This window comes from Rhodococcus sp. NPDC057529, from assembly GCF_042802055.1.
In the GTDB taxonomy this organism is placed as follows: domain Bacteria; phylum Actinomycetota; class Actinomycetes; order Mycobacteriales; family Mycobacteriaceae; genus Rhodococcus_F.
In genome coordinates this window covers 337,563-394,746 of record NZ_JBHVEY010000007.1, presented here as the reverse complement: position 1 = coordinate 394,746, position 57,184 = coordinate 337,563, and the positions used below count along the sequence as shown (strand labels likewise).

Genomic DNA, 57,184 nt, shown 5'->3' with positions numbered 1-57,184 from the left:
GTGCGCCGGGAAGTCTGGTCGGCAGAGCATGTGCCGTACCCCGACCACATCGAAAGCGAGCGACCCCGGTGACCCAGCCCCTCCGCTCCGAACTCTCCCGCTACCTCCGCACCGAGACGGTCGGCGGTTCGATCCTGCTCGCCGCCGCCGCGGTCGCCCTCCTGTGGGCGAACTCGCCCCTCTCGGATTCCTACTTCGCGTTGCGCGACCGGCAGATCGGCCCGGAGGCGCTCCACCTGAACCTGACGGTCGGGACGTGGGCGCAGGACGGGCTGCTGGCGGTCTTCTTCTTCGTCGCCGGCCTGGAACTGAAACGGGAACTGGTGGTCGGCGAACTCGCCGACCGCAAACGCGCGCTGCTCCCGATCATCGCGGCCTGCGGCGGCGTGGTGGTGCCCGCGATCATCGCCGCGACGATCGGCGCCGGAACACCCGGCATGGACCGCGGCTGGGCCATCCCCGTCGCCACCGACATCGCGTTCGCACTGGGCGTGCTGGCGCTGACCGGGTCCCGCATCCCCGCGAGCGCCCGCGTGTTCCTGCTCAGCCTGGCCGTCGTCGACGACCTCCTCGCGATCGTGCTCATCGCCGTCCTCTTCACCAGTTCGATCGCCCTGCTGTGGCTGCTGGGCGCCGCCGTGTGCCTGGCCGTGTACGCGATCGCCCAGCACCGGCGCATCACCACCCCACTGCTCTACGTTCCGCTCGCACTGTTCGCCTGGTACTGCATGCACCAAGCCGGAATCCACGCCACGCTGGCCGGCGTCGCTCTCGGCCTCCTCACCCGGGTGCGGCGCGACCTCGGCGAACGCGAGTCCCCCGCGTCCCGACTCGAGCACCGCATCCAGCCGCTGTCGGCCGGCTTCTGTGTCCCGGTGTTCGCCCTGTTCGCGTCCGGGGTCGCGCTCAGCAGCGAGCTCCTCGGGCAACTGTTCACCGATCCCATCTCGCAGTCCGTGATCGCCGGCCTCCTCGTCGGCAAGACCGTCGGCATCTTCGGCGTCTCCTGGCTCGCGATCCGCCTGGGTATCGCCAAGAAACCGCGAGCACTGGGGTTCCGGGACATGTTTGCCCTCTCAGTGCTCGGTGCGATCGGGTTCACCGTTAGCCTTCTCGTAGCGGATCTCGCGCTTGCGGGAATCGGTGACGGCAGCGCGGCCGAAATAGCTAAGGTCGCGGTGCTCGTGACATCGTTGACAGCGTCGCTGATCGGATCAGCGTTACTGTGGCGACGCGGTCGGGCCCATGCGGCCCGGCAGGATGACTCGGACGTGCAAGAGCTACCTGGAGGGGTCGACAAGTGAGCAACACTCACGGCAAGGGAGACAGCCCGCGTTATACGGGAGACGGGGTGCCGAACACGGTGTCGTCGATCCCGCTCACGGACGTGGACGCTCAGACACCCGGCGAGGCGAGCCTCGGCACGCTGGTCAAGCATGCGACCGCGCAGGTGTCCACCCTGGTCCGCGCCGAGGTCGAACTCGCGAAGGCCGAGGTCACCGGTGAGGTCAAGAAAGGCCTGCAGGGCAGCCTGTTCTTCATCCTCGCGTTCACCGTGCTGCTGTTCAGCTCGTTCTTCTTCTTCTTCTTCCTCGCCGAACTCCTCGACGTGTGGATCGCCCGCTGGCTGGCGTTCCTGATCGTCTTCCTGATCATGGTCGTGGTGACGGCGATCCTCGCGCTGCTCGGCTATCTGCGGGTACGCAAACTCCGCGCACCCGAGAAGACCATCGACTCCCTGAAGCAGGCCAAGACCGTGCTGCCCACGTCGTACTCGGATGCGGAAGCCCATCTCGCATCGTCCACCGGACGTCACGCGCGGTAACTCGCTCCTGTGGCACCACCCGATCCGTCCACCGTCCGTTTCGACGGCCCCTGGATTCATCGCGACATCCATGCCAACGGAATCCGATTCCACACCGTCGAGGTCGGCGCATCCGCACCGGATGCGCCGCTCGTCGTCCTGCTGCACGGGTTCGCGGACTTCTGGTGGTCGTGGCGCCACCAGCTGACCGCACTCTCCGAGCAGGGGTACCGGGCCGTCGCCGTCGACCTCCGCGGATACGGCGATTCCGACAAACCGCCGCGCGGCTACGACGGGTGGACGCTGGCCGGCGACATCGCCGGCCTGATCCGGGCGATGGGCTACGGCGAGGCCACACTGGTCGGGCACGCCGACGGCGGCCTGGTCTGCTGGGCCACGGCGGTGCTCCACGCTCGACTCGTCCGGTCGATCGCACTGGTCAGCTCACCGCATCCCCTCGCGCTCAAGCAGGCCGTCCTCCACGACCGCTACCAGCGCAAAGCCCTGCTGCCCTCGTTCGTCTCCTGCCAGGTGCCGTGGCGTCCCGAACGTCGCCTCACCCGGGACGGCGGGTCGGAGGTCGAGCGGTTGATCCGCGAACGCTCCGGCCCCGGCTGGACGGAGAATCCGGAATTCGACGTCGTGGTGTCACGGATGCGGTCGGCGATCCAGATCCCCGGCACCGCGCACTGCACGCTGGAATACCAGCGGTGGGCGTTCCGCAGCCAGTTCCGCCCGGACGGCAGCCGATTCATGGCGTCGATGGATCAGACGCTGCGGATCCCCGTCCTGCACCTCCACGGCGAGCTCGACCCCTACGTGCTCGCGGACACCGTGCGCCGCAGCCACCGCTTCGCACCCACCCAGCAGTTGCAGACCGTCACCGGGGTCGGCCACTACGCGCACTGGGAAGCCCCCGACCGCGTCAACGCCGCCCTGCTCGACCTCGTCGCGCCCCGCACGGCCTGACCGTCAGAGGATGCACGCCCCGGTGTCCACGGCGACCGACGCCCCGGACGCCGCCTGCAACTGACGCGACACCTCGGCGGCGGTGAGCACGAACCCGGTGTCGCTGTTGTCGACGGCGGCGCCGAACACCACTCCGAGCACCCGGCCGTCGCTGTCGACGAGCGGCCCGCCCGAATTGCCCTGCCGGATGGAACCGCGGACCGTGTACACCTCACGCTGAACGGTGCCCGCCCGGTAGATGTCGGGGCCGCTGAGGTCCAGGATCTCCCGGACCCGCGCGGCGCTGGCCGTGTACGGCCCGCCGCCGGGGTAGCCGAGCACGAGCGCGTTGTCGCCGGTCTGCGCAGGTTCGGGCGCGAAGTTCAGGACGGGAGCGTCCAATCCGGGCACCTCGAGGACCGCGACGTCGGCGGACGGGTCGAACAGCACGACCTCGGCGTCCATCGGCCCGTTCGCGGTGTCGACGACGATGCCCGCCGTTCCCGCGACCACGTGCGCGTTGGTCATCACCCGGTCGGGTGCCACGACGAACCCGGACCCCTCCAGCGCCCGCTGGCAACTCGGGGCCACACCCCGGATCCTCAGCACGCTCGACTGCAGCGAGGACGCGACGGGACTCTCCAGAACACTGGCGTCCGGCGGGTCGACGGTCGTGATGGGGGTGCGCCCGAACGGCCCGATCACGTCGGGCAGCCCGGACGTGTCGAGCAGGGCGGTGAACTCGGTGGGCAGTTGCCGCATCCAGGCGGGTGCGATGTTGTCGACCGTCTCGAGGACGGTCGACCCGCGCACCGCCGCCGCCAGCTGAGGCTGGGACGAGGACGTGAGCGGGATCGCCAGCAGCCACGCCGCGACGAACACCGCGACGGCCTGCACGCAGGCGCCGATCACGCTGTCGACGGACCGAGCGACCGGACTGTGCATGCTCCCCCGCGCGGCCCGGCCGAGAACCATGCCGGCGACCTCGCCGACGATCACCAGCACCACGATCAGGGCGATGCCGACCAGCACCCGACCGCGGCCCTCGTCCACGTGTACCAGCACGTGCGGCGCGATCAGGATGCCCGCGACCGCGCCCAGCACGACGCCGATGAAGGCGAGCACCGACGCCACGGCGCCCTGACGCCAGCCCGACGTCGCCGCGACGAAGGCGATCAGGACGATGGCGACGTCGATCCACTGCGACCCGGTCATCGCTCGGCCGCCGGGCGGCCGTGACCGTGGACCAGGTGGTCGTCGTCCAGGTCGTTGTCGAGTTCGGCGAGGACCGTGTCGAGGTCACGGATGTCGCGGCGGTCCCACTCCTGTTCCCAGCCGGAGACGGCGAACAGGGCGGCGAGGATGCCGGCGGTGAAACCCCACACGAGCATGCCGTCGGCGGCGAATGCGGGACCCTGGTACCCGGCCGGGTGCCGCACCTGGAACCGGTTCCGCGGATCGATCAGGGTGTGCACGGGAACCCGGGCGACACGTTCGGCCTCGGCGGGATCGACCACGCCGACCGCGCTGGGTGTCTCCCAGTACGCGAGGACGGGGGTGACGTCGAACCCGGACGGCGGGATGAAGATCTCCTCGAGCACGGCCAGCGGGCGGACACCGGACGGGTCGAGTCCCGTCTCCTCCTGGGCCTCCCGCAACGCGGTGGCGATGGGCCCCTCGTCGCCGGGGTCGCTGGCCCCGCCGGGGAAGGCCACCTGACCACTGTGCTGACGCATCGTGGACGCACGCTGGGTGAGCAGGACGTCGGCGCCGGCGGGCAGGCCGCCCGACATCAACGGGTCCGCCTCGACGGGACCACCGAACAACACGAGCACCGCCGCCTCCCGGGTGATCGCGCCACGGGGTGCGCGCCGATCGAGGACGGGGTTGATCCGGTGCGGGTCGGCCGGCGTCCGGTGCACGACCCGGCGCAGCCAGGGCGGAACGGCGACGCCGTCCACGGAAGACGTCATGCCGCCACCCCCAGGTTCTGTTCGACGGCGTCCGCGATCTCGTCGACGCTGCGGAACGGCTGCGGCAGGACCTTCGCCACCGTGCCGTCGGGCCGGATCAGCACCGAGACCGGGAGGACGGGAGGGGCCCCGACCGCGACGCGGACGCGTCCGTCGCCGTCCTGCACACCGGGCAGGGTGACGGAGTAATCGACGAGCCTCGACAGCGCGCTGGACTCGTTGGGATCGGTGTGCACCGTAAGCACGGTAACCGCGTCGCCCGCACGATCCGAAAACTGCTGCATATAGGGCAGCTCCTCGGCGCAGGGGCCACACCAGTACGCCCACAGGTTCAGCAGCGCCGGTTTACCACCGAGCGCGGCCGCCAGATCCACCCGACTGCCGTCGCCCACGCATTCCACTGTGATGCCGGACAGCACCGGATCGGCCGACGGCCCGGACGCGGTCACCGGGGCGGGGCACGGGGCCAGGCCCGCCTGCGCCCTCAGAGCCGCGAGCGCGTCGGGATCGGCGCTCACCGACGCCGGGGTGCGGCCGCCCTCACCGAACCGGTCCTCGTACGACGTCTCCGCGTCGTCGCCCCGCGGCCAGATCGCGGCGACGAGAGCCACCACGACCACGAGGGCGGCCAGACTCCACCGCGCTGCACTAGACACTCGTCTCTACCCTCACCTGCCGGCCAGACGCAGCAGATGCTCCGTCTCCGGTCCACGAACAAGTCCGGCGGCGACGTCGGGGTCGACCGGGCCGAGGCCGTACGACGGACAGTCACCTGCGAGCACACACACCCCGCACGCGGGCTTACGGGCGTGGCAGACGCGCCTGCCGTGGAAGATCACCCGGTGCGAGAGCAGCGTCCACTCCTTGCGCTCGATCAGGGCGCCGATGGCGTGCTCGACCTTGACCGGGTCTTCCTCCTCGGTCCACTTCCACCGCCGCACGAGCCGCCCGAAGTGGGTGTCGACCGTGATTCCCGGCACATCGAACGCGTTGCCGAGGATCACGTTGGCCGTCTTCCGGCCGATCCCGGGCAGCGTCACGAGATCCTTCAGATTGCCGGGGACCTCGCCGTCGAATCGCTCGAGCAGGGCCTGCCCGAGTCCGATCAGCGAGTTCGTCTTGTTTCGGTAGAAACCCGTGGACCGGATGTACTCCTCGAGTTCGGTGCGTTCGGCCTCCGCGTACGCCTTCGCGTCGGGGTAGCGGGCGAACAGCGCCGGCGTCACCATGTTCACCCGCACGTCAGTGCACTGCGCGGACAGGATCGTCGCGACGGCGAGGTCCAGGGGCGTGGTGAAGTCGAGTTCGCAATAGACGTGCGGGAAGGCCTCGGCGAGCCTGCGGTTCATCCGCCGGGCGCGCCGGACGAGTCCGAGCCGGGTTTCTTCCTGCTTCGCGGCCCGCGAACGGGTGCGTCCACGCACTTCGGAGCCGTCGCTGGGGGTCGCATGCACGGGATCAACTCTACGGACACCCGACCGATCCGAATTGCCGCTGTGTCGCTTCTGAGACATTTGCAGTGTTTACTTCCCGGTATGCAAGGTCTCGCTGTGGTCCTCTTCCCAGTGCTGCTGATGCTGTTTGCGCTGGCAATGGAGCGGGTGGAGTTCAGACTCCGCCGGCTCACGGTTCGTCAGCAAGAGGTGGAAGAGTTCCTCGACCAGGCAAGTCACGACGAAGTGGCCACCCTGGCCCACGAAGGTTTCCCCCACGCATTGGCACGCTTCCATCGACGTCGCAAGGGGCGGTCGGGCTTCGAATCCGACGACGCCGACATCACCGAAGTGAGCTCGCGGCGCGCCAGCTGACCCCTGCGAAACCCCGGAAGGACGCACCACCGGACGCATCACCCGGTTAACTTTTGCGACTTCCGTGGTATCGGTCACTCAGACCGAGCCGTCTCAACGTAGACTTCAGAGCCGTACCTGTTGCACAGCGACACGCCGCGGATCACCGGGGCATCGTCGACATGCAGCAAATCGCGCACAATATGCATACAGACGAACAATATTCCCAAGGAGCGCACGTGGACGACGTCCTGGCAAGAGCCGGCATCTTCCAAGGAGTCGAGCCCTCAGCGGTAGCGGCGCTGACCAAGCAGCTGCAGCCTGTCGACTTCCCCCGCGGACATGTCATCTTCAACGAAGGTGAGCCCGGTGACCGCCTGTACATCATCGTTTCCGGCAAGGTGAAGATCGGCCGCCGCTCGCCGGACGGCCGTGAGAACCTGCTGACGATCATGGGCCCGTCCGACATGTTCGGTGAGCTGTCCATCTTCGACCCGGGTCCGCGTACGTCCACCGCGACCACGGTCACCGAGGTCCGCGCGGTCAGCATGGACCGCGAAGCGCTCAAGGCGTGGATCGACCACCGCCCCGAGATCGCCGAACAGCTGCTGCGGGTTCTCGCGCGCCGTCTGCGTCGTACCAACAACAACCTGGCCGACCTCATCTTCACGGACGTCCCCGGTCGTGTCGCCAAGGCGCTGCTGCAGCTCGCACAGCGGTTCGGCACCCAGGAGGCGGGCTCACTGCGCGTCACCCACGACCTCACGCAGGAAGAGATCGCCCAGCTCGTCGGCGCGTCCCGCGAGACCGTCAACAAGGCGCTCGCCGACTTCGCGCACCGCGGATGGTTGCGCCTCGAAGGCAAGAGCGTGCTGATCTCCGACTCCGAGCGCCTGGCGCGTCGCGCGCGGTAGTCCTCGCATCGACGACGTCGGCCACCCCCTCACGGCGAGGGGGTGGCCGACGTCGTCGTGCGGTCAGCCGAGGCTGCGCAGATACGCGAGCTGCACGTTGACGGACTTCTCCGCCACCGGCCACAACTTCGGGTCGACGTCGGAGTAGACGTGCTCGACCACCTCGCGGACGGTGGGGGTGCCCCCGAGCGTCTCGAGCGCGGCCCGCACCTGACCGAGCCGCTCCTCGCGATGATCGAGGTACTGCTGCGCGATCACGTTCAGTTCGGGCAGTTCGGGTCCGTGGCCGGGCATCACCCGGTGTCCGGTGCCGAGGTCCAGCAGCCGGCGCAGCGACGACAGGTAGTCGCCGAGGTCGCCGTCCGAGTCGTCGAGCACCGTGGTGCCGCGGCCGAGGATCGTGTCGCCGGTGAGGACGGTGCCCTCCCCTTCCACGGTGAACGACACGGAGTCCTTCGTGTGCCCGGGCGTGGCGATCACCGTGATCGTGAGCCCGGCGACGTCGATGGTCTCGCCGTCGACGAGGGCGTCGGCGCCGCCGCGGAGGAACTCGGGGTCCACCGAACGCACGGGCGCGCCGGTGAGTTCGAAGAACCGCTGCACTCCCCCGGTGTGGTCGAAGTGACGGTGGGTGATCAGCGTCAATGCGACCGGTCCGAGTGCCGCGACGCGGGCGAGGTGCTCCTCGTCGGCGTCACCCGGGTCGACCACCACGCACTCGTCCCGGCCCGGCGCCCGCAGAATCCATGTGTTGGTTCCGTCGAGCGTCATCATGCCGGGATTGTTCTCGAGCACGACCGAGACGATCGGGGTGACCTCCCGCACCTGGGCGTAGGCCGGATGGGCAAGCGTCATGGCTCTACGACTCCGGCTGGACTTCGGCGATCAGTTCCACCTCGACGGGGGCGCCGAGCGGCAGTTCCGCGACACCGACGGCCGAGCGTGCGTGGGCACCGGCTTCGCCGAACACCTCGCCGAGGAACTCGGAGGCGCCGTTCACGACGCCGGGCTGACCGGTGAATCCCTCGGCGGACGCGACGAATCCGACGACCTTGACGATCCGCACCACCGAGTCGATGCCGACGAGGGCGTCGACCGCCGCCAGCGCGTTCAGTGCACACGCCCGGGCCGCGGACTTCGCGTCCTCGTCCGACACACCGGCGCCGAGCTTGCCCGCGATCGTCAGCTTGCCCTCGACGATCGGCAGCTGCCCGGACGTGTAGACGTAATTGCCGGTGCGTACGGCGGGCACGTAGGCGGCCACCGGCGGGACGACGGACGGCAGCGTGATGCCGAGTTCGCTCAGGCGGGCGGACCAGTTCTGTGTCTGCGCCACGGCCCTCAGCCCTTCGGACGCTTCAGGTACGCGACGTGCTGCTCACCGGTGGGTCCGGGCAGAACCGTCACCAGTTCCCAGCCGTCGGTGCCCCACTGGTCGAGGATCTGCTTGGTGGCATGTGTGAGCAGCGGAACGGTGGCGTACTCCCAGGAAGTCAATTCACTCATGCCGGTGAGCCTATCCCCCGCACATCCCGGCTCCCAGACTTATAGGCTCGACCCCGTGGTTGCATCCCCAGACCAGCTCACCCCGACGTGGCCCGAGAAGGCTGCGCGGGCCCGGCTGCATTTCGTCTCCGGAAAGGGCGGCACCGGAAAGTCCACGGTGGCCGCCGCGTTGGCGCTCGCCCTGGCCGAGGGTGGGCGCCGCGTGCTACTCGTGGAAGTCGAGGGCAGGCAGGGGATCGCTCAGCTCTTCGACGTGCCCCCGCTGCCGCCGCAGGAGACGAAGGTCGCGGCCGCCGAGGGTGGCGGGGAGGTCATGGCGCTGGCCATCGACATCGAGACCGCGTTCCTCGAATACCTCGAGATGTTCTACAACCTCGGGTTCGCGGGACGCGCGATGCGCAAGTTCGGCGCCATCGAGTTCGCCACCACCATCGCACCGGGCCTCCGGGACGTGCTGCTGACCGGCAAGATCAAGGAATGCGTGGTGCGCTCCGACAAGTCGGGCACACGGGTGTACGACGCCGTCGTCGTCGACGCCCCGCCGACCGGGCGGATCGGTAACTTCCTCGACGTGACGAAGGCGATGGCCGACCTCGCGAAGGGCGGGCCGGTGCGCTCCCAGAGCGAGGGCGTGGTGCGCCTGCTGCATTCCGACGAGACCGTCGTCCACCTCGTGACCCTGCTCGAGGCGCTGCCGGTGCAGGAGACCACCGACGCCGCAGAGGAACTGGCCCGCGCCGACCTGCGGCTGGGCACCGTCGTCGTCAACCGCACCAGCCCGCAGTTCCTGCCCGCCGACACCCTCGCCGACGTCGCGAAGGGCCGGATCGACGCCGAGGCCGTCCGGGCCGGACTGCAGAAGACCGGGATCACCCTGGACGAGGAGAATTTCGCCGGGTTGCTCACCGAGACGATCGAACACGCGTCCGTCCTCGAGGCGCAGGAGGAGAGCGCCGGACAGCTCAGCGAAGTGGACGGGGCACGGCTGCATCTGCCGTCCCTCGCGGACGGTGTGGACCTGGGCGGGCTGTACGAGCTCGCGGAATATCTGACGGAACAGGGTGTCCGATGACCCAGACAACTGAACACGAGCGTCGCCGCACCGCCTCCGCACTCGACGTCGCGGGGATTCTGGAGAACAGGGCGACGCGGATCGTCGTCTGTTGCGGAGCCGGCGGCGTCGGCAAGACCACGACGGCCGCGTCGCTGGCGCTGCGCGCGGCGGAGCAGGGACGCAAGGTGGTCGTGCTGACCATCGACCCGGCACGCCGGCTCGCGCAGGCTCTCGGCGTCGCGGAACTCGACAACACGCCGCAGCCGGTGCAGCTCGGACCGGACGCGACGGGCGAACTGCACGCCATGATGCTCAACATGCGCCGCACGTTCGACGAGATGGTGATCGAGCACTCCACGCCGGAGAAGGCGGAGCAGATTCTCGCGAACCCCTTCTACCAGACCGTCGCCAGCTCGTTCTCGGGAACACAGGAGTACATGGCGATGGAGAAGCTGGGGCAACTCGCCTCCAGCGACGAATGGGATCTGGTGGTCGTCGACACGCCACCGTCGCGCAACGCCCTGGACTTCCTCGACGCACCCCAGCGTCTGGGCGCGTTCCTCGACGGTCGCATGATCCGCTTGCTCACCGCACCCGGCCGCGGCCTCACCCGGCTCGTCACCGGGGCGATGGGTCTGGCGCTGCGCGGCGTGTCCACCATCGTCGGCAGTCAGATGCTGTCGGACGCCTCGAGTTTCGTGCAGTCACTGGACTCGATGTTCGGCGGATTCCGGGAACGGGCAACGCGCACTTACGAATTGCTCCGGCAGCCGGGCACCAAGTTTCTGGTGATCGCCGCAGCCGAACCGGATGCGCTGCGCGAGGCGGCATTCTTCGTCGACCGGCTCGCAGGCGACGAGATGCCGCTCGCGGGCCTCGTCCTGAATCGGACGCACCCCACTCTCAGTTCCCTGTCGGCCGATCACGCGGTCACTGCCGCCGACCAACTCGGGGACCAAGACCCCCTCACCGCCGCTGTCCTGCGAATCCACGCCCATCGGGCGGTGATCGCCAAGCGTGAGGTCCAACTACTGAGCCGGTTCACGGCCGCCCACCCTCGGGTGCCGATCGTCGGCGTGCCCTCGCTGCCGTTCGAGGTGTCGGACCTCGAGGCCTTGAGAGCGGTAGGCGACCAGCTCACCCGGACGAGCTGATCAGCCCGCTACCGGAGAACCGGTCACCCGCCTGTGTCCTGCCTGACTGCGATACCGATCCCGAATCTCAGACAGCGGACTGGTGCTGCCGCTGAGCTTCGAAGAAATCGGACCATGATTCCACCTCGGGGTGCTGCTTGAGCAACGCCCGGCGTTGACGTTCCGTCATGCCACCCCACACGCCGAACTCGACACGGTTGTCGAGTGCATCGGCCCCGCACTGCATCAATACCGGGCAGTGCCGGCAAATGGTTGCGGCCTTGCGCTGTGCTGCACCGCGTACAAAGAGTTGATCGGGATCGACTTCCCGGCAACGGGCCTGGGTGACCCAGGCGATTCGCGCTTCTGCTTGCTCGACGTCCAGACGGCTGGTTGGGGTGGTCATGTGCATTCGTTTCCCCTCTTCGAGTCTGCGCAAACCCAGCGCGTAGCACGCCGAGGCTGCACCACATAAGCGATGGGGTGTTATCTCCATCACACTGTTCCAACAATTTAGGTAAAGAAACCGCCACGCGCAAGACGAAGAACACGCTTTTTTGGTACGCCCGTCCATACCCCGTGCTCAGGGCATTTTCCTGGCCGAATTCTGCGCCCAACCAGCGCACCCTCAGACCCCACGTAGTCTGTAGATCGTGTCGATTGCAAAAACAGTGGGGAAGCTCGCAGGATCCTCCGCCTTGGCAGGAGTGCTCCTCGCCGGCGTGATGTTTCCGCTCGCCGGAGGCTTCGGTTACGCCTCCAACAGGGCGGCTGACACCGTCGACAACGTCTCCGCCGAACTGGTCGAAGGAACGGTTCCCGCGGTCTCGACGATGGTCGACTCCGCAGGCAATCCCATCGCATGGCTGTACGACCAGCGCCGCTTCGAAGTGCCCAGCGACAAGATCTCCAACGAGATGAAACTCGCCATCGTCTCCGTCGAGGACCGCCGGTTCCCGGAGCACAAGGGCGTCGACTGGCAGGGCACGATGCGCGCCTTCCTGACCAACACCACGAGCGGTGAGGTGCAGCAGGGCGCGTCGACACTCGACCAGCAGTACGTGAAGAACTACCAGCTGCTCGTCGTCGCCAAGACCGACGCCGAACGCCGGGCCGCGATCGAGACGACACCCGCCCGCAAGATCCGCGAGATCCGGATGGCGCTGACGCTCGACAAGGAACTCACCAAGGACGAGATCCTCACCCGCTACCTGAACCTGGTGCCGTTCGGCAACGCCTCGTTCGGCATCCAGGACGCCGCCCAGACCTACTTCGGCATCGACGCGTCCGAACTGAACACCCAGCAGTCCGCGATGCTCGCGGGCATGGTGCAGTCCAGTTCGGCGCTGAACCCGTACACGAACCCCGACGGCGTCCTCGAACGCCGCAACGTGGTTCTCGACACGATGATCTCGAACATCCCCGAGCGCGCCGCCGAACTGCGGGAGCTCAAGGGGACTCCCCTCGGCGTGCTGCCCGAACCCAACCGGCTGCCCCGCGGGTGCATCGCCGCCGGCGACCGCGGTTTCTTCTGCGACTACGCCCTGCAGTACCTGGCCAACGCCGGCATCAGCCGGGAGCAGATCGACAAGGGCGGCTACCTGATCAAGACGACGCTCGACCCCGCGGTGCAGGCGTCGACCAAGGCGGCGCTCACCGCCAAGGCCAGCCCCGCACTCGACGGCATCGCCAACGTCATGAACGTGGTCCAGCCCGGCCAGGATTCGCACCGCATCCTCGCGATGGGCAGTAGCCGCACCTACGGCCTCGACGCGAACGCCGACGAAACCGTGCAGGCCCAGCCGTACTCGCTGGCCGGTCACGGCGCCGGGTCGATCTTCAAGATCTTCACCACGGCCGCCGCCATGGAGAAGGGCCTCGGCACCAACGCCGTCCTCGACGTCCCCGGACGGTTCGAGGCCCGGGGCATGGGTAGCGGTGGTGCGCGCGGATGCCCGGCGGCCACGTACTGCGTCGAGAACGCGGGCAAGTACCCGGCGTCGCTGTCGGTGACGGACGCGCTCGCGCAGTCGCCCAACACGGCGTTCGTCAAGCTCATCCAGGCCACCGGCGTCGCCCCCACCGTCGACATGGCGGTGCGGCTGGGGCTGCGTTCCTACGCCGACCCCGGCACCTCCGGCTTCGACGACCGCAGCATGGCGGACTTCCAGAAGGATCAGAACCTGGGTTCGTTCACCCTCGGACCCACCTGGGTCAACCCGCTGGAACTGTCGAATGTCGCCGCAACGCTCGCGTCACACGGCAAGTGGTGCCCGCCCACCCCCATCGATTCGGTCTTCGACCGTGAAGGCAAGCCCGTCTCGGTCACACAGCAGGCCTGCGAGCAGGTGGTCGAGCCCGGCCTCGCCGACACCCTCGCCAACGCCATGAGCAAGGACGACAAGGCCGGCGGCACCTCGGCCGGGGCCGCGGGCAGCGCCGGCTGGACCCTCCCGATGGCGGGTAAGACCGGAACCACCGAGTCCCACATGTCGTCGGGCTTCCTCGGGTTCACGAACAACTTCGCCGCCGCCGTCTACGTGTACGGCGACTCGCCGACCCCCGGTGAGATCTGCTCGGGCCCGCTGCGGCCCTGTGGTGACGGAAATCTCTACGGCGGTAACGAGCCCGCCCAGACGTGGTTCGCCGCGATGAATCCCGTCGCCAACAACTTCGGGCCGACGACGCTGCCGCCCGTCGACCAGAAGTACGCGCGGGGTTCGCAGAACGGTCAGGTTCCGGACGTCACCGGCCTGAGCCAGTCGGCCGCGACGTCGCGCCTGCAGGGGGCCGGATTCACGGTGAACGCGATCACCACCGCGTCGCAGGCCGCCAAGGGGACGGTCACGAGCTCGGCGCCGTCCGGTTCGGCGATTCCGGGGTCGACGATCACGATCTACGTCAGCGACGGATCGGTGAAGGCCGCTCCCCCGCAGGCCCCGGCTCAGGGAATCCCCGTTCCGCCCATCCAGCTGCCCGGCCTGCCGCCGATCCAGCTGCCGCCCATACCCCGGTGACCGCAGGTGAGTGGGAAAGTGTGTAGGAGCACGCTTTCCCACTCACCTGGGGGTCAGAGGCGGGACTTCACCGCGTGCGAGAGCCGCGAACCGTCCGCCTTGCCGCCCGCGAGCGCGCCGGCGGCCTTCATGACCTGACCCATCTGACGCATGCCGGGACGCTCACCGATCTCCTCGGCCACCTGGGCGATGGCGGTGTCCACGACGTCGACGAGCTCGGCGTCGGTCAGCGGCGTCGGCAGGTACTCGTCGATGATCTGCGCCTCGGCCCGCTCCTGCGCTGCCAGCTCACCCCGGCCGTTCTCGGTGTAGATCTCCGCGGACTCGCCGCGCTTCTTCGACTCCTTCGCGAGGACCTTCAGCACCTCGTCGTCGGTGAGTTCGCGGGCCTCCTTGCCGGAAACCTCTTCGGTCTGCACGGCGGCCATCAGCATGCGGATCGTGGCGGTGCGCAGCGAATCCTTGGCCTTCATGGCGGCCGTCATGTCGGAGCGCAGTCTTGCTTTCAGTGAATCTGGCATGGGCGAAACGCTACGCGCCCCGATTCGTCCACTGCATCTCGATTGCGCTCATCAGTATCCTGGAAGAGTGTCTGACGAGTTCCGCACCAACCTGACCCGCGCCGCCCTGGCCACGGCGGGTGCCGCCGCCCTCGGCATCGGCTACGCCTCGCTCATCGAGCGCAATGCGTTCGCCCTGCGTGAGGTCACGATGCCGGTGCTCGAACCCGGGTCGTCGACGCTCCGTGTGCTGCACATCAGCGACCTGCACATGATGCCCGGACAGCGGCTGAAACAGAACTGGCTGCGGGAACTCGACAACCTCGACCCCGACCTCGTCGTGAACACCGGCGACAACCTGTCGCACCAGCGGGCGGTGCCCGCCGTGGTCCAGGCCCTGGGGAATCTGCTGGCCCGCCCCGGACTGTTCGTGTTCGGCAGCAACGACTACTTCGCGCCGAAACCGAAGAACCCGTTCGAGTACTTCCGCAAGGATCGCAAGCGCATCCTCGGCGAGCCGCTGCCGTGGGGCGATCTGCGGGCCGCGTTCACCGAACGCGGCTGGTTCGACGTCACGCATGTGCGCCGCGACCTCGAGGTGTCGGGGGTCCGGATCGCGTCGGCCGGGGTCGACGATCCGCACCTCCAGCGCGACCGGTACGACACCATCGCAGGCCCGCCCAATCCGCTGGCCGATCTCCGGCTGGGCATCACCCACTCGCCGGAGCCGCGGGTTCTGGATCGGTTCGCGGACGACGGGTACGACCTGGTGCTGGCCGGCCACACGCACGGCGGTCAGCTGTGTCTGCCGTTCTACGGCGCGCTCGTCACCAATTGCGACATCGACCGCTCGCGGGTGAAGGGGCCGTCCAAGTGGGGGGCGCACACCCAGCTGCACGTGTCCGCGGGGATCGGGACGTCGCCGTGGGCGCCGGCCCGTTTCTGCTGCCGCCCCGAGGCGACGCTCCTCACGTTGGTGCCGGCTCAGCGCGGCGGTCCGGACGCCGACGTCGCACGGGCTCGCACGGAGTCGTCGGAGAGCACCGTTTTACGCAACTGACCAGGGGATTTAATGGTGACTGGCTGGGTAATGTAAGCTAGCCGAGGTTCAACACGGGGTGTGGCGCAGCTTGGTAGCGCGCTTCGTTCGGGACGAAGAGGTCGTGGGTTCAAATCCCGCCACCCCGACAGTGTGAGACACCGAGGAGAGGCCTCGACCGGTTCGCCGGTCGAGGCCTCTTCTGCGTGGTGAGGGCGTCGTCCGGTTGCCGGACCCCGCGACCACTCCTCCAGAACCTCAGGCTAGCCTCACCTCATGTCATCGAGGCTCTACGTACGCGCCGGGCTGGTCGCCCTGGCCAGCGTCTTTCTCGCCGCCTGCGGCACCACGGACACCGGTTCGACCGCCGGCAACACCGATGTCGCCACCGGCGGCCGCCTGTTCGCCACGGCGGACGCCGAGACCGCCAAACTCGGCACCGACGCCGACCCGGGCGTCTTCCCCCGCACCATCACCCACGCGCTCGGCGCAACCGTCATCGAGAAGAAGCCCGAACGGGTGATCGTCCTCGACGGCGGCGAACTCGACGACGTGCTGTCCCTGGGAATCACGCCCGTCGGTCTGGCCAGCCCGGAGAGCGCCGCCGGTCAGCCGACCTACCTGGCCGACAAGCTCGCCGGGGTGCCGGACGTGGGGACGACCAACAACCTGAACCTCGAGGCGATCTCCGCACTGCAGCCCGATCTGATCCTGGGCAGCAAGCTGCGCGCCGACAAGCTGTACCCGCAGCTGTCGTCGATCGCACCGACCGTGTTCGGCATCCGCCCCGGCTTCCCGTGGAAGGAGAACTTCCTGCTCGTCGCGGACGCCCTCGGCGAGGAGACGAAGGCGGAGGGAGTGCTCAACGCCTACCAGACCCGCGCGGACGAGGTCCGGGAGTCCATCACCGGCGAGCCGACGATCTCGCTGGTCCGGTTCATGTCCGGCAAGATCCGCCTCTACGGCAACCTGTCGTTCATCGGCGTCATCCTGCAGGACGTCGGGCTCCCGCGCCCGACGGTGCAGAACGTCGACGAACTCGCCGTCGAGGTCAGCCAGGAGACGATCGGCGAGGCGGACGCCGACCGGATCTTCTACTCCAGCTACGGCGCACCCGAGACCACCGACGAGTCGACCGTGGTCGGCGGCCCATTGTGGAACCAGATGCAGGCGGTGAAGGACGGCAAGTCCGTGCACGTCAGCGACGAGACCTGGTTCCTCGCACTCGGACCGACCGGGGCGATGCTCGTCCTCGACGACCTCGAGAGGATGCTCGCCGCCTGAGCCGGCTGAGTCACTCCCGTTACTTCGGCGCGGGCATGAAGGCGTCGTAGATTGCCTGCGGCGCACCGTCGATGGCCCAGATGACCATGAGCCCCACGGCCACCGTCAGGGCGGGCCCGAGCACGACCTTCTCGAACGGCCCGCCCGCCCGGATCGACAGGAACGACGGGAGCCGGAACTCCCACCACCGTTCCTTGCCGAGCGTGAGGAACGGCGCGAGGAAGGGGACGCCCTCCTTGGTGATGGCGTCCCCGAGGCAGTGGGTCGCGCAACCGAGGGCCACCGCGACGCCGAGCCCGGTCGAGCCGGCCTCGGTGGGATACGACTGCCAGGTGAGCGCGGACAGCACCGCGGCGACCGCCGAAACCGCCAGCCAGCCTTTTTCTTTGGCCAGCTCACCGGCCAGCCCGCGCAGGGCGAGGCCGAGACAGACGAACAACGTCGCGATGATGGCGGGCTTGCCGAACTGGACGACGAGCGCGGACACTCCCGCCCCGATGCCGGCCGCGAACAGAGCGGTGTGGGTGAGCGTGCGGTGCCCCCCGCGCCGCTTGCCGTCGCGTTTGCCCTTGGTGATCGTGTAGAAACCCAGCGACACCGCGTCGACGCCCTTCGCGACGACACTGCTGACCGGACCGAACGAACGCGACACCGTCGACTGGCTCGTGTCGAGGTCCGGGAGCAGTGCCGCCCCGGCGCACACCGCCGCGAACGTGAACGTCTCGGCGGTGGATGTGGGCCCGCCCCAGTCGAGCGGCAGCAGATCCGCCACCGCCAGACCGACAGCCGCACCGGACATTGCGTGGGTGGGACCCATCACCATGGAAGACAGCACCTTTCGACCCCGACTCGGGACACGGTCATCCGAGCCGGTGTCCTGACACCGCTCAACCTAGCAACAACATCCGACACACCCGTCACACACCTGTGAGTACTTGTTAACCGCCGGCGGTTGAGAAGTACTCACGGGCCCGAAGGGCATGGGGGATGATGGAATCGTGCGGTGCGTGCAGCCGGGCGAAGGAGGGTCGTCGTGGAAACTGTGGTGGTATTCGTTCTCGCGTTGCTGATCTATTGGTGGGGCCTGCTCTGAGCGTGCCCCACCACCGACATCAGCTCCGGCCCTGCCCTTCCCTGACACCGATTTCCACTCGCTTGCCCAGGTCGGGGTCGACGCTCTTCCAGTAGTCGAACACCCGCGACAGAACCGGTTCGCTGACCCCGCCGAGTGCGTGGCCGACGATGTTGTTCACCAGACGGTCGCGTTCGTCGTCGCTCAGGACCTCGCGGACGAGGGTGCCCGCCTGCGTGAAGTCGCCGTCCTCGGCGTGCTCGACGTAGCCGGCGCGCACGGACTCGCCGTCGAACGCCCAGAGGCCTTCGTCGCCCGCGAGCGACGCGTCGGCGTGCGGGCCGCCGTACGAGTTCGGCGCGTACACCGGGGTCTCGGGTGAATTGGTGGCGTACCGCATCGCGCCGTCCTGCGAGTACGAGTTCACCTGGTTCTTCGGGGCGTTGACCGGCAGCTGCGCGTAGTTGGCGCCGATGCGGTACCGGTGCGCGTCCGCGTAGGAGAAGACCCGCCCCAGCAGCATCTTGTCGGGTGAGAAGCCGATTCCCGGAACGACATTCGACGGTTCGAACGACGCCTGCTCGATCTGGGCGAAGAAGTTGTCGGGGTTACGGTTGAGGGTCCACTTGCCGACCTCGATCAGCGGGTAGTCCTTCTGCGACCACACCTTGGTGAGGTCGAACGGGTTGAACCGGTAGCCCTCGGCCTCGTCGACGGGCATGACCTGGACCTTCAGCGTCCAACTGGGGAACTCGCCGCGGGCGATCGTGTCGTACAGGTCGGCGCGGTGATGGTCGGGATCGGTGCCCGCGAGGGTGTCGGCCTCGTCCTGGGTGAGGAACTCGATGCCCTGGTCGGTCTTGAAGTGGTACTTCACCCAGAACCGCTCGCCGTCGGCGTTCACCCACTGGTACGTGTGCGAGCCGAAGCCGTCCATGTGCCGCCACGTCTTCGGGATGCCGCGGTCACCCATCAGCCACGTCACCTGATGCGCGGACTCGGGCCGCAGCGTCCAGAAGTCCCACTGCATGTTGTGGTCGCGCAGGCCGGATCCGGGCAGCCGCTTCTGCGAGTGGATGAAGTCGGGGAACTTGATCGGGTCCTTGATGAAGAAGACGGGCGTGTTGTTGCCGACGAGGTCGTAGTTGCCGTCCTCGGTGTAGAACTTCACGGCGAATCCGCGCGGGTCGCGCCAGGTGTCGGGGCTGCCCTGCTCGCCTGCGACGGTGGAGAAGCGCACCAGCGAGTCGGTCTTCGCGCCGGGCTGGAACAGCGTGGCCTTCGTGTAGCGGCTCACGTCGTGGGTGACGACCAGTTCGCCGAACGCGCCGGCGCCCTTGGCGTGGACGACGCGCTCCGGGACGCGCTCGCGGTTGAACTGTGCGAGCTTCTCGACGAGGTAGTGGTCGTGCAGCAGGATGGGACCCTGAGCCCCGGCGGTGAGCGACTCGTTGTCGCTGGCGACGGGAATCCCGGCGTTGGTGGTGGTCGCGCGCTGTGTTTCAGGCATGGCAAAAGCCTCCAGGTTGCAATCGGGTGAGGGTGTATCGGCGGGGACGAACCGCGGTCAGGACAGGGCTGCTGCCGGCCCGGTTCCGCTCTGCGCGTCGGTCTGACACTGTGAGCAGAGCCCCCAGAAGACGACCTCGGCCTCGTCGATCTCGAAACCGTGGGCCTGCGAAGGGTCGAGGCATGGCGCCTCGCCGACGGCGCAGTCCACGTCCACGACGGTCCCGCAGCTGCGGCACACGAGGTGGTGGTGGTTGTCTCCGGTACGGGTTTCGAACCGTGCGGGCGATCCCGCGGGTTCGATACGTCTGAGCAGACCGGCGGCGGTGCACGCCTTGAGGACGTCGTACACCGCCTGGGTCGAGACCGATCCCAGCTCTTCACGAACTACGGCTGCAATGTCGTCGACGTCGGAATGCGGCCGTACGGCAACCGCATTCAACACTGCAACACGTGGTGCAGTGACACGGAGACCCACGCCGCGCAGCTGCGCTGTGGGATCCGTGTCATGTTGCATGTGTTCCAGTATCGCGCCTTTTTGGAATTAGTCAAGAAAAGGACGTGTCGGGGATCGTTGACATGTCGAGAATTCCCGACATAAGCTCGCCTCGTGCCCGACGACGACGTCTTCCTCGCCCTCGCCAACCCCGTGCGACGACGCCTGCTGGAAATCCTGGCGGACGGACCGCTCACCGCCGGGGACCTCGCGGGCCGGTTCGACCTCAGCCGCCCCGCGGTGGCGGAGCATCTGCAGGTGCTCCGCCGGGCCGGACTCGTCCGCGACGAACCGTCCGGACGACAGCGGCACTACCACCTCACCGCCGAGCCGCTCGCCGACGTCGGCGACTGGCTGCACCCGTTCGAGCGGTTCTGGCGTCACCGCTTGCGCACACTCGCCGACTTCCTCGAGGAGGACTCGTGACCGACCGCACCACCACCCGGATCTCCGTCGACCAGTTCATCGCCGCACCGCCCGCCAAGGTGTGGCGCGCCCTCACCGAGCCGGATCTGCTCGCCCGCTGGTGGGCCGCGGGCGACATCGCCGCGACCGTCGGGCACCGGTTCCACCTCGACATGCCCGGCTGGGGCGCCGTCCCCTGCGAAGTGGTCGAGGTCGAGCTCGAACGGCGCTTCGTCTACACGTTCACCGAGAACTGGACGCTGGTGTGGCGCCTCGTTCCCGAGGGTGCCGGCACGCGCCTGTTCCTCGACCACTCGGGCTTCGACCTCGACGACAAGCGCAGCCGCGACGCGTTCGAGCGGATGGGTCCGGGCTGGCGCGACACCGTGTTGCCCCGCCTCGCCGGCGTCGCCGCGGAGATCGCAGAGCGCCCCCGGGTGTCAGCGCCTACGCGCGGGACCGGTCATCATCCGGCCGTCCGTGATCACGATGCCGTGATGCGTTCCCGGCGCCAGCCAGTCGGCGAGCGTGGGACCGCCGGCCGCCACGTCCACGCGGGCGTACCGGAAGTGGCCGCGGAGCCGCGCGGACGCCGTCACGAGACCGCGACCGTCGTCACCCGGTTGCGCGAACCCCAGCGCCCCGGCGATCGGAAGCCGCGGTCCGAGCGGCCGGGTGCGCGTGGTGACGCGCCACGCCCCGGACGACGCCGCGAAGTCACCGTGCACGTCGCCGTCGAAGTCGGCCGGCACCTTGGGCAGCCTCCAGTGTGCGCGTCCACCATGCACGGAGGGTTCCGAATCCACGGCGATGAACGGGACCGCCATGCGCGGCAGGACACCGATACGACGTCCCGGCGCGCGAAGCACCGGGCTGGCGAGGATTTCCCGATAGGGGCCGACGGGTGAGTCGAGATAGTCGACCATCATCGCGAGGGTCATCGGCACGGTGGCGCCGTCCGGGCCCAGGGCGCGGGCGGCCGCGGTGCTGCGGTGCCACCACAGCGTCGCGCGGACGGTCGCAGGCCACGGGGGCGGTGAGCTCTCGGGCCAGTCGGTGCGTTCGGTCGTCGATTCAGGCACGCTCCACATCGACCGTCTCCCTTCGGTTCACGACCGTCAGCGGAAGCCGCAGTGCGCCCGGCGCGTCGGCGGGCACCACCGGATTCCGGGGCGGTGACGGTGCGATACGTACGTATGGCTTGCCCGGTTCGGGCCGGGTGTCGGCCTCACCCTTGTTGGGCCACAGCGCGAATGCGCGCTCGGCCTGGGCGGTGATGGTGAGCGACGGGTTGACGCCGAGGTTCGCGCTCACCACCGACCCGTCGGCCACGTGCAGCCCGTCGTGTCCGTACGCGCGCAGGTACGGGTCGACGACCCCGGCGTCCGGCGAGTCCCCGATGGCGCACCCCCCGAGGAAATGCGCGGTCATCGGAATGTTCACGACGTCGGCGATCGAGCCGCCGGGGTCTCCCCCGATCCGCGCGGCCACCTTCCTGATGGCCTTGTGTCCCTGCGGGATCCATTCGGGCGGCGGATCTCCGGGACCCGGACGGCTGGTGACAGTGCGCCCGAGTCGGCCCTTCCCCCTGGCCAGCTCGAGCGAATTGTCGTCCGTCTGCATCACGAGCGCGATCACGGTGCGCTCCGACCAGTGCCGCACCGACAGGCTGCGGGCGAACGCCCCGGGCCGGCGCAGCGCGACGCCCACCGTTTTCAGCAGCCGCGGCGTCCGGCCACCGCCGTCGCTGAGGACGGTCTGCAAGAGTCCGATCGCGTTGCTGCCCTTGCCGTACCGCACCGGCTCGATGTGGGTGTGGTCGTCCGGGTGGAACGAGGACGTGATCGCCACGCCTTTCGTGAAGTCGGTGTCGCGGTTCCGGGCCGTTGCCGCGAGCACCGCCTCCGAGTTGGTGCGCACCACCGATCCCAGCCTCGGCGACAACCGTGGCAGCGCACCGGATTCCTTCATCGCCAGCAGCAGCCGGGCGGTGCCGTACGTGCCTGCGGCAACCACTACCTGGTCGGCGGTGAACGTGCGCTCCCGCCTGCGGATCCCGTCGGTGCGGCGGGTCCGCAACGCGTAACCGCCACCCGGCCGCGGGCGCAACTCCTTCACCGTCGTCAGCGGATGGACCCGGGCGCCCGCCTTCTCCGCGAGGTGGAGGTAATTCTTGACGAGCGTGTTCTTCGCTCCCACACGGCAACCCGTCATGCAACTCCCGCACTCGGTGCACCCCGTGCGGTCGGGACCCGCGCCGCCGAAAAACGGGTCGGCCACCCGCGACCCCGGCTCGCCGAAGAAGACACCCACCGGTGTGGACGTGAACGTCGCACCGGCGCCCATCTCCTCGGCGACCTCCCGCATGACGGCGTCGGCGGGAGTGAACGACGGATTGGTCGTCACCCCCAGCATCCGCTTCGCCTGCTCGTAGTACGGGGCCAGCTCCGATTGCCAGTCGGTGATGTGCGGCCACTGCCGGTCCTCGAAGAAGCGGCGCGGCGGCTGATACAGCGTGTTCGCGTAGTTCAGCGAACCGCCACCGACCCCGGCGCCGGCCATGACCAGGACGTCGGGGAGGAGGTGGATCCGTTGCACGCCGTAGCAGCCCAGCCAGGGCGCCCACAGGTAGCGTCGCAACCGCCAGCTCGTCTCGGGCAGTTCGTCGTCGGCGAAACGCCTGCCCGCCTCGAGAACACCGACGCGGTACCCCTTCTCGGTGAGCCGGAGCGCCGCGACGCTGCCGCCGAAACCGGAGCCGACCACGACCACGTCGTAGTGCGTCACGCGACGATCTCCTTCGCCGCCCTGCGCCGGGAGACGTAGTTCTCCCGGTCGAAGCGCTGCAACTGCGAGCGGAACTTCCAGGTGAACGTCGGCCACTGGACGGAGTTCCGGCCCTCGGAGTCGTAGTACCAGCTCGAGCAGCCGCCCTTGTTCCAGACGGTGGTCTGCAGTTCGGACTGGATGCGGGTGTTGTATCGGCGCTGCGCCTCCTCGGTGACCTCGAACGCGGCGATTCCGTTGTGGTGCATCGCCGTCAACGCGTCGGCGATGTACGCGGACTGCGATTCGAGCATGTAGACGATGGAGCTGTGACCGAGATTGGTGTTGGGCCCGTACATCAGGAACAGGTTGGGGAACCCGGCGACAGTAGTCCCCTTGTACGCACTCGGGCTCCCGGCCCAGTGCTCGGCGAGGGTGCGGCCGTTCGCACCGCGCAACGCGTGCGCCACCGGCGGTTCCGTCGGCGTGAACCCGGTCGCGAAGATGATGGTGTCGACCTTGTGCTCGTTGCCGACCGCGTCGACGACGCCGTCCGCCGTCACCCCGGCGAGTCCGGCGTCGACGAGCGTGACGTCGGGACGGTCGAGGGTCCGGAGCCAGTCGTTCGACAGCAGCATCCGCTTGCAACCGATCGTGAAGTTCGGTGTGAGCTTGCGGCGCAGTTCGGGATCACGCACCTGCCGGCGGAGGTGCACCCGGGCCACCGCCTCGAACACCGGCAGCAGTCCGGTGGCGTGGGCGAGCACCCCGCCCAGGGCTTCCCGGAAGCTGTACACCGAACCGCGGACTGCCTTCTGCACCAACGGCAGTCGCCGGTACAGGGCCTTCTCGGAGTTCGGCAGTGCACGGTCGAGTCGCGGGATCACCCAGGCGGGCGTGCGCTGGAACACGGTGAGGTGCCCGGCGACCGGCGCGATCTCGGGCACGAACTGCACCGCCGACGCGCCGGTGCCGATGACGGCCACGCGTTCACCCGTGAGGTCGTGGTCGTGATTCCACGTCGCCGAATGGAACGTGGTGCCGCCGAAGGTGTCCAGCCCGGGCATGTCCGGAACGCTGGGCGTCGACAGCGCACCGGTTGCGGCCACCACGACGTCGGCCGTCAGCATTCCACGGCTCGTCCGGACCGTCCACACGGCCGCGTCGTCGTCCCAGTGCGCCTCCTGCAGTTCACACTCGGTGACCACCCGGGACCGGACACCGGTGTCGGCCGCGACCTTCTTCAGGTAGCGGTGGATCTCCGGCTGACGGGCGAACGTGTGACTCCAGTCGGCGCTGGGGGCGAACGAGTACGAGTACAGCGAGGTCGGGACGTCGCACGCGCACCCCGGGTACGTGTTGTCGCGCCACGTGCCGCCGACGTCGTCGCCGCGCTCGACGATCAGGACGTCGGCCTGCGGCTGCGTCTGCAGGATGCGCGCCGCCAGGCCCATGCCCGCGAAACCCGCCCCCACGATCAGGGTGTGTACGTGCTGCGGAAGATTCACGACTTCTCCACCTTCGATTCCCACACGGGCAACAGCCGCGCGCGTAGTGACTGTTCGGCCTCGGGGGTGCGGAACAGTGCCGACACCGCCAGACCGCGAACCAATTCGATACTGAGCTCGATGGCGTCGGAGTCGAACCGATCGCCGAACACCTCCGCCGACCCGCGACGCAGCGCGTCGGTGACCTTCCGCTCCAGCGGGACCGTCGCCTCGAACAGGGCCGGGTCGGTGCGGGCGGCCACCCACAGTTCGAGGGCCGCGTAGAACAGCGGTCCGGAGAAGGCGTCGGCGAGCACCTCGATCCCGCGGCCGGCATCCACTTCGGCGGCGAGGATCTCCTCCATCCGCTTGTCCACGAGATGCTCCACCGCGGCCACCACCAGCGACTCCTTGGTCGGGAAGTGGTGCAACTGCGCGCCGCGCGACACCCCGGCCCGGCGCGCGATGCCCTGCGTCGTGGTGCGGGCGTAGCCGAGCTCGACCAGGGAGTCGACGGCCGCGTCGAGCAGCTTCGTGCGCATGGCCGCGGTCCGCTCGGCCTGCGTGCGGGTCGTTTTGGCTACTGCTGTGTCAGGTGTCACACCCAGCACTGTAGGCGGAAAAAAGAAAACAGTCCAGACTGCTTGTAAATGCACCTGTGAGTACTTGTTAACCGCGGGCGGTTAACAAGTACTCACAGGTCTCAGGGCACGAGGCGGTACCGCAGCATCATGTCGTGGTCCTCGTGGTCGAGCATGTGGCAGTGCCACACGTACCCCTGCAGCGGATGCGACGACGACTCCATGTGGCCGCCACCCGAGTGATCCATCGTGTGCGCCGCCGACATCCCGAACGTGGCGTCCGGGTCGAAGCCGAGTTCGTCCGCCGTCGGGAACCGGACGATGATCCGGGTGATCGAGTTCGCATCCGCGATCACGGTGTCCTTGAACCCGGACTCCCACACCTGCGGCGCCAGGTTCGGCCCGAGAACGAACGGGTCCGCCGACGGCGTCCACCGCACCCCGACCGCGGGTACCGGGACGGCCTGCATCAGGGCGTTCGTGTCGATCGCCTGCCGTCCGATCACCCGGAACGTCACCAGATGCAGGTGGATCGGATGCGGTTCGGGCGTGACGTTGACGATGTTCCACTGCTCGACGGTCCCCTGGCGGGGCATCTCGATGTCGTCGGTCGTGTAGCGCAGGTTGTTCAGCGACATCAGCGGCGACGGCTGACCCAGACCCTGCGCGAGCTGCATCACCGACACGTTGCGGACCACCGACGGCCGGGCGACGGGCGGGAGCACGGCGAGGCCCCGGTTTCCGCCCCGCAGCGTCTCCGGCACGCCACCGGTGAACCCGGCGGCGGTCCCCACCCGGAACCGGCAGAACTGCGGCATGATCTGCACGCCGCGCTGCGCGACCTGCGCGGGGATCGGCTCGTCGTTGCGCAGTTCCACCGTCGTCCCGGGGGCGAGGGACCCGAAGTCGACGAGGAGGTCCACCCGCTCCCCCGGTCCGAGGCGGACGTGGTCGGTGGGGACGGGCGCGTCGAGCAGCCCGCCCTCGGCGCCGATCACCCAGAACCTCATCCGGTTCTCGAAGAACAGATTCCACACGCTGAACGACGCGGCGTTCACCATCCGCAGCCGGTACAGCCCCCGCGCCACCGGCATCTCCGGCCACACCTTGCCGTTCACCACCCCCACGTCGCCGGGCGTGGCGGCTTCCCAGCTGCCCTGCGGATTCAGCGGATTGGAGCGGACGCTCTGCCGTCCGTCGTCGGTGAAGTTCTTGTCCTGCAACACCAGCGGCAGTTCGAACTCGCCCGCGGGCAGACCGAGCGGGTTGCCGGTCCGGCCGGTGTCGTACTCGTCGCGCAGCAGGTACATGCCCGCCAGCCCGGCATAGATGTTGAGCCGGGTGACGCCCATCGCGTGGTCGTGATACCACAGCGCGCAGGCGTCCTGCCGATTCGGGAACTCGTGCACCATCCCCTGCCCCGGGCGCATCGTGTCCTCGGGATGTCCGTCGAACTCGGGGGGCGTCCGGCCGCCGTGCAGGTGCAGCGACGTCGGCACCTGGGTGCGGTCCTGCTCGCTCACGCCGTGGATCCGAGTGTCGACGTCGGCGGCGAGGGGGTTGCTCGTGATGTCGTTGCGGTAGGTCAGTGACGTCCCTTCGCCGACGTGCGCTTCGATCGTCGGGCCCAGGTAGCCCATTCCCCCGTAGCCGAGGGCGGGCGAGGCAGGGAGGTCGGGGTGGAACGCGTGCGTCGTGCTGCTCGCGTGCACCTCGACGGCGCTACCGCCCAGCATCGGCAACGGCGGCAACTGTTCCCGGAACGGCTGCAGCGGCGGCGAGGAGAAGACGAACGGCCGCAGCGGATCGATCCCGAAGGGATAAGCGCTCGCCGATCCCGCTCCGACGGCGCCGAGTCCGGCCGTCAGAGCCAGACCACGCACGAACGACCTACGCGGAATTCGTCCATCCATACGGTGGAGCCCCCTGCATGATGCGACCAGCGCTGCGACTGGAATAGCCGACTCGAGTAGCCGACGCTACCCCACCCGTCGGCGCTCGCACCCGGTTTACGGGCGCACCGTCGCACGGCGGCCGCCGTCGTGCGAGTCTGACCCCATGACTCGTGCAGTGCCGAAGAACATGGCATGGATCCCCGGGGGCACCTTCTGGATGGGTTCGGAGGACTTCTACCCCGAGGAACGCCCCGTCCACCAGGTGACGGTCGACGGGTTCTGGATGGACTCACACCAGGTCACCGTCGCCGAGTTCCGGCGGTTCGTGAAGGACACCGGCCACGTCACGACCGCCGAGATCGCCCCCGACCCCGCCCAGTACCCCGGCGCGGACCCGGCGTTGCTCGTGCCCGGTTCACTGGTGTTCACCCCGACCCCCGGCCCCGTGCCCCTCGACGACTTCACCCGCTGGTGGTCGTTCACACCGGGCGCGGACTGGCGGCACCCCGAGGGTCCGGCCAGCAACGTCGGTGGACGTGAACGCCATCCCGTCACACACGTGTCGTGGTTCGACGCCCGCGCGTACGCGGAGTGGGCGGGCAAGGATCTGCCGACCGAGGCCGAATGGGAGTTCGCCGCCCGCGGCGGCCTGGACCGGAAACCGTTCGTGTGGGGTGACGAGCACGAACCGGGCGGCAGGCCCGGCGGAAACGTGTGGCAGGGGCGGTTCCCGTGGGAGAACCTGCTCGAGGACGGCTTCGCCGGGACGTCGCCGGTCGGCCATTTCCGGTCCAACGGTTACGGACTCGACGACATGGCCGGCAACGTGTGGGAATGGACCAGCGACCACTTCACCGCAGACCACTCCGCGGGCGGCAAGAACGTGGCACCGGCGAGTTCCTGCTGCATTCCGGCGAACCCTCGCATCGACACCTCCGTCGCCCCGGACCCGCACGAGCCGTACGCGCGCCGCGTGATCAAGGGCGGCTCGCATCTCTGCGCTCCCAACTACTGCCTCCGCTACCGGCCCTCGGCCCGGCAGGGTGACACCGAGGAGACGTCGACCTGCCACATCGGGTTCCGGTGCATCCGACGCCCGTGACGGGGCTTCTCACCTGACGCGGATGATGACAAGCGGGCCCGATCGGAGTTCGCTCGAGGTGTGCGGTCGACGAAATTGTCTGTGGCGCTGGCCAGGGAAGCTCTGGCCGCGCGCACCGAAACGGCCAACGGCTGGTTGCAGGGCACCCCTCCCGGCCGCACGGTTCGACGCGTCATCGACGGGTTGATCGAGATCGAACTCGTCGACCGGTCGATGACACTCGCCGCCAGGATCTTCACGTCCGTGCTGCCCGTGATGATCGCGGCATCGACGCTGAGCAGTTGGAACGTGACCGCAAGCACCATCAAGACCCAGTTCGGGTTCGACCCCACGGAACTGACGTCCGGTGACGTCGACACCACCAACCCCTCCTTCGCCGCGTTCGGGGTCGTCGGCCTGCTGATGATCGCGATCAGCGGCACGTCCTTCGCGCGGGCCCTCGCCCGGATCTACGGCAAGATCTGGAACGTCCCGTCGATCAACCTCCGAGACGCCTGGCGGTGGCTCGTCGTCCTGTTCGCCGTCGCGCTGTCGGGGACGGCGATCGGCCTGGCCAGCGAGCTCACGAACGTCCGGTTCATCGGGCCACCTCTCGCAGTCGCCGGGGAGTTCGCGGTGTGGATGGCCGTGTGGACCCTCAGCCCGTATCTGTTGACGATCGGCACCCTCAAGGGTCGCGTGCTCTGGGCGACGGGGATGCTGACCGCCGCCGCGCTCACCGTCCTCCACGTCGGCGGACGCCTCGTGCTGCCCCGGATCACCGCCGCCGCGCAACACCAGTTCGGGCCGCTCGGCCTGGTATTCACCGCGATCAGCTGGTTGTTCGTCCTGTCCGTCGTGATCGTGGGGTCCGCGGTGATCGTCAAGGCCATCGCGCTCGACGAGGGCTACGTCGGGCGCTACCTGCGCGGACCGGACGCCGCCGCGTCAGAACAGGCCGCCGAGTCCCTTACCGAGAACGACGGCCCCCATCACGAGTAGCAGCACGCTCATCACGGCCGCATTGTTGGACTGCAGCCAGACCTTGAGGCTGTCGAGGGTCCCGCGCATCCTGTCGGCGGCCACGGCGTAGGCGATCACCGGGACGAGGACCGTCGACCCGGCCAGCACGGTGTACACCACCAGGGCCACCACCTGCTCAGCGCCGCTGACACCCGCGGTGCCGATCCCGACGCCCGCGGACACGCAGAGCAGCAGGTTCTTGGGATTGATCGCCGCCAGCGCGAATCCGAGTCCCGTGGACTTCACGAAATTCAGGTCGTCGATGGCCTGCATCCACTTCGGGGGTTCCGCGTCGGCGTTGCGACTTCGCCACTGCCGTCCCGCGAGCAGGAGCAGCAGCACACCCAGAACGAGTTTCACCCACGACGCCGTCGCGGAAGGGCCGTCGGAGTCGGACGTGTCGACCCTGCCGGCGAGGAGCACGAAGATCCCTGTCGCGACGACGATGCCGAGGATCCAGCCGACACCGAAGCCCGCGCTCGCCCCGCCCGCACGCTTCGACAGCAGCATCAGGATGACGGCGATGATCGGGATCGGCGAGATCGCGACACCAACAGCGAGCGGTAACAGTTCTCCGATGACTGAGCCCATGTCCGAACCGTAGGGTCGGGCGCCCGTGTCCGCCTCGCACGTCCCGGGTGAGGTGAGTGGCAAAGCGTGCTCGGGGACGCTTTGCCACTCACATGGGGGACAGGACGCGCGCGGCGAACGCGAGGGACCCCGGCATGGACGCCATCAGCGACCCGCGATGGTCCTCACCGACGAGTTGCTGGAATTCGACATCCACCCCGTGCTGCCGCATCTCGGCGAGCTGCGCCCACGTCAACGGAATCGGCACCGACGCGTCGGACAGGCTGTGCACCACCCGCAGGGGACGGTCGAAACCGTCGACGGGCACCTGCTGCATCTCCCGGAACAGCTCCCGGAACTGGTCGTTCCACAGCGGCGCCGCGAACAGGTCCCCGACCGACGTGGGGTGGGCGAGCAGGTACCGGCCGAGTTCGCGGCTGCACGTCACCTTCGCGAACTCCATCAGGTCGAGTCCCGTCGGCGACAGGTAGCGCCGGATGCCGACCTCGGGACGCTGGTCGTCGATACCGGCGAGGGTCAGCAGCGTGTAGTTCACGATTCCGGTGGTCGGCAGCGCCGGAACGGCGGGACCCGCGGCCGGGAAGAGCTGCTCGAGGTGGGTCGGCGCGGCCACGGCGACGGCTCCCCGGAAGTCGAGCGCGGGTGCCCGGGTGGTGGCCTCGCGGGCGGCGAAGTAGGTCGCCTGCCCGCCCTGCGACAGTCCGGTGACGATCCACCGGTCGGCGAGCACGTCACCGTAGACCTCGTGTGCGGCCAGGACGACGTCGACGGCGTTCGCGGCGGCCGCCGGACCGTCCAGATAGGCGTTGACACCCGATGTGCCGATTCCCGCGTAATCCGTTGCCGCGACGGCGTACCCGGCGGCGAGCCACTGCTCGATCGCGGGCAGTTCGACGTAGTTGAACCCGGCGACGGACGGTGCGCACTGATCGGCGACGCCGACGGTGCCGTGGGCGTAGGACACCACCGGCCAGCCGCCGGCGGGCGGGTCGCCGTGGGGAAGGAAGACCGATCCGGTCGATTCACCGGTCGCGGTGGAAGTACGGAGGGTGGAGTACCGCACCCGGACGCTGTCACCCGCCTGGGTGGGGACCGTACCGGGGGGCAGCTGCTCCTGCGTCAGCAGGATCCCGGGCGGCTGCGCGGAGACCTCGGCCGCGCCGGTGAGCAGCAGCAGAACCGCCGCCACCGCAGCCCCGAGCACTCTCATCGGCCCAGTATCCACCCGCAACCGACACGTGAGTGGCAAAGCGTGCGGGAGCACACTTTGCCACTCACGTGGGGGGAGCTAGACGAGCAGTTCGGCGATCTGAATGGTGTTGAGGGCGGCACCCTTACGCAGATTGTCGCCGGACACGAACAGTGCGAGCCCGCGACCCTCCGGAACACCCGGATCCTGACGGATCCGCCCGACCAGCGACGGGTCGCTGCCCGCGGCCTGGAGCGGGGTGGGGACGTCCACGAGCTGCACGCCGGGAGCCTTCGACAGGATCTCCTGCGCGCGTTCCACCGACAACGGACGCTCGAACTCGGCGTTGATCGACAGCGAGTGACCCGTGATCACGGGGACCCGGACACATGTGCCCGACACCAGCAGGTCGGGCAGGCCGAGGATTTTGCGGCTCTCGTTGCGGAGCTTCTGGTCCTCGTCCGTCTCACCGCTGCCGTCGTCGACGAGCGAGCCGGCCAGCGGCAGCACGTTGAACGCGATCGGCGCGACGTACTTGTTCGGGGCCGGGAAGTCGACGGCGCTGCCGTCGTGGACCAGCTTCTCCGCGTCGCCGATGACGGCGCGGGCCTGGCCAACCAACTCCTCGACACCGGCGATGCCGCTGCCGGAGACCGCCTGGTAGCTCGACACGATGAGACGCTGCAGACCGGCCTCGTCGTGCAGGACCTTCAGCACCGGCATCGCGGCCATCGTGGTGCAGTTGGGGTTGGCGATGATGCCCTTCGGCGGGTTCTTCGCCTGCTCCGGGTTCACCTCACTGACGACCAACGGCACGTCGGGGTCCTTGCGGAACGCCGAAGAGTTGTCGACGACGGTGGCGCCGGCCGCCGCGAAGCGCGGGGCCTGCTCACGGGACAGCGTGGCACCGGCCGAGAACAGGGCGATGTCGATGCCCTTCAGGTCCTCGTCGGACGTCGCGGACGCGTCCTCGACGACGATCTCCTCGCCGCGGAACGGCAGCTTCTTGCCCGCCGACCGCGCGGAGGCGAAGAACCGCACCTTGTCCGCGGGGAAATTGCGTTCCTCGAGGAGGGTGCGCATGACGATGCCGACCTGTCCGGTCGCACCGACGACAGCGATGGTGGTCATGATTACCGTCCCGTTCCTGCGTGCACGACGGCTTCTTCGTCGCCGCCGAGCTCGAATGCGTCGTGGATCGCCTTCACGGCCTTGTCCAGCTCCACGTCCTTGACGAGCACCGAGATGCGGATCTCCGACGTGGAGATGAGGTCGATGTTGACGCCGGCCTTCGCGAGCGCCTCACAGAACGTCGCGGTGACGCCCGGGTGGCTCTTCATGCCCGCGCCGACCAACGACACCTTGCCGATGTGGTCGTCGAACAGCACCTGCGTGAAGCCGATCTCGCCCTGCAGCTTGGTCAGCTTCTCGACCGCCCGCGGGCCGTCGGCCGTCGGCAGGGTGAACGTGATGTCCGTCTTGCCGGTCTCGACCTTCGAGATGTTCTGCAGCACCATGTCGATGTTGATCTCCGCCTCGGCCACCGCGCGGAAGACCTGCGCGGCGTAACCGGGGGTGTCGGGCAGGCCGACGACGGTGATCTTGGACTCGCCGCGATCGTGCGCGACTCCGGTGATGATTGCCTCTTCCACGGGGATGTCCTCCATCGATCCGGACACGATGGTGCCCGGCTTGGTCGTGTATGACGAACGGACGTGCACAGGCACGTTGTATCGGCGGGCGTACTCGACGCAGCGGAGCATGAGCACCTTCGCGCCGCACGCCGCGAGTTCGAGCATCTCCTCGAACGACACCGTCTCGAGCCGCTGCGCGTCGGGAACGATGCGCGGGTCGGCGGTGAAGATGCCGTCGACGTCGGTGTAGATCTCGCAGACGTCGGCCTCGAGGGCTGCGGCGAGGGCCACCGCGGTGGTGTCCGAACCGCCGCGCCCGAGGGTCGTCACGTCCTTGCTGTCCTGGCTGACGCCCTGGAATCCGGCGACGAGGACGATCGAGCCCTCGTCGAGCGCATCCCGGACGCGGCCCGGGGTGACGTCGATGATCTTGGCGTTGCCGTGAGCACCGGTGGTGATGACGCCCGCCTGCGAACCCGTGAACGAACGGGCCTCCGCACCGAGCGAATGAATTGCCATTGCGACGAGAGAATTGGAGATGCGCTCACCGGAGGTCAGCAGCATGTCCATTTCGCGGGCGGGTGGGGCTGGGCACACCTGCTGAGCCAGATCGAGCAGCTCATCAGTGGTGTCCCCCATCGCTGAAACCACGACGACGACATCGTTGCCGGCCTTCTTGGTCTCGACGATCCGTTCAGCCACTCGTCGGATTCTCTCGGCGGTTGCCACCGAGGATCCGCCGTACTTCTGGACGACGAGAGCCACGCGTTTCTACCTCCAGGTCGATGAATCTGTACTGGTCCAGCTGTCGAGCTTACCGGCGGAGTCCAATCTGATCCCGGGTGAGTCCGTTCGGCGGCCTATCCGAACGCCGTGTTCGCGGCGTCCGCGACCCTCGCCACGGCGGCGCAGTTCGGGCCGTGAACAGTGACGACTGCACTCGCATGGCCGAGCCTGCGGGTGAACTCGTCGACACCCGCTCCGGGCCGTGTGATGTCGATCGGCTCACCCATCGGGCTCGTCCACCGGCACCGGTCGCCGACCGTCTCCGGCTCGGCGGGAACGGGTGGTCTGTTTTCCTTCACCGGCGACATCGTGAACGACACGGTCACCTCGCTCCCGGGCACCCGATTCGGGTTCGGGAACAGGACGCAGTCGAACGGGGCGGGCCGCGACTCCGGATCGACGACGCGTCCGCCCGCCGTGGTCCCCAGCACGTCGAGGACTTCGCAGGGGTCGTGGACGGCGAGCGCCACCTGATCCGGGGAGCCGGCGTCGCGGGTGGGTATCCCCGACCGCATCCTGTCGATCGCCGCGTCCAGCACCGCGTCGACCAGCGGGCAGGCGTCCTGCCCGGCCACGGTTCCCGCGCGGACGGTCCCCCGCGGCCCGTCCTCGTCTCGGCGGTCGGTGCCGAGGTTCAGCCGGAAGACGCGCTCGCACGTCCCGCGCGTCAGGTCGGCGCCCGCATCGGACAGCACCGGCGGCAGCAGGGACACCTCCACATAGGTGGTGACGCCGTCGGGCCGCGTCAACAGCGCCGAGCACACCGACAATTGCACGGCGGACCCGTACTGCTGGACCGCGCCGGCGCTCCGCACCACCGCCTCGTCGAGCAGCCCGCACGGATCGGCGCCGCGCAGCGCGTCCTCGACGGCGACGTGCTCCTGCTGTCGTGGACTCAGCTCGTCCCGTGGGGAAGCCCCCGCAGTTCCCGAGACGGTGTGCGCACACCCGGACGTGATCGCGGCGCACAGGAGCGCCGCGGCGACTTTCTTCACTCGATCCCCCTCGAATCGGCCCGAACACTACCGCCGATTCACTGCCTCCCGGATCACATGGTCTTCACGATCGGCGGGATCTCGAACGTTCCGTCGAACACCTCGGCCCGGGGGCTGTACATCCGCAGCATCGGCCGGAATCCGGCGTCCGGTGTGGGCAGCCAGTTGGCGCGGGCGACCGGGTCGGCCGGGGCGGTGGCGCCGAGCGTGATGGTCAGCGAACCGTCGTCGGCGAACACCAGTCCCGGGGTGCGGTCGCCGATCGAATAGCGGTCGAGGGGATTGTCGACGAGAAAGAACTCCGGGAGGTCGTACATGGTGATCGACCAGAACGCGTCGACGGGCGGGGTCGGCGCGAACGTGAGCGTGTAGGTGTGTTCGCCGGAGAGTTCGTTGCCTTCGCTGTCGTGGTAGATCGGCGCGTACGCGGCCTCGTAGCCGTGGTTGCCCCACAGTCCCGCCATCGCGGCGCCGGCCCGCAGGCCCAGTGCCTTCGAGCGGTCCTCGATCCGCCACTCGGGTGAGTTCACGGTGCCGACCTCGAAGAAGTCGTCGTTGTAGTCGAAGGCGTGGTACATCAACTGCCAGCCGTTGACGACGGCCGCACCGGCACCCGATTTCAGTGCGGCAACCAACGATTGGTGCCCGGCCTCGGCGCCCGCCGTGAGGACGGACGCGAGATCCGGCGGGGCCTCGAGGTACGGCGACGCCCCGGTCTCGAGCAATCCGAGCGGGGCGAACATCTGCTCGGCGATCAGGTCCTGCGCGGCGGGCGGGTACGCCTGCGAGTACACCCGCAGCTTCTCCCAGAACCGAAGGTCCTCGGGGACGTTCGGGTCGGGTGCGGGCAGACCGACCGCCTGCGCCTGGTCGCCGACGGGTTCCAACGTCAGGGCCGACTGCAGCGCCTTCACCCGCTCCAGGTCGGCCTCGCCGTCGCAGGCCCAGCGGCCGACGATGGTGCCCACCGACGTGGGGAACGCGATCCGCGTCGCGCCGGCGGGGACCTCGCCGGACCACCCGGGGCCGGTCAGCAGATAACGGCCGGCCGCCGTTCCCGTCGCGCGTTTGCCGACGTACGCGAAATTGTCGGTCCACGCGTCGACGAACTGCAGCACGTAGTACGCGCCGCCGCTGTCGGGCACCCGCAGCAGTTGCGGGCCGTGGCCGAGGTCGATCTGGGCGATCGAGTAGACGGTGTCGTTGTTGACCGAGACGAAGGTGTCCCGCGGCCCGGCGAGTGTGCGGGCATGACTGAACGTGTTGAACGGTGCGGGCGCGAGGCTCCCCATCCCGTCCGCCACGAAACGGTTCACCTGGTCGAGATCGAACACCAGCGGGAAACCGTACACCCACGCCTTCGCGGCGAGTTCCTGCAATTCTTCGCTGACGGTCACGAATCCTCCTCTGGCCGTTTTCGGCTCACATCGGCAAGCGCTTCCCGCACGGTCGGGTACAGACCGACGGGTGAAGTGTGGGAGTCCGCCCGGCGCATCGTGTCGCGGAACTGGCCGATGTCTCGGGCCACCCGGAGGTCGACGCCCCTGCGTTCCAGGGCGTCCCGCAGTTGCCCCAGCATCTGCGCCGCACTGACGTCGATGAACGGGGACGTCTCCGCGTCGAGCACCACCGTCCTGGTGTCGTCGGTGCACAGTTCTTCGATGCGGTCCTTCACGTGATCGGCGTTGGCGAAGAACAATCCGGACTCGACCCGCACGACCACCACGTGCGGAGTGGAGGGCAGTTCGGGGTGACGTTCGGCGTCCACCCACAGCGACCCGTCCTTCACGAGCGCCGCGACGTGGGGACGGGAGGCTCGGTAGAGCAGCAGGAGCATGGAGACGCCGATGCCGATGACCAGCCCGGGCAGGGTGTCGAAGAGCAGAACACCCACCATCGCCGCGAGAGCCGCCGCGAAGTCGGCGCGCGCGGCGTGGCCGTAGATGCTGCCCAGCCGCGCCGTCCACACCCCGTACAGCCTGCGGAGCGCGGCGATGTCGACGAGTTCGACGACAGCGGCGATCACCACCGCGGCCAGGGTCGCTTCGGGCAGGTTCTCGAAGAGGCCGGTGAGGAACAGCAGCGTGACCACGGTCAGCGCGGTGACGACGAGACCGCTGACCTGAGATTTCGCGCCCGCCCCTCCATTCACCGCCGTCTTGGAGAGGCTGCCGTTGACCACCATTCCCGAGCACAACCCGGAACCGAGGTTTGCGGTGCCGAGGCCGAGAAGTTCCCGGTTCGGGTCGATCTCGTAGCCTTCCTTCGCCGCGTACGTCTTCGCGGCGCCGAGACCTTCGGCGAAGCCGATCAGCAGCACGCCGACCGCCGGACCCAGCAGGTCGACGTAGTCGTCGAACCCGACTCCGGCCGGCAGACCGAGCGAGGGCAGACCCGGATCGATGTGCCCGACGATGTCGACGCCCCGGTCGTCCAGCCCGAACAACGACACCGCCGCGATCCCGAGGAGCACGGCGAGCAGCGATCCCGGGACCAGCGGCAGCCAGCGTGTGAACCCGAGCACCACCACCAGGCTGAGACCGCCGACGACGAGCGTCACCCAGTGCAGGTCCCCGAGATGGGTGAGCACCCCCCAGGCCTGTTCGAAGAAGTTGCCCTGCTCCTTCTCCACTCCGAACAGCGCGGGCACCTGTCCGACGATGATGGTGAGGGCGAGGCCGACGATGAAGCCCTTCAGCACCGGCTCGGAGATGAACGAGGCGATGAATCCGAGGCGCAGCAGACCGGCCAGCAGCCCCGCGATCCCGGTGGCGATCGCGAGGACGGCGGACAGCGCCGCATACTTTCCGCCGTCCGCACCGGCCAGCGGCGCGACGATCGCCGCCGACAGGGCTGCGGTCGCCGACATCGGACCCACCACGAGGTGACGCGAACTGCCCGCCGCCGCGTACAGGATCAGTGCCGGGACCGCCGCGTAGAGGCCGACGACCGGTGGCACCCCCGCGATGGTCGCGTAGGCCAGTGCCTCCGGGACCAGCACCGCCCACACGGTCAGGCCCGCGATCACATCGGGCCTGATCCACCCCCGTTGGTAGTCCCGCAGCGAGCCGAACACCGGCCAGGTGCCGGTCACGGTACTCACCACGTCGTCATCGTCCTAGTCCCTGGCGGTGTCCCAGGTGGTGACCGCCCAGATCACGACGACGTCGAGTGCGATGATCAGAATCGACCACAGCGGGTAGTAGGGCAGCCACAGGAAGTTGGCGAGGATCGACAGCGCGGCGATGCAGACCGCGACGACGCGAGCCCACGTGGCGCCCGTCATCAGTCCGATCGCGCTGATGGCCAGGACGACGCCCAGCACGATGTGGATCCAGCCCCACGCGGTGGTGTCGAACTGGTAGGTGTATTGGACGCCGATGACCAGCAGATCGTCGGACGCGACTGCGGCGATGCCCTGGAAGAACGAAATCACGCCGACGGTCAGCAGCAATATCGCCGCTGCCAGTGAAGTTCCTGCTGCAAAACCCTGTTTCACAGGGCTGTCCGTCCTGGACTCCGGGGTAGTCGTCATGTCCATGCCCTTCTCGAAAGTGTGTTTGCGAACAGTCGAATCGTCCGGCCCCCGGAGGTGCGAGGCATCATCCGCGCCGGGTGATCCTCATCTGCAACGGATGATGTGACGCCGACGGCGTGGTGCAAGAGTCGAATCGGGGCATCCCGGAAGACCGGCCGTTGCGAAGGGACACGCGATGATCGATCCGCAGGACGCATCCGGCGCGGAGCCGGACACTCGGTGGTCGATGCCGCGCGGCCTGATCGTGATCCTCGGATTGGCCGCGCTCGTCATCACCGTGGCCGGGATCCAGGTGGCGGCGCCGATCCTCGCCCCGATCTTCCTCGCCCTCATGCTCACCGTCGCGGTCCATCCGCTCCCCGTGTGGCTTCACGGGAAGGGTGTGCCGCCGTGGCTCGCGACGATCGCCGCGATCCTGGTCGTCAACGGCATCCTCGTCGTACTCGTGCTGTCGCTGGCGCTGTCGGTCGCGCAGCTCGCCACGCTCCTCCCGGAGTACGCGGACGACTTCACGTCCCTCATCGACAGCGCCCAGAGCTTCCTGAACAGCCACGGCGTGAACTCCACCAGCGCCCAGACCCTGCTCTCCCAAGTGGATTACACCACGGTGTTCGGTTTCGTGGACGGCATCCTGCAGGCGATGCTGGGGGTCTTCTCGAACCTGCTGTTCCTCGCCGCCCTCCTGCTGTTCATGGCGGTCGACGGAAGCTCCTACGGTTCGCGGATGAGCATCGTCACGCGGATGCGCCCCGACATCGCCACCGCCCTGTCCGCCTTCTCCCTCGGCACCCGCAAGTACCTGGTCGTGACCACCGTCTTCGGTTTGATCGTCGCGGTCATCGACACCGGAGCACTATGGGCGCTGGGGATTCCGCTGCCGATCCTGTGGGGCCTGCTGTCGTTCATCACCAACTACATCCCGAACGTCGGCTTCGTACTCGGACTCGTCCCGCCCGCCCTGCTCGGGCTGCTGCAGGGCGGGCCGGGGCTGATGCTGACCGTCATCGTCCTGTACAGCGTCATCAACGTCATCATCCAGTCCGTGATCCAGCCCAAGTTCGTCGGGGACGCTGTCGGCCTGTCCGTGACGTTCACGTTCCTGTCGCTGGTGTTCTGGACGTGGATCCTCGGACCGCTCGGCGCGATCCTCGCCATCCCGCTGACGCTGATGGCGAAGGCACTGCTGATCGACATCGACCCGTCCACGAGGTGGATCAACACGATCCTCAGCAGCTCACCCACACCCCCGGCACCGGCCACCACCCCCACCCCGCCACGACACGAGAAGGAAGAACCATGACACCCGACTTCTCCGACACCACCGATTTCGAAGACGCCGACCGCGGTTTCGTCGACCGTCTCGACCCCTGCACCGTCGCGGACGCGGACGGTCGCACGGTGTGGGACATGCAGGAGTACGCGTTCCTGTCCGGCGACTGCCCGGACACGGCCGACCCGAGCCTGTGGCGGCAGTCGCAACTGTGCGCGAAGGACGGGCTGTACGAGGTCACCGACGGCATCTACCAGCTGCGCGGAATCGACCTGTCCAACATGACGATCGTCGAGGGCGAGACGGGTGTCCTGGTGATCGACCCGCTCATCTCGCAGGAGACCGCGGCCGCCGCGCTCGCGCTGTACCGGAAGAACCGGGGCGACCGGCCCGTCACCGGCGTCATCTACACCCACTCCCACATCGACCACTTCGGTGGCGTCGTCGGCGTCCTCCCGGACGGTCGCGGCGACGTCCCGATCCTCGCGCCCGAAGGGTTCCTCGAACACGCGGTCTCCGAGAACGTCTACGCCGGAACGGCGATGGGCAGGCGCGCCACCTACATGTACGGACCGCTGCTGCCCAAGGGTCCGCGCGGGCACCTCGGGGCGGGGCTCGGAACGAACACGTCGACCGGCAGGCCCGGGCTGATCCCGCCGACCGTCGACATCACCCACACCGGTCAGGAGGAGACCGTCGACGGCATCCGGATCCTCTTCCAGGTGACGCCCGGAACGGAGGCGCCCGCCGAGATGAACTTCCTGTTCCCGGACCATCGGGCACTGTGCATGGCCGAGAACGCCACCCACAACCTGCACAATCTCCTCACACTGCGCGGCGCACTTGTCCGCGATCCCCGCGCCTGGTCGCGGTATCTCGACCAGGCGATCGAGATGTTCGACGGCGGCTACGACGTCTCGTTCGCGTCCCACCACTGGCCGACGTGGGGTCGCGACCGGGTGGTGAAATTCCTGTCGGAGCAGCGCGACCTGTACCAGTACCTGCACGACCAGACGCTGCGGATGCTCAACGCGGGACTGACCGGGATCGAGATCGCCGAAGATTTCCCGCTGCCGCCCGCCCTCGAATCCGCCTGGCATGCGCGCGGGTACTACGGCTCGGTCAGCCACAACGTGAAGGCGATCTACCAGCGGTACATGGGTTGGTTCGACGGCAACCCGACGTCACTGTGGCAGCATCCGCCCGAAGGCGCGGCCACCCGCTACGTCGAATGCATGGGCGGCCAGGACGAGGTCCGGTCGAAGGCGACGCAGTACCTCGAGCGCGGAGATCTGCGGTTCGCCGCCGAACTGCTCAAGCACGCCGTGTTCGCCGACCCCTCCGACGACGCGGCCAAGGACCTGCTGGCCCGCACATACGAGCAACTCGGCTTCGGTGCGGAGAACGCCACCTGGCGCAACTTCTACCTCACCGGGGCACTCGAACTGCGCGGCGGCATCGTCGCCCCGCCGCTCAGCGACCTCGGCGCGGACATGCTGAGTGCCCTGACGATCGACCAGATCTTCGACTCCGTCGCCCTCCGCATCAACGGCCCGCGAGCCTGGGACGCCACCCTCGTCGCGGAATGGCACTTCACCGAACCCGAAGCGCACTACCGGACCACGCTGTCCAACGGCGCGCTCATCCAGACGGTCGCGCCGAGGACGCCGACGCAACCGGACGTCACGCTGACCCTGACGAAGATGCAGTTGCTTGCCCTGTTCGCCGGCCGGGGACTGGAGGGCATCGAGGTGACGGGCGACCCGTCGAAACTCCTCGCCCTCACCGCATTGCTCGACCCGCCCGACAACGCGTTCCCGATCGTCACGCCGTAGGCGCTCCGCGCCCGTGAGTGGTTAGAGAGTCTCTGGACTCCTTGACCACTCACGGGCGGCGGAGCCGCCTACCCGAAGTCGACGATCGCGAGATTGCCCGGAAGCTCATCCGTCCGCGGCTCACCGGTGGGCAGTTTTCCCTGCAGGAACTGCCCCGACAGGTAGTCGTCCGCGTCGAGGATCTGCTGCGGCGCCACCTGCCCGTCGTATTCGAAGCTGTCGAAGACGTACGGCAGGGAGTCGGCATAGAGCAGGCTCGGGCCGTTCATGAGCTGGAAGTGCAGGTGCGACGCGTTGGCGTTGCCGGTGTTCCCGAGTTTCGCGAGCGTGTCGCCCTTCGAGACCTTGTCCCCGGGCTTGACGAGCAGCGAACCCTCGATGAAGTGCGCGTACATCGCGTAGACGCCGCCCCCGAGGTCGAGGACGACGTGGTTTCCGTCGACGTTCTCGACGGTGAGTTTCGCGGCGAGTTCCGGCACCTCGGCGGGCAGTGTGCCCGGGGCGTTGGCGGGCACGTTGTCCAATGTGGCTACGACCGTTCCGTCGGCGACGGCGTACACGTCGGACCCGTAGTCGACGTAGCTCTCGTTCTTCGTCCGGTCGCCGGTGTAGAACTCGCCCTGGTCGTTGGTGCGTTTCCAGTCGATCGCGAACCGCTGACTGTTGTTGATCTTGCCGTCGACCGGGAGCGGCGACGTGCGGTGCGGGAATCCCGGCAGGCAGCAGCCGTTGAGGGCAATCCAGTTGTCGCCCTTCAGCGGTGGCGAGATGACGCGTGGGGTCCCGGCGTCGATGTCGAGGGCGGTGATCAGATAGTCGACGGGGGATGGTTCCCGCGACGACGGCGCAGCCGCGGCGCTGCCGTACAGGTGGTGGAGCACCGCCTTGGGGGCCTGATCGAGCGAGTCGAACGTGTAGTCGACGAACAGGATACGAGTCTCCTGCGGCGGAATCGCCGTGGAGGTGGCTGCCGGCGCGGTCAGCATTCGCAGCCGGTTGCAGTCGCCGTACGGACAATTCGGTTCGACGAGCGCCGCACCGGAGAACGACGCGATCACCTTCGACGGGTCGGTCCCGTCGACGACGTCCAGTTTGTCGAGCGTCGCCGGGACGGGTGTCGCGTTCGTCAGCTGGAGGTCGTAGGCGACGTGGTACTTGCCGTCGGTGCCCGGGAACGGGAAGGTCGGATCACCGATCGGGGTGAGGATCAGTCCCGTGTAGGCGTCGGGCACGGTGACCGCGCCGGTCCCGCCTTCCGTCGTCGGCGACGCACTCGTCTCCGGCGCGTCGTCGCTGCTCGAGCACCCCGCCGCGACGAGTGCGATCGACATCATCAGCCCGGCAACTGCCAACTTCATGGTCACTCCGTTCAGGCACTTCGCCGCGGCCCTGCGCCCTTCGACGTGGTCATCGTCCGCCGATTCGCCGGCGACGGATTCACCCGTCTCGTGTGAACTTCGGATTGCTGCCGGTTTGCGGAAACCACGTTCATCCACACAGAACAACTGGTACTCGCTAAAATCGTCGCACCGACTTTCTGCGTCGGGGATTGGCGTTTGTCGAAGATCGTTTCTCGGTGCAGCGAGAATTGGGGGTCGGCGTGACGGCAGCACCGCTCGGGGAATTTCATCTGAGTACTCGAATACCTTCGAGTGCAGGGGGTCGAACGGTCACCCGGACCCGCCTGCACACCATGCTCACCGACGCGCTCACCGACGAGACCCACCCGTATCCGGTCGCGCTGGTCTGCGCGCCTGCCGGGTCGGGGAAGACGCGGGCGGTGGCCGACTGGGCGCGGGAGTTGCTGGCCGCCGACGACGCCCCGACCATTGCCTGGCTCACCATCGAGGAGCGGCACAACGACCTCGACGTCGTCCACCGGGCGATCCTCCGCGCACTCACCGACTCCGGAAATCCTCGTCTGCGGAAGGCGTGCGCCGGGCTCGTTTCGGAGTCACCGGACCTCGGCGCCACGTTGTCGGCCGCGTTGCACGAACTCGGCGAGAACGTCTGGATGATCATCGACGACGCCCACCTCCTGCGCGACACCGACGTGCTCACCGATCTCGAGTCGTTCATGCGCTGGCAGCCGCCGATGCTGCGGACGGTCATCGTCGGACGCTTCGAGCCGCCGCTCGCGCTGCAGCGGCTTCGCCTGGACGGCAGGCTGTTCACGCTCACGGCAACGGATCTCGCCTTCACGTCCGACGAGTCCGCCGAGATGCTCGACGAGCACGGCGTGGTGCTACCCCCGGACGATCTCGACGCCCTCATGGTTCGCACGGAGGGCTGGGCTGCCGGAATCCGGCTGGCGGGAATGTCTTTGGAAGGACATCCGGATCCGAGCCGGTTGATCGCCGAGTTCTCGGGCGACCGCCGGGCCGTCGCCGACTATCTCATCGAGGAGGTCCTCGCCGGCCAGACCGACGAGATGCGCGAGTTCCTCCTGCGCACGTCCGTCCCCGCCTCGTTCACGGTCGAACTCGCCGAGAAACTCACGGGCTGCACGGACGCACACGGCAACATCGACTGGCTCGAGCACCACAATTTTCTGATCAGCCGAATCACCGAGAACCCCACCCACTATCGCTACCACCCGCTGCTGCGCAGTTATCTGCGCGCGGAGATCAGCCGGATCGGCCACGTCGAAGTCGAGCATCTCGAATTGACGGCTGCCCACTGGCACGACGAATTCGGGGATGCGCTGCTCGCACTCGAGCACGCGGTGAACTCCGGTGATCACGACGAGATCGTGGCACTGCTGGCCCGGACGTCGCTACCCCTGATCATCGGGGGCCACGGCGAGGCCGTCGACCGGATTCTCACGCGGGCGCCCCGGGCGTCGCAGGACCATCCGTCGGCGCGGCTGCTCCGCGCCGCCGCCGCGCTCGCCTCGGGAAACATCCCGGTGGCCACGTCCACCCTCGAACTCCTCGACCGCAGGAAGTCGGGACTGCTGGTGGACGGGGCCACCGAATCCCGGGTGCACCTGCTGCTCCGCGAATCGCTGCGGGTGCAGACCGCGATCGGCACCGGCGACATCGAGACCGCGCTGAAGCGCCTGCAGAGCGTGGGCGGCGGATCGAGCGGCGACCCCGATCTCGACGCGTTCGTCCTGCTCCAGGAAGGGCGTGCGCTGCTCTTCCTCGGACGGGACGACGACGCGGAGGCCGTGCTCGGGAGGTCACTCGCGCACGCGCGGCTCGGCGACGCACCGTTGAGCGTCATGTACTGCTTGGGAACTCTCGCCGCCGTCTCGATGTCGCGGGGGGACGTCAGGGTGGCGTCCGAACTGGTGGACGAGGCCCTGACGATCGGCCGGACGCAGTCGGCGACGAGCGATCCGACGTTCCAGTTGACGAAGCTGATCGACTCCTGGTGCCGCTACATGCGGATGGACCCCGACGCCGCCCGTGTCGCCGCCGAATCCGCAGAGGCGTTGCGTCGCGCGAGCACCGCAACCGCGGGTTTCGCCGACGGCGCCGCGGCCCTGTTCGGTCTCGACGAGTCCGAACACCGGCACGCTTCGGTGACGATGGTGCATGCGGACAGCCCCGTGTCGTCCGCGCTACCGATGCCGCCGGGAATCCGGGCGGTGCTGCTGCCCACCATCCAGTACGCGTATCTGTCCGCCGGTGAGATCGGGTGGGCGCACGAGTTGGCCACCGAGGCGCAGGCCTACCTCGGGCCCACCGGCGACACACCCCTCGTCGAGGCGATCATCCACCTGCATCTGCACCGCCTCGACCTGGCCCGCCGGACGATCCAGCCGGTCCTGGACGGTGAACTGGACTGCGCGGCGGGCACCAACCTGATCGCGGCGTGGCTCGTGGACGCGTCGATCGCGCTTGCCCGGAAACATGATTCGCGCGCCCACAGCGCACTGACCGAGGCGTTGCGTCTCGCGGAGCCGCAGTCGGTGCTGCGTCCGTTCCACGACTGCGGACCACAGATCCGGGATCTTCTCGTGCGGAGCACCGGCCGGTTCGGGGTGCTCGAACCGTTCGCGGAGAGGCTCCGCGCGTCGTTCCCCCGGTCGGAGAGCACGGCATCCGACATGCTCACTCCCCGTGAACTGGAACTCCTCGTGGAGCTTCCGTCCTGGCGCACCGCCGAGCAGATCGCGGCCGACCTGTGCGTGTCGGTGAACACGGTGAAGACGCATTTGCGCGGGATCTACCGCAAACTCGGCGTCACGTCCCGCCGCGACGCGATCGCCGCCGCGCAACACAACGGATTGCTCTGAGACGGTTCACCACTTGCGGGTGAGGCGCGTCGCCGTTCCGTGGGTCACCCTGAAATCTACGGCTGACCGAGTTCTGGAACGACGATGCGAATGAAGGAGCCCGCCGTGGTGCGTCCTGAATCGAACTGGCCCGGCAAGGTCAGGTACGCCTTCCTGATCAGCGGCGCCCTGTCCGATCGGGTGCTGGCGGCCTTCCCCGAGTTGGACGTCTCGGACGTCACGACCGGTGACACGACGCTCTACGGTCCGGTCGACGGCCCGACGGATCTCCGCGGCATGCTGGCCCGCTTCGACGCGCTGGGGCTGACCGTTCTCGAGATGCGCAGGCTACCGGACTGACGGGGCTGCGGGGTTCAATGGTGAAGGGTCCCGGGAGGCGGTGAAGCCGAGTGAGCGGCGAGTTCGAACCGGGCACGGTGTTTGCCGGCTACGTGATCGAACGGGTTCTGGGACGAGGCGGGATGGGCACCGTCTACCTCGCCCAGCATCCCAACCTGCCGCGCAAGGTCGCTCTCAAACTGCTCGACACGTCGTGGACGAGCGACGACTACGTCCGGTCGCGTTTCGAGTCGGAAGCGGACCACGCCGCCCACCTCGACCATCCCAACATCGTCACCGTCCACGACCGCGGCCGCGAGGGCGGCAGGTTGTGGATCGCGATGCAGTACGTTCCCGGCGTCGACGCCCGGAGAGCGCTCAATTCCGGGGCACTGGACGTGGAGCGCGCCGTGCACATCGTCGGCGAGACCGGGAAGGCGCTCGATCACGCGCACGAGGCGGGGATCCTGCATCGCGACGTGAAGCCGGCGAACATCCTGCTCGCGCCGGGCGACCCGGAACGTGTGCTGCTCACCGATTTCGGCACCGCCAAGGCCCTGGACGAGACGCATCAGCTGACCCGCACCGGGATGCTGGTGGCGACACTGCATTACGCGGCGCCCGAGCAGATCGAGGGCCGGACACTCGACCATCGGGTCGACATCTACGCGTTGGGCTGCACCTTCTTCCATCTGCTCACCAACGAACCGCCGTATCGCGGGACCACCGCGTCCTCGGTGATGCACGGTCATCTGAACGGGCCGATTCCCAAGCCGACCGTCGTGCGACCGGGGCTGCCCGCCGGTGTCGACGCCGTCGTCGCGCGCGCCATGGCCAAGGACCGCGAGGAGCGCTACTCGACGTGCCGTGAGTTCAGCGACGCCGTTCACGCGATCGAGTGGGACGCGCCCGGCAGCGTCACCCGTCCTGCTGCCCTCGCCGACTCCGCCGCGACCACCCGGACGAGCCGTCCCGCCGTGACCCGGCCCGACGCCGAGCCGGGTGCGGAGCCGACCACACCGACAACGGTCGCGGGCCGGTGGCGGCGCACACGCTGGCTGCTCGCCGCCCTTCTGGCGGTGGTCCTCGTCGCCGCCGCTGTCGCCTATGTCGTCTGGCCGGGCGAGGAGTCGGCCGACAGGCAGGTGGTGCTCCCACTGACCGGATTGCAGGGCCCGGCCGGGCTCGCGGTCTCGGGCAGCGGAAACCTGTACATCGCGGACAGCGCGGCCAAGCAGGTTCTGGAGGTGCGGGCCGGGTCCTACGAGCAGACGGTTCTGCCGTTCACCGGACTCGAGGTTCCGCAGGGAATTGCGGTCAGTGCGTCCGGCGACGTGTACGTGTCCGACCTCGTGACCAACACCGTGACGATGCTGCACGGCAGCACCCAGGTACCGATGCCGATCGGCGGGCTGAACCAGCCGTTCGGAATCGCACTCGGACCGGACGGAACGCTGTACGTCGCGGACACGCTGAACAACCGGGTGATGGCCCTGCGCGACGTCACCGCCGCCCCCGTTGCGGTACCGCTGACGGTGATCGGGCCGTTCGCCGTCGCCGTCGGTGAGCAGGGCGATCTCTACGTCGGCACGCCCAACAAGGTGCTCGCGTGGAACGCCGCCACCCGCGCGCAGAGCTTCCTGCCGTTCACCGACCTCCAGAGCGTCGGTGGTGTCGCGGTCGACGACGAAGGAACCGTGTACGCGATCGACCAGAACCACAACCGGATTCTGCGGCTGCCCGCCGGTTCGGACGAGCAGGAGGTCCTCCCGTTCACGGGCCTGGACCAGCCGGAAGGGATCGCCGTGTCGAGCCGGGGCGATGTGTACGTCGCGGACACCGACAACAGCCGGGTGGTCATGCTGCCCGCGGGCAGCTGACCGCTCAGGCCTGGCGTGCCAGGTCGAATCCGAACGATTCCGCGACGGCCTCGTCGACCCGGCCGTGGTGATTGGCGAGCAGTTCTTCGCGTTCGTTCGCGGAGAGACCGCCCCAGATGCCGTACGGTTCACCGACACTGAGCGCGTGCTCCCGGCACTGCACCAGCACGGGGCAGCCGCGGCAGATCATCTTGGCGCGGAAGTCCCGCATCTCGCGTGCCCGGCCCCGTTCGCGGTCGGGGTGGAAGAAGGTGGACGACTCGTAGCCGCGGCACGCGGCGTCCCTCTGCCAGTCCCACACCTCGGCGACCGGAATGGGAAGACTCAACCGATTGGACATTGCACTCCTCCAGATACTCGTGAGCCGTTGTGTGCGAGCCCGAGAACTCGTTCCCGGGCCAGATCGGCGGCGCCGACGATGCCGACGTTCGCGCCGAGTTCCGCCAGTCGCACCTCGGCGACCGGTCGATGTGCGCGTCCCGTGAGACGGTTCTCGAAAGCGGCAGCGGCGGGACCGCGCAGCAGTTCACCGGCCTCGCAGACTCCCCCGCCGATGATGAACAGGTCGGGGTCGAAGAACGCGGCGATGTCCGCCATGCCGTGTCCCAGCCAGGAACCGATCACCCGGAAACATTCGAGCGCGGCGGGGTCGCCGTCCTGCGCCGCGGCGGTGACGTGCAGGCCGGTGATGGCGTCCGCCCTTCCCCCGGCCCGGGCGAGGAGGTCGGCGGCGAAACCGGGCGACACGTTCGCGAGGTCCTGCGCTTCCCGGACGAGTGCCCGCCCGCTGGCGTAACGCTCCCAGCAGCCGTGGTTGCCGCAGCCGCACCGGCGGCCGTGCGGTTCGACGTTGAGGTGCCCGAACTCCGCGGCCACCCCGAACTTGCCGCGGTGGAGGACGCCGTCGACGACGATGCCGCCGCCGATCCCGGTTCCCACGGTGAGCACGACGACGGTCTGTCCCGTCCGCCCGGCCCCGAAGCGCGCTTCGCCCCAGGCGGCGGCGTTGGCGTCGTTCTCCACCACCGTCGGCAATCCGCACGCCGCTTCGACCACCGCACCGAGCGGTTCGTTGCGCCAGGCGAGGTTCGGGGCGAACAGCACGGTGCTGAGGTCGGCGGCGACGAAGCCCGCCGCGCCGATGCCGACAGCCCGGACCGGGTGGGTACCGGCCAGATCCCGGACGAGTTCGGCGATGACGTTCTCGACACCGCGCGCATCGTGGGACGGGGTGTCACGACGCACCATCCGGTGGATGACTCCGTCGGTGTCGACCACGCCGGCAGCGATCTTCGTGCCACCCACGTCGATGCCAATTGTCAGAGCCATGTCTCGTGTCCTCTTCAAAATCTACGAGTGAGCGGTGTCACGCTGACACTAGAGGACCTTTGGCTCGTTATCAATACGTACTTTGGTTTTTCTAAGAACAAAGTGTGCGGTATGTCAGCACCGATCGGAAGCTTCGCGATCTCATCCCCGAGGAGTGATCCGGGACTGCGCAGGTAGGAGGACGCTGAGAACGTGCCCCACGAGCAGCCGGAACCGGGCGAGACCGGCACCCGGCGTATCGACTGGCAATGGCGAGCCGCGGCGCTCGGCGCCGTCGACGCCGCGCCGGCCGCCGCGGTCACCGCCGTCGCAGTCCCTTCGGGTGTCGCGCTGGCGGTGGGGGTGCTGCCCGCGGCAATCATCGGACTGCCGCCGACCCGACGGGCGCGGGCTGCACTGATTCTCATCGGGATCCTGACCGGGCTGCCGATGGTGCTGGGCTCACTCGTCGCCCGCACACCCCTGCTGGCGATCGTGGTCGTGTTCGCCCTCGCAGTCGGTGCGGCGGCGCTCGCACGGACCACCGTCGCGAAACGGCGAAACCTCGGCAAGGTCTTGTCGACGCTGTCGGTGCCGCTGGTCGGAGTCGGGCTCAGCTACGACGACCCGACGACAGCAATCGAACTCGCGGTGCTCATGATCGGCGGCTCGGTGTTCGCGTACGTCGTTTCGCTGCTGCTCCCCGAACATGCTGCCGACGCGCCCGCCCGGCCCGGGCCCGCGATCACCCTCGGGTACGGCGTCCGACTCGGCGCCGCAGGCGCGACCGCCGCCGCGATCGGGTTCGCCCTCGACCTCGACCACGTCGGCTGGGCCTGCGCAGCAGCACTTCTCGTGATGCGTCCCGACACCGACGAACAGGTGACGCGCATGGCGGGACGGATCGCATCGATGCTCATCGGGGGAACGGCAGCCGTGCTCGTCGTCGGTGCGACTCCCGCCGACTGGGTCTACAGCGCTGCCGTCGTCGCGGTCGTCGCGACTGCCGCGGCAACCCACCGCAGTCGCTGGTACGTGACCTCCACGTTCACCACGTTCCTCGTGTTCGTCCTGCTGCTGTATTCCGATCCCGAACAGGCCGGATACCGCTTCGCCGAACGGCTTTCCGAAACCGTGCTCGGCGTCGCCATCGCGTTCGTCTTCGGCATCGCCGTCCCCGCCCTGGGGCGTCGGACGCGGTCGTCCCGCTGACCGGGCGGAACGTTCGACGGACGAACGGGACGCTCGTTCGATCTGACGCAACGAGCGTCCCGTTCGTCCGGAGTGGGAATGGGTGCCGGACGCCCGAGTGGACAAGCTCTGTGATCTGCGCCATAGTTCTCTCCCGTCGGCACAAGCCGACGCGCCCCTGACACTCGGATCGTCCGGCACGTTCCTGCCGGTGGAGGGATTCATTTCTCATGGCAACAATCACGTATGACCGCGCGACCAGGCTCTTTCCCGGGTCCGACGTCCCCGCCGTCGATCAACTCGACCTGCACATCGAGGACGGCGAATTCCTCGTCCTCGTCGGCCCGTCCGGCTGCGGAAAATCCACGTCGCTGCGGATGCTCGCCGGACTCGAGGACGTCGACGGCGGCCAGATCCTGATCGGCGGCCGCGACGTCACGCACGCCGAACCCAAGGACCGCGACATCGCGATGGTCTTCCAGAACTACGCGCTCTACCCGCACATGACCGTCGCCGAGAACATGGGCTTCGCCCTGAAACTCGCAGGCACCGACAAGTCCGAGATCCGCGCCCGTGTCGCGGAGGCCGCCGACATGCTCGACCTCGGCGCCTACCTCGACCGCAAACCCAAGGCCCTCTCCGGCGGCCAGCGGCAGCGAGTTGCCATGGGCCGCGCCATCGTCCGGAAACCGCAGGTGTTCCTGATGGACGAGCCGCTGTCGAACCTCGACGCCAAACTGCGCGTGCAGACCCGCACGCAGATCGCCCAGCTCCAGCGCCGCCTCGGCACCACCACCGTGTACGTCACCCACGACCAGGTCGAGGCCATGACGATGGGCGACCGTGTCGCGGTCCTCAAGGGCGGCGTGCTGCAGCAATGTGCCTCCCCCCGCGAGCTCTACCGCAGGCCCGCGAACGTGTTCGTCGCCGGGTTCATGGGCTCACCGTCGATGAATCTGTTCACCGTGCCCGTCGCCGACGGCGGCGTGCTGATCGGCGACCAGCTGGTGCCCGTCCCCCGCGACGCGCTCGCGGCGGCGGGCCGGGAGGTGATCTTCGGGATCCGTCCCGAGCACGTCGAGATCGCCGATTCCGGCGGGCTGAAACTCGAGATCGACGTCGTCGAGGAGCTCGGCTCCGAGGCATTCGTGTTCGGCCGCACCACCGTCCACGGACGAACCGAGAACCTGGTCGCGCGCGTCGACTGGCGCAACCCACCCGAGAAGGGCCAGGTCGTGCACGTCCGCGTCGACGAGGCACACGCGCATCTCTTCACCACCGACGCGGCGGGCGAGCGCCTGGTGCGCTGACCTCAGAGTTCCGCGGGACGGGCGGTCGAGCCCCTGACCACCAGGTGGGTCGGGAGCACGACCGCCCGTTCCGCCGGTTCCCGCCCGCTCAGCAGGTCCACGACGACCCGGCCCGCCGCCGCTCCCTGCTCTCCCACCGGTTGCCGGACCGTGGTCAGGTCGGCCAGCTCGGCCGTCGGGTGATCGTCGATGCCGATCACCGACATCCCGGCCGGAACGGGTACCCCCGCTCGTCGCAGCGTGCGTAGTGCTCCCACGGCGACCTCGTCGGAATGACAGAACACCGCGGTGGGCACGTCGGCCCGGCTGAGCAGCAGTTCCATGCCCCGCTCGCCGCCCTCGACGCCCCAGGGCACGGTCGCGATGCAGTCGTCGTCGAGTCCGGCGTCGGCGAGCGCACCGTGGAAACCCGCGACCCGGGCGATGTCGCCCTCCCACGACTGCCCTTCCGGGTCGACGGTGCGGATCATGCCGATCCGCGTGTGGCCGATCCTGATCAGATGGCCGACGGCCTGGCGCGCGGCCAGTTCGTCGTCGATCCGGACGGACTGGAAGTCGCCGGCGTGCGCGCCGATGACCACCACGGTCACGTCCATCTCCTCGAGCCGCGCCCGCTCCGGCCCGGTCAGCGGAAACGCCACGGCGATGACCGCATCGACCTTGCGGCGCAACGGAAGTCGTTCGAAGAACGATTCGCGCTGGGACGACTCCTCGAGGCAGTACAGCATTACGTCGAGGTCGGCGGCACGGAGTTCGTGCTCGATGCCGGCGAGAATCCGTGAGTAGAACCAGGCGTCGATCCACGGCACGACGACGGCCACCCGGCCCGTCGCGCCGCCCGACAGCTTCGACGCCTCGGGCGAGATGACGTACGCCAACTCGTCGGCGACCCGCTGAATCCGCAGTCGCGTCGCTTCGGAGACCCCCTTCTCGCCGCGCAGCGCACGGGAGACGGTGGCGATGGAGACGCCGGTGCGGCGCGCGACGTCGGCCATGTTCACGGACTGCTTGGGGATCACGTTCCCACAGTAGGCGAGCAACGCAAATATTTGCGCAGATTCCTCACCGATCACACGCCTTTGAAGTGCGGAAAAGAAATAACCCTGTTCGAGTTGACAGCAACCTGTGATGTGCCTCACGCTCTTTACGCAAACGTTTACGCATCACATTCGCCCATCCCATCCCCCGCACCGAGGAGATTCGATGACCCAGTCCGTGGAGTCGACCGCAACCACCGTCGCGAGCCGGCACCCCGAAGCCTGGTGGAAGACGGCCGTCGTCTACCAGGTCTACATCCGCAGCTTCGCCGACGGGAACGGCGACGGCATCGGCGACCTCACCGGTCTGCGTGCCAAGCTGCCCTACCTCGCCGACCTCGGCGTCGACGCCGTGTGGATCAACCCCTGGTACCCGTCGCCGATGGCCGACGCCGGCTACGACGTCGCCGACTTCCGCGACATCGAGCCGTCGTACGGCACGCTCGCCGAGGGTGAGGCGTTCATCGCCGAGGCCCACGAGCTGGGGATCCGCGTGATCCTCGACATCGTGCCCAACCACACCTCCAGCGAGCACCGCTGGTTCGAGGCCGCGCTCCGCGACGAGCCCGGGGCACGCGAGCGCTACATCTTCCGGCCCGGCCGCGGCCCGGCGGGCGACGAACCGCCCAACGACTGGCAGAGCGCATTCGGCGGTCCCGCGTGGAGCCGTCTCGACACCGGCGAGTGGTACCTGCACCTGTTCGCCCCCGCCCAGCCCGACCTGAACTGGGAGCACCCCGAGGTCCGTGCGGAGTTCGAGGACATCCTGCGGTTCTGGTTCGACAAGGGCGTCGACGGCTTCCGGATCGACGTCGCCCACGGCCTGGCCAAGGATCCCGCACTGCCCGATGCCGGTGAGCGCCTTCCCGGTTCGCAGCACACCGACCCCCACCCCGCCTGGGACCAGGATGCCGTCCACGAGGTGTACCGGGGCTGGCGGACCGTCGCCGACGCCTACTCCGACCGCGTCTTCGTCGCCGAGGCCTGGGTTCCCGGCAACGACCGGCTGGCCCGGTACCTGCGCCCCGACGAACTCCACACCGCGTTCCAGTTCGACTTCCTGCGCGCCCCGTGGCGGTCGGACAGCATTCGCGCCGTGATCGACGACGCGCTCGAGCAGGCGGCCACCGTCGGCGCACCCGCCACCTGGGTGCTCTCCAACCACGACGTGCCCCGCACCGTCACCCGCTACTCCCGCTCGCAGCCCGACCACCTCGTCGAAACCGACTGGGAGCGCGCCCGCTGGGCGCTCGAGGAGCCGAACCACGACCTGGGCAGGCGCCGCGCCCGCGCCGCCGCGCTGCTGCAGCTGGCATTGCCCGGCACCGCGTACATCTACCAGGGCGAGGAACTGGGACTGGAAGAGGTCGAGGACCTTCCCGACGACGTCCGGCAGGATCCGACGTGGTTCCAGACCGGCTTCACCGACTGCGGCCGCGACGGCTGCCGGGTGCCGATCCCGTGGTCGAACGACGCAGTGCCGTACGGCTTCTCCCCGTTCGACGCGGAAGAGGACACCTGGCTTCCGCAGCCGGGGCACTGGGCCCCGCACACCGCGGAAGCGCAGGCCGGCCACCCCGAGTCGTTCCTCACGCTGTACCGCGCGGCGCTGGAACTGCGGCACGAGTTCTTCGACACCCCGCATCCCGTCGAGTGGCTCGACACTCCCCCCGGCGTTCTCGCATTCGCACGCGGCGCAGTGCAGTGCTGGGTGAACACCGGCACCGAACCGGCCGCACTTCCCGAAGGCTCGACCGTGGTACTCGGTTCGATTGCCGGCCTCACCGGCGGACCGCTCCCGTCCGACGCCGCGGTGTGGCTGTCGGAACCGGGCTCGGGTGAATCACGATGAAGCGCGTCGCCGCCGCCGCGGTGGCCGTCGGCGTCCTGTTCGCGGCGACGTCCTGCGCCGATCAGGGCATCGACGCCGCCGCGCAGGCGGAGAAGCAGAACCTCGACGGCCGCGGACCCATCACCTACGTGCAGGGCAAGGACAATTCCAACGTCGTCCGGCCGCTGATCGACGAGTGGAACGCCGGCCACCCCGGTGAGGAGGTGACGTTCAAGGAGCAGTCCGACCAACCGGACCAGCAGCACGAGGACCTGGTGCAGCACTTCCAGTCCCGCGATTCCGGCTACGACGTCGCCGTCGTCGACGTCGTGTGGACCGCGGAATTCGCGGCCCGCGGGTGGCTGCAACCGCTCGAAGGGCCGATGGCGATCGACACGTCCGGGCTGCTCCCCGCGACGGTCGCGGGGGCCACGTATGGGGGCGTCCTGTACGCGGCGCCGCAGACCAGCGACGGCGCCCTGCTCTACTACCGCACCGACCTGCTCGATCACCCGCCCGCCACCTGGGACGAGCTGATCGGCGCGTGCGGGACGGCCCAGCAGGCCGGAATCGGCTGCTACGCAGGACAGTACGCCAAGTACGAGGGCCTGACCGTCAACGCGTCCGAGGCCATCAACACGGCGGGCGGGTCGATCCTCGGACCGGACGGCGTGACCCCGACGATGACCACCCCGGAAGCCAAGGCGGGGCTGCAGTCGCTCGTCGACGCCTACCGTTCGGGTGCGATCCCCCGCGAATCCGTCACGTTCCAGGAAGAGCAGGCCCGGCAGGCATTCCAGAGCGGCGACCTGCTGTTCATGCGCAACTGGCCGTACGCGTACAGCCTGATGAACGGTCAGGGCAGTTCCGCGGTGTCCGGCAAGTTCGCCGTCGCGCCGTTGCCGGGGAAGAACGGGCCCGGTCACTCGACACTCGGCGGGCACAGCGCCGCGATCAACGTGTACTCCGAACACAAGGCCACGGCGTCGGACTTCCTGAAGTTCTTCCTGGAGAAGAAGTCGCAGGCGTTCTTCCTCTCGCAGGGATCGCTCGCCCCCGTCCGCACCGACGTCTACGACGACCCGGAACTGATCGAGCAGTACCCGTACATCCCCACCCTGAAGACGTCCATCGAGAACGCCGTGACCCGCCCGGTCACCCCGTTCTATCCCGCGGTCACCCGGGCCGTGCAGAACAACGCGTACGCCGCGATCAAGGGCGAGAAGACGGTGGACCAGGCCGCCGCCGACATCCAGTCCGCGATCGCCGCGGCCGGGTCCTAGAGGAGACAAGCCGATGACCGTTCACGAACTCTCGGAACCGACGACCGCGGCCGTCCCGCAACCGGATTCGCCCGCGCCGCCACCGCCCCGGAAGGGACGCAGCAGGGCAGCGATGCTCCTCGTTCTGCCGACCATGATCCTGCTGGGCATCGTCGTCCTGTACCCGGTGGTCAGCGCGATGGTGATGTCGCTGTTCAAGGACCCGACCATCGACCCCGCCACCGGCAAATTCGTCGACCAGGGCTTCGCGGGACTGTCGAATTACACGCACTGGCTGTTCCAGCGGTGCACCGACACGACCGGCACGTCCGTGTCCTGCCCCGGCGGCACCCTCGGATCGCTGTTCTGGCAGTCGATGTGGGTCACCGTGTTCTTCACCGTCGTCACCGTCACCATCGAGGTCGCGCTGGGACTCTGGTTCGCCACCATCATGAACCGGGCGTTCCGCGGCCGGGCACTGCTGCGCACCAGCATCCTCGTCGCGTGGGCGATCCCGACCGCCGTCACCGCGAAACTGTGGTACTTCGTCTTCGCCTACGACGGCATCGCCAACAAACTGCTCGGCACGGACATCCTGTGGACGGGTGACACGTGGCCCGCCCGGTTCGCCGTCGTGATCGCCGACGCCTGGAAGACCACCCCGTTCGTGGCGTTGCTGATCCTCGCGGGACTGCAGATGGTGCCCGCCGAGGTGTACGAGGCGGCGCGCATGGACGGCGCCGGCGCGTGGCAGCGGTTCCGTTCGATCACGCTGCCCCTCATCAAGCCGGCCATTCTGGTGGCGGTCCTCTTCCGCGTCCTCGACGTCCTGCGGATCTACGACCTCCCTGCGATCCTCACCGGCGGCGGTGGCGGCGACGGCACCGCCACCACCACACTGTCGATCCTCGTGATCGACCAGATGCGCCAGGGATTCAACAGCGCGTCCGCCCTCTCCACGATCACGTTCCTGTTCATCTTCGCCGTCGCCTACGTCCTCGTGAAGGTGATGGGCGTCAACGTGATCGACACCCAAGAGCAGCAGCGAAAGGCCTGACCATGTCCACAGCAGTCGTCACGCCGGGAATTCCCCGGCCCACGGTGGCGCGCAGGCGCCGGGGACCGTCGCTCGCGTCGATCCGCACTTACGCGGGCCTCGCGGTGATCATCGTCTGGGGTCTGGCCCCCGTCTACTGGATGGTGGTCACCGCCTTCCGGGACTCCGACTACACGTTCGACACCACCCCGTGGCCCACCCACGTCACATTGGACAACTTCGCGAACGTGTTCTCCACCGACGCGGGCAACCACTTCGCCCGGGCGCTCGTCAACAGCACGATCATCGGCGCCGTCACCACCGCGATCGGACTGATCGTGGGGGTCGGCACCGCGTACGCGCTGGCGCGGTTGCAGTTCCGGGGCAAACACGCGGTCCTCGGGATCATCCTGGCCGCGTCGATGTTCCCGGGTGTCGCCGTCCTGACACCGCTGTTCCAGCTGTTCACGTCGATGGGCTGGTTCGGCACGTACCAGGCGCTGATCATCCCGAACATCTCGTTCGTGCTGCCCCTCACCATCTACACCCTCACCGCGTTCTTCAAGGAACTGCCGTGGGAACTCGAGGAGGCCGCCCGGATCGACGGGGCCAGCAGGCGGCAGGCGTTCCGTATGGTGCTGCTGCCCTTGGCC

53 protein-coding genes, 1 tRNA gene and 1 pseudogene (1 of these 55 running past the window's edge) are annotated in these 57,184 nt (G+C 68.4%); 26 read left to right on the top strand and 29 right to left on the bottom strand.

Annotated features, from left to right (window positions below):
- Positions 1-68: 68 nt before the first annotated feature.
- The 3 genes from nhaA to ACFU5V_RS16775 are packed head-to-tail and all read left to right on the top strand — an operon-like array spanning position 69 to position 2,773.
- Positions 69-1,304, top strand: coding sequence for a Na+/H+ antiporter NhaA (gene nhaA / locus ACFU5V_RS16785; RefSeq protein ID WP_378700703.1), 1,236 nt, complete (start codon positions 69-71; stop codon positions 1,302-1,304).
- Positions 1,301-1,825, top strand: a complete 525-nt coding sequence (locus ACFU5V_RS16780; RefSeq protein ID WP_378440357.1) for a phage holin family protein — start codon at positions 1,301-1,303, stop codon at positions 1,823-1,825. The genes nhaA and ACFU5V_RS16780 overlap by 4 nt, the downstream gene beginning before the upstream one ends.
- Before the next feature lie 9 nt (positions 1,826-1,834).
- The gene (locus ACFU5V_RS16775) at positions 1,835-2,773 is read left to right on the top strand and encodes an alpha/beta fold hydrolase (RefSeq protein ID WP_378700701.1); all 939 of its coding nucleotides are present in this window, start codon (positions 1,835-1,837) and stop codon (positions 2,771-2,773) included.
- Positions 2,774-2,776: 3 nt separating this feature from the next.
- Here the strand turns inward: ACFU5V_RS16775 and marP are convergent, their stop codons facing one another.
- Genes marP through nth form a run of 4 tightly spaced genes read right to left on the bottom strand, consistent with a single transcriptional unit; the run spans position 2,777 to position 6,239 of the window.
- Positions 2,777-3,967 carry an acid resistance serine protease MarP gene (gene marP / locus ACFU5V_RS16770; protein ID WP_378700698.1) on the bottom strand — a complete coding sequence of 397 codons (1,191 nt, stop codon included), beginning with the start codon at positions 3,965-3,967 and terminating at the stop codon, positions 2,777-2,779.
- Positions 3,964-4,725 (bottom strand): NUDIX hydrolase, encoded by a 762-nt coding sequence (locus tag ACFU5V_RS16765; protein ID WP_378700696.1) that lies wholly within the window; start codon positions 4,723-4,725, stop codon positions 3,964-3,966. The genes marP and ACFU5V_RS16765 overlap by 4 nt, the downstream gene beginning before the upstream one ends.
- Entirely contained in the window at positions 4,722-5,381 is a 660-nt protein-coding gene (locus ACFU5V_RS16760) for a TlpA family protein disulfide reductase (protein WP_378700694.1), read from the bottom strand. The genes ACFU5V_RS16765 and ACFU5V_RS16760 overlap by 4 nt, the downstream gene beginning before the upstream one ends.
- A gap of 12 nt (positions 5,382-5,393) precedes the next feature.
- Positions 5,394-6,239 carry an endonuclease III gene (gene nth / locus ACFU5V_RS16755; protein ID WP_378440348.1) on the bottom strand — a complete coding sequence of 282 codons (846 nt, stop codon included), beginning with the start codon at positions 6,237-6,239 and terminating at the stop codon, positions 5,394-5,396.
- A gap of 21 nt (positions 6,240-6,260) precedes the next feature.
- Here nth and ACFU5V_RS16750 point away from each other — a divergent pair, with 21 nt between their 5' ends.
- On the top strand, positions 6,261-6,533 hold the full coding sequence (locus ACFU5V_RS16750; RefSeq protein WP_378440346.1) for a hypothetical protein: 273 nt from the start codon (positions 6,261-6,263) through the stop codon (positions 6,531-6,533).
- Between the two features lie 218 nt (positions 6,534-6,751).
- Positions 6,752-7,426 carry a Crp/Fnr family transcriptional regulator gene (locus ACFU5V_RS16745; RefSeq protein WP_005256089.1) on the top strand — a complete coding sequence of 225 codons (675 nt, stop codon included), beginning with the start codon at positions 6,752-6,754 and terminating at the stop codon, positions 7,424-7,426.
- 63 nt (positions 7,427-7,489) lie between these two features.
- Here the strand turns inward: ACFU5V_RS16745 and ACFU5V_RS16740 are convergent, their stop codons facing one another.
- The 3 genes from ACFU5V_RS16740 to ACFU5V_RS16730 are packed head-to-tail and all read right to left on the bottom strand — an operon-like array spanning position 7,490 to position 8,932.
- Positions 7,490-8,281, bottom strand: a complete 792-nt coding sequence (locus ACFU5V_RS16740) for an MBL fold metallo-hydrolase (RefSeq protein ID WP_378440498.1) — start codon at positions 8,279-8,281, stop codon at positions 7,490-7,492.
- Between the two features lie 4 nt (positions 8,282-8,285).
- A complete protein-coding gene (locus ACFU5V_RS16735) occupies positions 8,286-8,762 on the bottom strand; it encodes a RidA family protein (RefSeq protein ID WP_378440496.1) in 477 nt (158 codons plus the stop codon).
- 5 nt (positions 8,763-8,767) lie between these two features.
- Entirely contained in the window at positions 8,768-8,932 is a 165-nt protein-coding gene (locus ACFU5V_RS16730; protein WP_005248493.1) for a DUF4177 domain-containing protein, read from the bottom strand.
- Positions 8,933-8,987: 55 nt separating this feature from the next.
- On the opposite strand from ACFU5V_RS16730, the gene ACFU5V_RS16725 reads away from it, so the two are divergent.
- A complete protein-coding gene (locus ACFU5V_RS16725) occupies positions 8,988-10,004 on the top strand; it encodes an ArsA family ATPase (protein ID WP_378700690.1) in 1,017 nt (338 codons plus the stop codon).
- Entirely contained in the window at positions 10,001-11,140 is a 1,140-nt protein-coding gene (locus ACFU5V_RS16720) for an ArsA family ATPase (RefSeq protein WP_072938071.1), read from the top strand. The genes ACFU5V_RS16725 and ACFU5V_RS16720 overlap by 4 nt, the downstream gene beginning before the upstream one ends.
- A gap of 67 nt (positions 11,141-11,207) precedes the next feature.
- Here the strand turns inward: ACFU5V_RS16720 and ACFU5V_RS16715 are convergent, their stop codons facing one another.
- The gene (locus ACFU5V_RS16715; RefSeq protein ID WP_005248496.1) at positions 11,208-11,531 is read right to left on the bottom strand and encodes a WhiB family transcriptional regulator; all 324 of its coding nucleotides are present in this window, start codon (positions 11,529-11,531) and stop codon (positions 11,208-11,210) included.
- 259 nt (positions 11,532-11,790) lie between these two features.
- On the opposite strand from ACFU5V_RS16715, the gene ACFU5V_RS16710 reads away from it, so the two are divergent.
- Complete coding sequence (locus tag ACFU5V_RS16710; protein WP_378700730.1) at positions 11,791-14,136, top strand: penicillin-binding protein; 2,346 nt, start codon at positions 11,791-11,793, stop codon at positions 14,134-14,136.
- A gap of 53 nt (positions 14,137-14,189) precedes the next feature.
- Here the strand turns inward: ACFU5V_RS16710 and ACFU5V_RS16705 are convergent, their stop codons facing one another.
- Positions 14,190-14,657, bottom strand: coding sequence for a GatB/YqeY domain-containing protein (locus ACFU5V_RS16705; protein ID WP_005248498.1), 468 nt, complete (start codon positions 14,655-14,657; stop codon positions 14,190-14,192).
- Between the two features lie 67 nt (positions 14,658-14,724).
- Here ACFU5V_RS16705 and ACFU5V_RS16700 point away from each other — a divergent pair, with 67 nt between their 5' ends.
- From ACFU5V_RS16700 to ACFU5V_RS16690, 3 genes are all read left to right on the top strand, one after another.
- Positions 14,725-15,696, top strand: coding sequence for a metallophosphoesterase (locus ACFU5V_RS16700; RefSeq protein ID WP_378700688.1), 972 nt, complete (start codon positions 14,725-14,727; stop codon positions 15,694-15,696).
- Positions 15,697-15,750: 54 nt separating this feature from the next.
- Positions 15,751-15,824 (top strand) — tRNA-Pro (locus ACFU5V_RS16695).
- Positions 15,825-15,951: 127 nt separating this feature from the next.
- Positions 15,952-16,959, top strand: coding sequence for an ABC transporter substrate-binding protein (locus ACFU5V_RS16690; protein ID WP_378700686.1), 1,008 nt, complete (start codon positions 15,952-15,954; stop codon positions 16,957-16,959).
- A gap of 19 nt (positions 16,960-16,978) precedes the next feature.
- Here ACFU5V_RS16690 and ACFU5V_RS16685 read toward each other — a convergent pair whose 3' ends face one another.
- The 3 genes from ACFU5V_RS16685 to ACFU5V_RS16675 form a co-directional block, all read right to left on the bottom strand.
- Positions 16,979-17,782: a metal-dependent hydrolase gene (locus ACFU5V_RS16685; RefSeq protein WP_378432841.1), complete on the bottom strand. Its 804-nt coding sequence runs from the start codon at positions 17,780-17,782 to the stop codon at positions 16,979-16,981.
- 289 nt (positions 17,783-18,071) lie between these two features.
- On the bottom strand, positions 18,072-19,541 hold the full coding sequence (locus ACFU5V_RS16680; RefSeq protein ID WP_378700684.1) for a catalase: 1,470 nt from the start codon (positions 19,539-19,541) through the stop codon (positions 18,072-18,074).
- Positions 19,542-19,598: 57 nt separating this feature from the next.
- On the bottom strand, positions 19,599-20,057 hold the full coding sequence (locus ACFU5V_RS16675) for a Fur family transcriptional regulator (protein ID WP_378700682.1): 459 nt from the start codon (positions 20,055-20,057) through the stop codon (positions 19,599-19,601).
- Positions 20,058-20,150: 93 nt separating this feature from the next.
- On the opposite strand from ACFU5V_RS16675, the gene ACFU5V_RS16670 reads away from it, so the two are divergent.
- Together ACFU5V_RS16670 and ACFU5V_RS16665 are read left to right on the top strand one after the other, a co-directional pair.
- Positions 20,151-20,462 (top strand): helix-turn-helix transcriptional regulator, encoded by a 312-nt coding sequence (locus ACFU5V_RS16670; protein WP_087557252.1) that lies wholly within the window; start codon positions 20,151-20,153, stop codon positions 20,460-20,462.
- A pseudogene (locus ACFU5V_RS16665) lies at positions 20,459-20,860 on the top strand (SRPBCC domain-containing protein); the annotation flags it as partial. The gene ACFU5V_RS16670 and the pseudogene ACFU5V_RS16665, both read left to right, overlap by 4 nt.
- A 21-nt stretch (positions 20,861-20,881) precedes the next feature.
- Here the strand turns inward: ACFU5V_RS16665 and ACFU5V_RS16660 are convergent.
- The 5 genes from ACFU5V_RS16660 to ACFU5V_RS16640 all read right to left on the bottom strand — a co-directional run bounded on the left by ACFU5V_RS16660 (position 20,882) and on the right by ACFU5V_RS16640 (position 27,188).
- Positions 20,882-21,532, bottom strand: a complete 651-nt coding sequence (locus ACFU5V_RS16660) for a hypothetical protein (protein ID WP_378700729.1) — start codon at positions 21,530-21,532, stop codon at positions 20,882-20,884.
- Positions 21,516-23,228 (bottom strand): GMC family oxidoreductase, encoded by a 1,713-nt coding sequence (locus ACFU5V_RS16655; protein WP_378700678.1) that lies wholly within the window; start codon positions 23,226-23,228, stop codon positions 21,516-21,518. The genes ACFU5V_RS16660 and ACFU5V_RS16655 overlap by 17 nt, the downstream gene beginning before the upstream one ends.
- Positions 23,225-24,715: a flavin-containing monooxygenase gene (locus ACFU5V_RS16650; protein ID WP_378700675.1), complete on the bottom strand. Its 1,491-nt coding sequence runs from the start codon at positions 24,713-24,715 to the stop codon at positions 23,225-23,227. The genes ACFU5V_RS16655 and ACFU5V_RS16650 overlap by 4 nt, the downstream gene beginning before the upstream one ends.
- On the bottom strand, positions 24,712-25,305 hold the full coding sequence (locus ACFU5V_RS16645; RefSeq protein ID WP_378700672.1) for a TetR/AcrR family transcriptional regulator: 594 nt from the start codon (positions 25,303-25,305) through the stop codon (positions 24,712-24,714). The genes ACFU5V_RS16650 and ACFU5V_RS16645 overlap by 4 nt, the downstream gene beginning before the upstream one ends.
- A gap of 92 nt (positions 25,306-25,397) precedes the next feature.
- Positions 25,398-27,188, bottom strand: coding sequence for a multicopper oxidase family protein (locus ACFU5V_RS16640; RefSeq protein WP_378700669.1), 1,791 nt, complete (start codon positions 27,186-27,188; stop codon positions 25,398-25,400).
- Between the two features lie 145 nt (positions 27,189-27,333).
- Here ACFU5V_RS16640 and ACFU5V_RS16635 point away from each other — a divergent pair, with 145 nt between their 5' ends.
- Positions 27,334-28,272 (top strand): formylglycine-generating enzyme family protein, encoded by a 939-nt coding sequence (locus tag ACFU5V_RS16635; protein ID WP_378432822.1) that lies wholly within the window; start codon positions 27,334-27,336, stop codon positions 28,270-28,272.
- Between the two features lie 60 nt (positions 28,273-28,332).
- Entirely contained in the window at positions 28,333-29,253 is a 921-nt protein-coding gene (locus ACFU5V_RS16630) for a hypothetical protein (protein WP_378700665.1), read from the top strand.
- On the opposite strand, the gene ACFU5V_RS16625 is transcribed toward ACFU5V_RS16630, so the two are convergent.
- From ACFU5V_RS16625 to ACFU5V_RS16590, 8 genes are all read right to left on the bottom strand, one after another.
- On the bottom strand, positions 29,200-29,865 hold the full coding sequence (locus ACFU5V_RS16625; protein ID WP_378700662.1) for a GAP family protein: 666 nt from the start codon (positions 29,863-29,865) through the stop codon (positions 29,200-29,202). The genes ACFU5V_RS16630 and ACFU5V_RS16625 overlap by 54 nt on opposite strands.
- An 88-nt stretch (positions 29,866-29,953) precedes the next feature.
- Complete coding sequence (locus tag ACFU5V_RS16620; protein ID WP_378700659.1) at positions 29,954-31,075, bottom strand: alpha/beta hydrolase family protein; 1,122 nt, start codon at positions 31,073-31,075, stop codon at positions 29,954-29,956.
- Between the two features lie 78 nt (positions 31,076-31,153).
- Positions 31,154-32,185: an aspartate-semialdehyde dehydrogenase gene (locus ACFU5V_RS16615; RefSeq protein ID WP_087557241.1), complete on the bottom strand. Its 1,032-nt coding sequence runs from the start codon at positions 32,183-32,185 to the stop codon at positions 31,154-31,156.
- Positions 32,186-32,187: 2 nt separating this feature from the next.
- Complete coding sequence (locus tag ACFU5V_RS16610) at positions 32,188-33,453, bottom strand: aspartate kinase (protein WP_005248517.1); 1,266 nt, start codon at positions 33,451-33,453, stop codon at positions 32,188-32,190.
- 95 nt (positions 33,454-33,548) lie between these two features.
- A complete protein-coding gene (locus ACFU5V_RS16605) occupies positions 33,549-34,469 on the bottom strand; it encodes a hypothetical protein (protein WP_378700655.1) in 921 nt (306 codons plus the stop codon).
- Positions 34,470-34,522: 53 nt separating this feature from the next.
- Positions 34,523-35,866: a DUF1254 domain-containing protein gene (locus ACFU5V_RS16600; RefSeq protein WP_378700653.1), complete on the bottom strand. Its 1,344-nt coding sequence runs from the start codon at positions 35,864-35,866 to the stop codon at positions 34,523-34,525.
- The gene (locus ACFU5V_RS16595; protein WP_378700650.1) at positions 35,863-37,575 is read right to left on the bottom strand and encodes a SulP family inorganic anion transporter; all 1,713 of its coding nucleotides are present in this window, start codon (positions 37,573-37,575) and stop codon (positions 35,863-35,865) included. The genes ACFU5V_RS16600 and ACFU5V_RS16595 overlap by 4 nt, the downstream gene beginning before the upstream one ends.
- A gap of 12 nt (positions 37,576-37,587) precedes the next feature.
- Positions 37,588-38,010: a hypothetical protein gene (locus ACFU5V_RS16590; protein ID WP_083395660.1), complete on the bottom strand. Its 423-nt coding sequence runs from the start codon at positions 38,008-38,010 to the stop codon at positions 37,588-37,590.
- A 172-nt stretch (positions 38,011-38,182) separates the two neighbouring features.
- Here ACFU5V_RS16590 and ACFU5V_RS16585 point away from each other — a divergent pair, with 172 nt between their 5' ends.
- Complete coding sequence (locus ACFU5V_RS16585) at positions 38,183-39,307, top strand: AI-2E family transporter (RefSeq protein WP_378432809.1); 1,125 nt, start codon at positions 38,183-38,185, stop codon at positions 39,305-39,307.
- Positions 39,304-41,112, top strand: a complete 1,809-nt coding sequence (locus tag ACFU5V_RS16580) for an alkyl/aryl-sulfatase (protein WP_378700647.1) — start codon at positions 39,304-39,306, stop codon at positions 41,110-41,112. The genes ACFU5V_RS16585 and ACFU5V_RS16580 overlap by 4 nt, the downstream gene beginning before the upstream one ends.
- 68 nt (positions 41,113-41,180) lie before the next feature.
- Here ACFU5V_RS16580 and ACFU5V_RS16575 read toward each other — a convergent pair whose 3' ends face one another.
- On the bottom strand, positions 41,181-42,470 hold the full coding sequence (locus ACFU5V_RS16575; protein WP_378700644.1) for a M23 family metallopeptidase: 1,290 nt from the start codon (positions 42,468-42,470) through the stop codon (positions 41,181-41,183).
- 335 nt (positions 42,471-42,805) lie between these two features.
- Here ACFU5V_RS16575 and ACFU5V_RS16570 point away from each other — a divergent pair, with 335 nt between their 5' ends.
- The 3 genes from ACFU5V_RS16570 (at position 42,806) to ACFU5V_RS16560 (ending at position 47,556) form a co-directional block, all read left to right on the top strand.
- Positions 42,806-45,358 (top strand): LuxR C-terminal-related transcriptional regulator, encoded by a 2,553-nt coding sequence (locus tag ACFU5V_RS16570; protein ID WP_378700641.1) that lies wholly within the window; start codon positions 42,806-42,808, stop codon positions 45,356-45,358.
- A gap of 90 nt (positions 45,359-45,448) precedes the next feature.
- Positions 45,449-45,697, top strand: a complete 249-nt coding sequence (locus ACFU5V_RS16565) for a hypothetical protein (protein ID WP_378432845.1) — start codon at positions 45,449-45,451, stop codon at positions 45,695-45,697.
- A gap of 50 nt (positions 45,698-45,747) precedes the next feature.
- Positions 45,748-47,556: a serine/threonine-protein kinase PknD gene (locus tag ACFU5V_RS16560; RefSeq protein WP_378700639.1), complete on the top strand. Its 1,809-nt coding sequence runs from the start codon at positions 45,748-45,750 to the stop codon at positions 47,554-47,556.
- 4 nt (positions 47,557-47,560) lie between these two features.
- Here ACFU5V_RS16560 and ACFU5V_RS16555 read toward each other — a convergent pair whose 3' ends face one another.
- Positions 47,561-47,896 (bottom strand): WhiB family transcriptional regulator, encoded by a 336-nt coding sequence (locus tag ACFU5V_RS16555; RefSeq protein WP_005253437.1) that lies wholly within the window; start codon positions 47,894-47,896, stop codon positions 47,561-47,563.
- Positions 47,881-48,885 carry an ROK family glucokinase gene (locus tag ACFU5V_RS16550; protein ID WP_378700637.1) on the bottom strand — a complete coding sequence of 335 codons (1,005 nt, stop codon included), beginning with the start codon at positions 48,883-48,885 and terminating at the stop codon, positions 47,881-47,883. Before ACFU5V_RS16550 ends, ACFU5V_RS16555 begins: the two co-directional genes overlap by 16 nt.
- Before the next feature lie 192 nt (positions 48,886-49,077).
- On the opposite strand from ACFU5V_RS16550, the gene ACFU5V_RS16545 reads away from it, so the two are divergent.
- Positions 49,078-50,076: an FUSC family protein gene (locus ACFU5V_RS16545; protein WP_378700635.1), complete on the top strand. Its 999-nt coding sequence runs from the start codon at positions 49,078-49,080 to the stop codon at positions 50,074-50,076.
- 209 nt (positions 50,077-50,285) lie between these two features.
- Entirely contained in the window at positions 50,286-51,365 is a 1,080-nt protein-coding gene (locus ACFU5V_RS16540) for an ABC transporter ATP-binding protein (RefSeq protein ID WP_378700633.1), read from the top strand.
- A gap of 2 nt (positions 51,366-51,367) precedes the next feature.
- Here ACFU5V_RS16540 and ACFU5V_RS16535 read toward each other — a convergent pair whose 3' ends face one another.
- Positions 51,368-52,384, bottom strand: coding sequence for a LacI family DNA-binding transcriptional regulator (locus ACFU5V_RS16535; RefSeq protein WP_378700630.1), 1,017 nt, complete (start codon positions 52,382-52,384; stop codon positions 51,368-51,370).
- A gap of 184 nt (positions 52,385-52,568) precedes the next feature.
- Here ACFU5V_RS16535 and ACFU5V_RS16530 point away from each other — a divergent pair, with 184 nt between their 5' ends.
- The 4 genes in view from ACFU5V_RS16530 to ACFU5V_RS16515 are tightly spaced (at most 13 nt apart) and all read left to right on the top strand, a layout consistent with a single transcriptional unit that may run on beyond the window.
- On the top strand, positions 52,569-54,254 hold the full coding sequence (locus tag ACFU5V_RS16530; protein ID WP_378700628.1) for a glycoside hydrolase family 13 protein: 1,686 nt from the start codon (positions 52,569-52,571) through the stop codon (positions 54,252-54,254).
- Positions 54,251-55,516: an ABC transporter substrate-binding protein gene (locus tag ACFU5V_RS16525; protein WP_378437331.1), complete on the top strand. Its 1,266-nt coding sequence runs from the start codon at positions 54,251-54,253 to the stop codon at positions 55,514-55,516. Before ACFU5V_RS16530 ends, ACFU5V_RS16525 begins: the two co-directional genes overlap by 4 nt.
- Before the next feature lie 13 nt (positions 55,517-55,529).
- On the top strand, positions 55,530-56,552 hold the full coding sequence (locus tag ACFU5V_RS16520) for a carbohydrate ABC transporter permease (RefSeq protein WP_378700625.1): 1,023 nt from the start codon (positions 55,530-55,532) through the stop codon (positions 56,550-56,552).
- Between the two features lie 2 nt (positions 56,553-56,554).
- A protein-coding gene (locus ACFU5V_RS16515; protein ID WP_378700623.1) for a carbohydrate ABC transporter permease crosses the window boundary here: on the top strand, positions 56,555-57,184 show its 5' portion. It continues 258 nt past the right edge of the window; the window shows 630 of its 888 coding nt (coding positions 1-630); the start codon lies at positions 56,555-56,557; its stop codon lies beyond the right edge, outside the window.

Coding starts and splice junctions, on each gene's coding strand:
- ACFU5V_RS16690 (WP_378700686.1), top strand. CDS start 15,952: ATGTCATCGAGGCTCTACGTACGCGCCGGGCTGGTCGCCCTGGCCAGC.
- ACFU5V_RS16590 (WP_083395660.1), bottom strand. CDS start 38,010: ATGGACATGACGACTACCCCGGAGTCCAGGACGGACAGCCCTGTGAAA.
- ACFU5V_RS16575 (WP_378700644.1), bottom strand. CDS start 42,470: ATGAAGTTGGCAGTTGCCGGGCTGATGATGTCGATCGCACTCGTCGCG.
- ACFU5V_RS16550 (WP_378700637.1), bottom strand. CDS start 48,885: ATGGCTCTGACAATTGGCATCGACGTGGGTGGCACGAAGATCGCTGCC.
- ACFU5V_RS16720 (WP_072938071.1), top strand. CDS start 10,001: ATGACCCAGACAACTGAACACGAGCGTCGCCGCACCGCCTCCGCACTC.
- ACFU5V_RS16565 (WP_378432845.1), top strand. CDS start 45,449: ATGAAGGAGCCCGCCGTGGTGCGTCCTGAATCGAACTGGCCCGGCAAG.
- ACFU5V_RS16555 (WP_005253437.1), bottom strand. CDS start 47,896: ATGTCCAATCGGTTGAGTCTTCCCATTCCGGTCGCCGAGGTGTGGGAC.
- ACFU5V_RS16740 (WP_378440498.1), bottom strand. CDS start 8,281: ATGACGCTTGCCCATCCGGCCTACGCCCAGGTGCGGGAGGTCACCCCG.
- ACFU5V_RS16625 (WP_378700662.1), bottom strand. CDS start 29,865: ATGGGCTCAGTCATCGGAGAACTGTTACCGCTCGCTGTTGGTGTCGCG.
- ACFU5V_RS16750 (WP_378440346.1), top strand. CDS start 6,261: ATGCAAGGTCTCGCTGTGGTCCTCTTCCCAGTGCTGCTGATGCTGTTT.
- ACFU5V_RS16540 (WP_378700633.1), top strand. CDS start 50,286: ATGGCAACAATCACGTATGACCGCGCGACCAGGCTCTTTCCCGGGTCC.
- ACFU5V_RS16675 (WP_378700682.1), bottom strand. CDS start 20,057: ATGCAACATGACACGGATCCCACAGCGCAGCTGCGCGGCGTGGGTCTC.
- ACFU5V_RS16620 (WP_378700659.1), bottom strand. CDS start 31,075: ATGAGAGTGCTCGGGGCTGCGGTGGCGGCGGTTCTGCTGCTGCTCACC.
- nth (WP_378440348.1), bottom strand. CDS start 6,239: ATGTCTCAGAAGCGACACAGCGGCAATTCGGATCGGTCGGGTGTCCGT.
- ACFU5V_RS16585 (WP_378432809.1), top strand. CDS start 38,183: ATGATCGATCCGCAGGACGCATCCGGCGCGGAGCCGGACACTCGGTGG.
- marP (WP_378700698.1), bottom strand. CDS start 3,967: ATGACCGGGTCGCAGTGGATCGACGTCGCCATCGTCCTGATCGCCTTC.
- ACFU5V_RS16660 (WP_378700729.1), bottom strand. CDS start 21,532: ATGTGGAGCGTGCCTGAATCGACGACCGAACGCACCGACTGGCCCGAG.
- ACFU5V_RS16680 (WP_378700684.1), bottom strand. CDS start 19,541: ATGCCTGAAACACAGCGCGCGACCACCACCAACGCCGGGATTCCCGTC.
- ACFU5V_RS16615 (WP_087557241.1), bottom strand. CDS start 32,185: ATGACCACCATCGCTGTCGTCGGTGCGACCGGACAGGTCGGCATCGTC.
- ACFU5V_RS16715 (WP_005248496.1), bottom strand. CDS start 11,531: ATGCACATGACCACCCCAACCAGCCGTCTGGACGTCGAGCAAGCAGAA.
- ACFU5V_RS16685 (WP_378432841.1), bottom strand. CDS start 17,782: ATGGTGATGGGTCCCACCCACGCAATGTCCGGTGCGGCTGTCGGTCTG.
- ACFU5V_RS16530 (WP_378700628.1), top strand. CDS start 52,569: ATGACCCAGTCCGTGGAGTCGACCGCAACCACCGTCGCGAGCCGGCAC.
- ACFU5V_RS16730 (WP_005248493.1), bottom strand. CDS start 8,932: ATGAGTGAATTGACTTCCTGGGAGTACGCCACCGTTCCGCTGCTCACA.
- ACFU5V_RS16635 (WP_378432822.1), top strand. CDS start 27,334: ATGACTCGTGCAGTGCCGAAGAACATGGCATGGATCCCCGGGGGCACC.
- ACFU5V_RS16640 (WP_378700669.1), bottom strand. CDS start 27,188: ATGGATGGACGAATTCCGCGTAGGTCGTTCGTGCGTGGTCTGGCTCTG.
- ACFU5V_RS16580 (WP_378700647.1), top strand. CDS start 39,304: ATGACACCCGACTTCTCCGACACCACCGATTTCGAAGACGCCGACCGC.
- ACFU5V_RS16570 (WP_378700641.1), top strand. CDS start 42,806: ATGCTCACCGACGCGCTCACCGACGAGACCCACCCGTATCCGGTCGCG.
- ACFU5V_RS16765 (WP_378700696.1), bottom strand. CDS start 4,725: ATGACGTCTTCCGTGGACGGCGTCGCCGTTCCGCCCTGGCTGCGCCGG.
- ACFU5V_RS16520 (WP_378700625.1), top strand. CDS start 55,530: ATGACCGTTCACGAACTCTCGGAACCGACGACCGCGGCCGTCCCGCAA.
- ACFU5V_RS16525 (WP_378437331.1), top strand. CDS start 54,251: ATGAAGCGCGTCGCCGCCGCCGCGGTGGCCGTCGGCGTCCTGTTCGCG.
- ACFU5V_RS16705 (WP_005248498.1), bottom strand. CDS start 14,657: ATGCCAGATTCACTGAAAGCAAGACTGCGCTCCGACATGACGGCCGCC.